Consider the following 57,671-nt stretch of genomic DNA (forward strand, 5'->3'; position numbering starts at 1 on the left):
CAATTGCTTTGTCAACATTCTCGGCGGCTTGATTGCCTACTGCCATCAACCGAAGAAACCGTCCATTGCGCTCGACCACAATCTGCTGCTCCCGGCTTAACCCGAACTCAGGTTAAACATAAGACCCCTGATCCGCCCCCACCCCTCTTTTGTGGGAGAGGAAGCCAGAAGTCCAGTTCCCCTTCTCCCTTGGGGAGAAGGGGCGAGGGGATGAGGATCTTCATTGAGTAGCAACGCGATTAATTGATTGCTACGATCGCGAAATCGAAAATCGCGCTTAAGTCTTCTGTAAAAACGATTCAAAAGGTTGCAGCCTGAATCAGACAGGCTTCAAGATCGAGTTTTGCCAATCTGGAGTAAGCTTGCTCGATCGCAAACTTCCCCCGCAGCAGCCCAGAACTCGCACCGGGACAAATAAAGTGCAATGTCTCTGAATTGAACATTTCTAAAAGCTTCCGAACATGACGAATCTGGCGGTTCCAGTGAAATGTTTTCGCCGTTCTGAGCGGAACGGGATCGCCTTGCGCGTTCGGAAGCAAATGGCGACCGGAGAATAAGATCCCACCCAAGGCAGCGTAATACACACAAGCTGATCCTGGAGAATGTCCCGGAGTCCAGATCACTTGAATCTCCGACATATCCCCGTGAGCAAGCGAAGCGAGCGACAAGCTCTCTCGAAACGAACTCACCGCCATATTGGGCAGCAAGTACGCCTCTTGCTCCTGCACAACCACCTCACAGCCAAACACTTCTTGGATCTCACGCACCTTTCCCATCCCGCCGCGATGCGTGATGACTAATTTGCTAACTCCGCCCTGAGCATCGAGAAACGATCGCGTGTTTTCATCCCAAGCCGGACAATCGATCAATAAATTTCCATCTTTTCTTACAATGAGGTACGCGGTACCACCGAGCGTATCCCGATTCGGCGGAAACGCGAAAACTGGCGTGACGCTAGATTCTGGAAAAGTTTCCGCTGAAAACACTAGACGCGGCTGTTTCGGAGTGCGGGACTGTGGCGTTAAAGGAATCGGAGATTCTGGTGGCACAAGCTTCTCGATCGGTCAAACTAAAGAATATGGCAAGTCTGCCATCGTTGATTGTGCCAGATCGCGTGATTTCCATCTATGCCCCCTGTCTCATCCCTTGGTCATGATTTGGCTTTTGCTTCTCGGATTGCTCACTTACCTGTTTATTACCCAATGGGTTGCCAGCCTGACGCGCACACCGGTTTGGGCACTGTGGTTGGTGGCGATGCTGCCTGTGTTTGTCATGGTGGTGTGGACGATCGCGTTTCGGGGGCAAGCGATGCCGATGCCATATATGATCGTGCTGTTTGCGGGCTGTTTGGTGCTGTATTTGTATCTGATTCAGCGGGGGCGAATTGCGCGATCCGGGCAGGATCAGCGCTGGGCAGCGCTGGATACTGCGCCCTCTGCGCCTCCCAAGCCTGCATCTGAGCTACAACCGCCGAATCTAGCAAGCTTGCGTCCGCTCAATCCCGCCGAAGAAACCAGTTTACAAACGTGCTTTCCTTGGTCGGTGTTTTATCTACGGCACTTGGAATATCATCCGCAGGGCGTGGTTTGTCGGGGGCAGTTACGTACCTCACCGGAAGTCGCTTATCAAACGGTGCGGCAGAATGTTGAGGCACAGTTCGGCGATCGCTTTCATGTGATTTTTCAGGAGTATTATTCGGGAGAGCCGTTTTTTGAACTGGTGATTAATCCAGCGGCAAGCGTTGAGTCAAAGAATTCGAGTCCGCTGATTCGTCCTGGATTTGCGATCGCGTTGATGCTTTTGACGGTATTTACAACCACGTGGGCGGGGCTGCAAATTGTGGGACGGGTTCCGACGATCGCGGCGCTTTTAGAAAATGGATTGCCTTATTCGATTCCGGTTTTGACCTTTTTTGCAGCACGAAGTATTGGGCAATTTGTCACCGCTCGTAAATTTCACATTGCAATTACGCTGCCGTATTTTATTCCGATTATTCCACTACCGTTTTTTCCCCTGGGAACGATCGGGGCATTTACGCAGTTAAAGTCTCCAATCCCGCATCGTAAGGCGCTGTTCGATATTGGGCTAGTAGGTGCGTTTTTGGGGTTGAGCGTGAGTATTCCGTTATTCGCTTGGGGATTGGTGCAGTCAGGAGTTGTGCCGCTACCGAGTCAGAGCGGACTCTTTCAGTTCCAGGCGCTTGATCCGAGAGTTTCGATCGTGCTTGCGGTGTTTAGCAAGTTGGCGATTGGGCGTGATTTAACTCCCTATGCAGCACTGCGGCTGCATCCGGTGGCGATCGCGGGTTGGGTTGGGATATTGTTTACTGCGTTTAATTTAATGCCGATCGGTCAGTTAGATGGCGGACGGATGATTCATGCTGTGTTTGGGCGACGGGTCGGAGCCAGGATCGGACGCATTTCTCGATTTTTGCTATTAGGGTTTGCGATTATATATCCACATTTGTTGCTGTGGACAGTGTTATTGTTTTTGCTGCCTGCGTTGAATGAACCGACGCTCAATGATGTCATTGAAGTCGATGGTTTTCGCAATGCGGTGGGGTTGATGGCGTTGGTGATTTTGATTCTCTTGGTGTTACCTGCGCCGAAATTTTTAACGACTGTGTTGGGGATGTAGTTGAATGGTAAAAGTACGATCGTTACCTGAGAAATGTCTGTCGCTGTTAGTCTACCGGGATTTGCTAGATGATCCGGTGTTATTAGCATTTCGCACCGCTTTGAGCGCGCTCGATCGTCCAGAGATTGCAGCAGCGAGCTACAGTGAATGGTTTTCAGAATTGGCAAAACGAAACCAAGGATGGCGCGACTATTTGCTGAATCGGATTTTAGCTTCAGAAAATCCGCTTACATACCAACTTCGTCGCGGCGAAATTTTCAAAGAACTGATGGAAGCAGCAAAGCACGATTTAAGAATTCTGCAACGGTTTTATGAATGCGGTAGTCAGCGATTTTATCAATTAATGAAACACAAGACTGCACCTTGGGTTGATTACATTCCTGATACAGCAAGTAGCTTAAGACAAACGCAAATTAGACAAATTCAGAAACAGCTTGAATCGCTGGAAGATTGGTCGATCGCACTTCCAGAATTAATCGAGTTTTATCGCCGCTTTGGGACAGGAGTTTTTGCTGAGTACCGTGCATTTCGTTGGCAAGATGGGCAATTGAATGCGATCGCGAATCCCGATCCCATCCAAGTTGATGCCTTAGTTGGTTACGAAACTCAGCGCGATACTTTGCTTCGAAACACTGAATTTCTGCTGGCTGGATTACCTGCACTGCATATTTTGCTGTATGGCAGTCGCGGTTCAGGAAAATCGTCGCTGGTGAAATCGCTGCTCGGCAAATATGAGAATCTACGCCTGATCGAAGTGCCAAAATCAGAATTGAAAGCGTTACCGACGATCGTAGAACGCTTGCGAGATCTTCCTCAAAAATTTGTCATTTTCGTGGATGATTTATCTTTTGAAGAAGATGACGATGCTTATAAAGCGCTGAAAGTGGTATTAGAAGGGAATCTCACCGCTCGACCTCAAAACGTGGTAGTTTATGCCACTTCAAATCGACGGCATTTAATTCGAGAATTCTTTGACGATCGTCCTCGTCCAAAAGATGCCGACGAAGTGCATCACTGGGATACGGTGCAGGAGAAGCTATCGTTTAGCGATCGCTTCGGTTTAACCCTGACGTTTGAGCCTGCGGATCAAACCACTTATCTGAAAATTGTTCATCATTTAGCAAGCCAAGCTCAGATTGAATTGAGCACTGAAGATCTAGAGTTTAGATCGTTGCAGTGGGCAACTCGGCATAATGGACGATCGGGCAGAACTGCCCGTCAATTTATCGACTTTCTTAAAGCTGAACTTACCGTTTCCTAATGGAATTTACTTATTCTCGATCGATTCGCTTTTCCGACACCGATGCAGCAGGAGTGGTATATTTTGCAAACGTTTTGAACTTCTGCCACGAAGCGTATGAAGCCTCTTTGACCGCAAGTGGAATTAATCTGCGATCGTTTTTTTCGGGTCAAACCATTGCGGTTCCAATTGTTCACGCTGAAGTCGATTTTTTTAAGCCGATATTCTGTGGAGATGAAATTACGATCGCGCTCACTTCAAACTTATTAAAACCGAGTGAATTTGAAATTTCTTACCGTTTGTTTCAGGGGCAAACGATAGCAAAAGCGCTCACCCGCCATGTTTGTATAAACTCTCAAACGCGATCGCGGCAAGACCTCACACCCGATTTGCTGCACTGGATCAATGGCGATCGTTCAGTTCAATAGAAAACCGTTTAAAGTCGAATCGCTCTAGCTCAAAGCTCAGAACAGTTCTCGCTAAAATGTTGGTATGGAACAAGAAGTTATCACCCTCCTTTCGAGTCGCGAAATCGAAAAAATGCGCCGAGCCGGAAAGCTTGCAGCGCAGCTATTGAATCACTTAGAGTCCTTCGTCAAACCCGGTGTCTCTACATTAGAACTCAACGACGAAGCCGAACGCTGGACACAAGCCCACGGAGCCAAAAGTGCTCCCCTTGGCTACAACGGCTTCCCCAAGTCCATTTGCACTAGCGTTAATGAGGTTGTGTGTCACGGCATTCCCAACGCTAAACAAGTGCTGAAAAATGGAGACATTATCAATATTGATGTGACGCTGATCGTCGATGGCTATCATGGCGACACCTCAAAAATGTATTTCGTCGGAGAACCATCACCGTTAGCAAAGCGTTTGGTCGAAGTGACTGACAAATGCCGACAACTAGGCATGGATGCGGTAAAACCCGGTGCCAGAATCGGCGATATTGGTGCAGCGATTCAAGAATATGCCGAATCTCAAGGCTTTTCAGTCGTGCAAGACTTTGTGGGACATGGAATTAGCCACATTTTCCACACGGCTCCCCAAATTCCCCACTATGGCAAACGCGGTACCGGGAAAAAGTTGCGTCCTGGAATGGTATTTACGATCGAACCGATGATCAACGAAGGCACCTGGGAAGTCGAAGTCATGCCCGACCAATGGACAGCCTTAACAAAAGATCGCAAACTCTCCGCCCAATGTGAACATACGATCGCCGTAACCTCCACAGGCTACGAAATCTTGACGCAAGCTGACTAAGGAGAGATTGCGTTACAATGATGTGCTGGCTTAAGTCAATCCCTGTCTCTCAAAAATATGTCATTGCCGATCGTTGCCATTATTGGTCGCCCGAATGTGGGCAAGTCTACGCTTGTGAACCGTCTTGCTCAGGTGCAGGATGCCATCGTGTTCGATGAACCCGGTGTGACCCGCGATCGCACCTACAAACGAGCGTTTTGGCGCGATCGAGAATTCCAAGTTGTCGATACGGGCGGACTGGTGTTTGATGATGACACCGAGTTTTTACCCCTGATTCGAGAACAAGCAATGGCGGCTCTGTCAGAATCGTCCTCGGCGATTTTTGTTGTGGATGGACAGGCGGGATTAACTCAAGCCGACGAGGAAATTGCTCAATGGCTGCGTCAGCAGCCTGTTCCGGTTGTGCTGGCGGTTAATAAGTGTGAATCGGTAGATCAAGGCATTATCCAAGCCGCAGAATTCTGGGAATTAGGGCTGGGTGAGCCGTATCCGGTTTCCAGCATTCACGGAAGCGGTACAGGGGACTTACTCGATCAGGTTGTCGAACACTTACCCACCACCCTTGAAATCGAAGAAAATCCTGAAACTAAAGTCGCGATCGCAGGTCGCCCGAATGTGGGTAAGTCGAGCTTACTTAATGCGTTTGTCGGCGAAAATCGCTCGATCGTCAGTCCAATCTCAGGAACGACGAGAGACGCGATCGACATGGTAGTTGAGCGCAACGATAAAACGTATCGCTTGATTGATACTGCCGGGATTCGTAAGAAAAAGAACGTAGAGTACGGTCCCGAATTTTTTGGAATCAATCGAGCGTTTAAAGCGATCGATCGTTCTGATGTGGTACTCCTTGTTATCGATGCCCTAGACGGCGTAACCGAGCAAGACCAAAAGTTAGCCGGACGAATTGACGATGAAGGGCGCGGCTGTGTGGTGATTATTAACAAATGGGATGCAGTTGAAAAAGACGCGCACACCATTTATGAATATGAGCGTCAAATCCGCGATCGCTTGCACTTTGTCGAGTGGGCAGAAAGCATTTTTATCAGTGCCAAAACGGGTCAGCGCGTCGAAAAGATTTTTGAACTCGTCGATCGTGCCGCCGAACAACACAAGCGCCGAGTTTCAACGGCTGTAATCAATGAAGTGCTAGAAGATGCGCTGTCTTGGCACACGCCACCGACCACAAGACAAGGACGACAGGGCAAGATCTACTACGGAACTCAGGTAAGCAGTGCACCTCCGACGATCGCGCTATTCGTAAATGATCCCCATCTGTTTAACGACAACTACCGCCGTTATATCGATCGTAAATTCCGTGAATCTTTAGGCTTCCAGGGTACGCCGCTCCGATTACTTTGGCGGGGCAAGAAAGTACGAGAAGTCGAGCGGAACACAGCGAATCGAGCAACGAAGGTTTAGCGTATGGATTTACTGCGATCGCTGCCGTTAGGGTTGTATCTCGAACAGCCGATCACCTGGATGCACCGACTCGATCCACGGGTAAAGCTGGCGTGGTTGATGAGTTTTCTAGCAACTCCCTTACTGGCGAGTGCAGAATGGCGGTTGCTGCTCGTGGGTGTGTTGATTGTACTAACTCTAGCGTCTCGGATTCCGCTCCGAGTCTGGCGGCAGCAGATGGGCTGGCTGTTATTGCTGGCGGTCTATGTGTTTTCGCTGGTTGCGATCGCGCCTGATGGTTTGAGTGTTGAGCCGCGTCCTCGACTGCCTGAAAATGAACTGGCATTTGTGCAGCAACCGAACACGGTTCCAAAACCCGCACCGCCGCAGTCTTGGTTCAATCCATTTCAAGCAGCGCCCAAAGAGCAAACCCAACTTGCCAATCAGTTAAAGCGCCCAGAGTTAAAGCAACCGACAGACTATCAGTATGTGGTCTTTCAGCGTGGGCCGATTCGGGTGACTCGGCGATCGTTGGATCTGGCGATCCGAGTTGGTACTTTATTGTTTACGCTGATCTACAGTACGAATTTATTTTTGCTTACAACTGCTCCAGAAGAAGTCACCGCAGGATTGGAAGATTTGATGCGCCCGTTGCGTCGGTTTAATGTTCCGGTGACTGAAGTTGCATTGACATTAACGTTGTCGTTGCGATTCATTCCGCTGGTGTTGGAGGAATTTCAGAATTTGATTCGATCGATTCGCACTCGTGCTATCAATTGGAAGAAGTTAGGATTTCGCCGCACGATTCAGGTGTGTTTATCGGTTGCAGAGCGATTGTTGCAAAATCTATTGCTGAGAGCAGAGCAGATTGCGAGTGCGATGAAGGTTCGTGGATTTACCAGTCCGAATCAGCATCGAGTGGAATGGCACCAGTTAATTTTGAAGCGGTTTGATTGGCTCGCGTTGGTTGTTTTGGGTGGATTTTGGGCAGCAAGGCTGGCGTTTGGATAACACAAAAAATTGGGGCAATTGCTGTAAATTGCCCCAACTGCATTTTCAAGCTGTTTAATATTCCGGTACAGAGGGATCGACTTCGCGACTCCAGGCAGTAATTCCGCCTTTCACGTTGATCCCATCAATCCCAGCCGATTTGAGAATACCGATCGCTTTTGCCGATCGACCTCCCATTTTGCAGTGAGCAATCAACTTGTGTCCGTTGAGCAGTTCTTTCACTTTCTCAACGCCATTTCCGTTCTCGATATCTGGTAATGGAATCAAGACAGAACCGGGGATCTGAGCAATGTCGTACTCATTGGGATTGCGGACATCGAGCAAGACGTATTCTTGACCGATCGCGCCACTGTCGATCAGTTGCTTCAATTCCTGCACCGTAATTTCTTGCATACTTGCTTTTGCCTGTTCTTCAGCCGCTTTTGCTTGCGGAATTCCGCAGAATTCCTCGTAATCCACTAACTTCTCAATCACAGGGCGCACCGGATTCGGACGCAGTTTAAGCTCCCGGAACTTCATCTCTAGCGCGTTGTACAACAACAGTCGCCCACTGAGCGTATTGCCTTGTCCGAGAATGATTTTCACCGCTTCAGTCGCCTGAATCGTTCCGATAATGCCGCATAACACGCCTAAAACGCCGCCCTCGGCACAAGAAGGCACCAATCCGGGTGGCGGGGGTTCTGGATAAAGATCGCGGTAATTTGGCCCGCCCTCGTAGTTAAAGACCGTCGCTTGTCCTTCAAACCGGAAAATCGAGCCGTACACATTCGGCTTATTCAACAGCACGCAAACATCATTCACGAGATATCGCGTTGGGAAATTATCGGTTCCGTCGATCACCAAGTCATAGGGTTCCGCAATTTGCAGCGCATTCTCAGAACTCAATCGTGTCTCATACAAATCCACTTGACAGGTTGGATTAATCTCAAGAATTCGCTGTTTTGCCGATTCGATCTTGGGCTTACCCACCCACGATGTCCCGTGAATAATTTGGCGATGCAGGTTAGAACTATCAACCACATCAAAATCGACAATTCCAATCCGTCCGATCCCGGCTGCTGCTAAATACAACAATAGTGGTGATCCCAGTCCGCCTGTTCCCACACAGAGAACGCTTGCCGCTTTGAGTTTTTTCTGTCCATCCAGCCCGACTTCCGGCAAAATAATATGCCTGGAATATCGGGCGTAATCATCATTGGTTAACTGGATTTCATCCAGATTTGGGTTTAGCATGGTGCGTCGCTGAACAAGTTGACAAAATCAATTCGATAGCTTTACTACACAGGTACGTGTTCGCTCGAATTAGGGAAGTTCCTTCAGGTGATCAAGAGTTCTTCCGGTTGGAAAACCTGTTGATCGTCGAGGCTCCAGCAGCGAAGGTCAACCGATTTGCCTTCAGACACTGACACGATCGCATAACTATAAGCCGACCATGCCGCTGCACGATCGCATTCTGAAGGCACTGCTGGCTGATCCGGATGTGAGTGATAGATCCCAATAATATCGAGACCTTGCGATCGAGCTTCTTTCATCGCTGCCAGCATTTCTTCTGGTGCAATTTCATATTGACGCTTTCTGGTCAGACCGCTCTCGTCGTCACTCCATCGATTCTCCGTTGCTTTCACTTCCATGACGGTTTTCCCAGTGGGGTCACTCTTGCCCAACAGCAAGCCGCAGCACTCGTCTGGATAGGTGCGCTCGGCATGAGCACGAATGCTCACAAGATGCTGAGAGTTGAGTCTGAGAATCACGACAGGATGAAGAATCGCAAGCCAAATATTTATTCTAAGGGATTCAGCACCAGACGCAAGAATGAGAATTATGAAGAAGTTGATGCTCAACGATTTATCCGGTGCATTGAACAACTCTTTGAAGAACAAACGCAAAAAATTTGTAGCGCGATCGCTGCGATCATTGAATTCCAGCCTGAGTAATTATTCGATCGCGATCGTTTGTCCCTGTTCTGCCGATCGTTGAGCCGCGATCGCAACTTTCAATGTATATAAGCTCTCTTCGGGTTGAACATATAACGGCGATCCGTTCAGTAAATGATCTAAAACAGCGCTCGTATCCTTGGTAAACAATCCCCGTCTCGCACCGACCTCGATCGCGCTCACCCCTTCCGAATTCACGAATGCACCTTCATCACCATCAAAGATTAATGCACCACGATCGCCCTGAACTTCTAACTTGCGCTCCGGTGTCCAAAGTGTTTCACCCTTGCCGTACACCACATCTGCAATCACCCCGTTCTTAAATTGCAGTTGTGCCTTACAGAGACAACCTGTGTAACGATCGGCGTTCAAATTCCAATAGCGATTCTGACAGCTCACCGATTCAACTTGCCCAAACCCATGAATCAATCGGTGCAGTCGCGATAAGGCACCCACCAATGGAAAACCAAACAGCGATCGCGTGTATGTCCATTTCGGAGGCGCAGGATGTTGCGGCGTTGCGGTCGCATACCGAGCATAAAACGGCGTACCAACTTGAGAAAGCGATCGCAAAAAGGCTTGATGCACTCCGCCCAAAATCTCGATATGTTCGACATGCAGTAAGCGATTTCGAGCATGAGCGAGTTCAATTACTCGCGTTGCAGATTCAAGATCGATCGCCAACGGATATTCGACCACGACATGACGACCGGATTCGAGCGCAGATTCTGCGATCTCACTATGCTCTGAGTTCACGCCGCAGATGATGACTAAATCAACCGCTTGAATCAATTCTTGCCAAGCATTAAACGCTTGGGTTTGGTGCGTATGCCCAAATTCCGCCGTTTTATCAGGTTGATGTCCTGCTACACCGACTAATTTTGCTCGATCGTCTTGATTCACCGCTTCTGCTCTCAGCTTCGCGGCATATCCGGTTCCGACCAGTCCAACTCGAATCACGAAACTATTCCTTGAATGTTCTCCTCTCAGTGTACTGGTAGAGATCCCTCCCTTAGCTAGAGTCCCACGAACAAAAGAACGTTGTAGGTTGAGAAACATCTGTATACAAGCAAAAAAATCTCTGATACTAAGATAGAAATTCTAGCGATCGTTTGACCCACTGTTCCCGAACTCACGGTTCTTGTTCAATTCTTATGGCCGACGCTTTGATTCAAGAGACTTCTCCAGAATCCTTACGACCTGAAAACGACGCAGAGCGGATAGAAGCACTGCTGCGATACAACATTCTGGATACACCTGCCGAGGAGGCTTTCGATCGCATCACCAAACTCGCAGCTCGATTGTTCAATGTCCCGATCGCGATTGTTTCTTTAGTAGATGAAAATCGCGCTTGGTTTAAGTCGTGTCAGGGGTTTAATCTTCCAGAAGTTCCGCGCAACGACGCGATCTGCAACGTTGCCGTTCTTTATAACGGAATTTTAGTGATTCCCGATACGCGCAAGGACGATCGCTTCGCTTGTAATCCGTTTGCGATGGCAGAACCGGGTTTACGCTTTTATGCAGGCGCACCCCTGATCACCCAAGATGGCTACAACTTAGGAACACTCTGTTTATTAGATAGCCAGCCGCACGATGACTTGGGTGCTGAGCAGCGAGAAACGCTCGTTGATTTAGCCGCGATGGTGATGGATGAGCTAGAGCTAAGACTTGCCGCCCGAAAAATTGCTCAAACCGATGCAGCATTATTGGAAGTAACGCAGGGCGTTTCAGCCGTCACCGGACAAGCGTTTTTTGATGCGTTAGTTCTACACTTAGCTAAGGCTTTATCGGTCGATTATGTCTACATCGGGCGCTTAGCTGAACCCGCGCAACAGACCGTGCAAACGATCGCAGTTTGCGCTCATGGTCAAAATGTCGATAACTTCGACTATCTAATCGATGACACGCCTTGCAAGAAGGCGATCGCAAATCGCAAGCTTTGCTCTTACCCGCGTCGGGTGCAAGCGCTGTTTCCCGATGCGCCACTGCTTGCACCCTTGAACATCGAAGGCTATATCGCTGTGCCTTTCTTTGACTCAGGAGAAAACCCTTTGGGACTATTGGGGATTATGCACAGCAAGCCGCTAGAAAATGTACAGCTTGCAGAGTCGCTATTAACCATTTTTGCGCTGCGAATTGCGACAGAACTCAATCGAATACGAGTGTCAGAAGCTGAACGGGCTGCGAGAGAGCAAGCCGAAGCCGCCAACCGGATGAAAGATGAATTTCTCGCGGTTTTATCACATGAGCTGAGAACGCCACTCAGTCCCATTTTGGGCTGGACGAAACTCCTACGATCGAGCAAAGTCAGCCTCGAAAGCCAGGATAAAGCCTTGGCAACGATCGAGCGCAATGCCGTACAACTGACTCAATTGATCGAGGATTTGCTGGACATTTCGCGAATTTTGCAAGGTAAGTTAATGCTGGATGTGCGATTAGTAAACTTAGCCGGAGTGATGACTGCCGCGATCGAAGCGATTCGGCTCGCTGTCAATGCGAAAAGGATTCAAATTCAAATGAGCATCGAAGCTTCTGCAATCGTGTTAGGAGATGCAGCACGGTTACAGCAAGTCGTGTGTAATTTACTCTCGAATTCGGTGAAGTTTACACCGGAAGGGGGTCGGGTTGAAGTGCGCTTAACGCAGTTTGATCAATCGGCGCAAATTCAAGTCATCGACACCGGCAAGGGAATTGATGCTGAGTTTTTACCGTATGTCTTCGATCGATTTCGTCAGGCTGACAGTGCGACCACGCGTAAGTTCGGCGGGTTAGGCTTGGGTTTAGCGATCGTGCGTCAGATTGTCGAGCTCCATGGTGGCACCATCCGCGCCGAAAGTGGGGGTGAAAATCAAGGCGCAGTCTTTACCGTGACGCTTCCGGTAAATAGCGCGATCGCACCGTTGCAGCCAAACCTTAACCCGCCAGAGTCTAGACCTTGCCTCGAAGGAATTCGGATCTTAGTTGTGGATGATGAGCTGGATTCGCGAGATTTTGTCGCGTATGTGCTTGAATCGGCAGGTGCAATCGTTGAACGGGCGGACTGCGCGATCGGAGCGCTGAAAATTCTTGCTCATCATCAGACCGATCTCTTGATCAGCGATGTCGGCATGCCAGAGATGGATGGCTATCAATTGCTCAGAAGCCTCAAGCCAGAACAAAAAGTTCCAGCGATCGCGCTGAGTGCCTTTGCCGGAGAAATGGCTCAACAGCAGGCGATCGCAGCGGGATTTGAGCGACATGTGGCAAAACCTGTCGAACCCGATCATCTCGTCATGGTTGCAGCAGCGTTAATCGCCCGAAATTAACTGCATTTCGTATCAAGCTTGACCATTGTGGGTAGAGTTCTAGCGCAGTATGGAGGATAACAAAAGCGCTGCCGCTCCTTGTATCAATGCGATCTCTCACCGCCGATCTGTTTCCTGTCCTGTATTCTACGATCGATCCAAGGGCGATCGTGGCAAGGATTTTATCGTGCTACGACCTTGGAACGGTGAGAAACTGTCAGTTTTGGTGTCGGGGATTGAGCGATGTTTATCTGATCGAAACCGATCGCGCTGCCTATGTTCTAAGAATTTCACACTGGGACTGGCGTTCTCAAGCCGATATCGATTTTGAGTTAGCACTGCTAAATTTTCTACATCAGCGCGGCTTGCCTGTGTCATATCCTCTAAAGACGGAAGCGGGCAAACTGTCGATCGTCATTTCTGCGCCGGAGGGCGATCGTTATGCGGCTTTGTTTACGTATGCGCCTGGAGGTGTCCCGATTGGTGATCTGAGTATTCGGCAAGCCACAAGATTGGGTGAGACGCTGGCAAAAGTACACCAAGCAGGGCTAGAGTTTGACTGCGCATTCGATCGTAAGCCCTTGACGCTCGATTATTTGCTCGACGATTCTTGGAGTGAGATTTCGCCTTTTTTGCAGCTTGAGGATCGGGCTTATATCGAAGCGGCGATCGAGCAGATTAAGTTTGCACTGAAAAACTTTCCGCGATCGGCACCTTACTGGGGAATTTGCTGGGGCGATCCGCATAGTGGCAACACGCACTTTAATGAGGCGGATCAGCCGACTCTATTTGATTTTGATCAATGCGGCTTTGGTTGGAGAGCGTTTGAGCTTGGCAAGTTTCGTCAAGTTGCGTTGAGTACGGGCATCAGTCGGCGAGTCAGAGAGGCTTTTCTGCAAGGATACCAATCGGTGTCCCCGCTCAAAGCGTTTGAACTTGAAGCGATTTCTGCATTTACACAAACTGCCCATATTTGGATGTGGTCGATTTGCTTAACTTACGCACTTCGCCACAACTACAGCCGTTTAGATGAACAGTTTTTTCGCAAACGAGTTGAGCAATTGAAGCAACTCAAATCTCCGGATTGGCAAATGTTTTAATCCAGCTCTCGCAAGCCGTAAGCGATCGAGCATTTACATCACTTACGGCTACGATCGCACATTCCCCTAGCTCAGATGCTTCTCTACCGTTAGATACCGTTGTACCGTTGAAACCAGTTGCTCTGTCCAGTAGGTTGCAAGTTCTGAATTTTCAGCTTCAACCATCACCCGAATCACAGGTTCAGTCCCCGATGCGCGTACCAGAACTCGCCCTTGGTTGCCCATTGCCGCCTCAGCCTGCGCGATCGCGTTCTGTACCGCCTGATTCTTATTCCAGTTCATGCGTAAGGCTCGATCTTCAACTCGTACATTCCGCAGCAGTTGCGGATAGGTTTTGAAACTGCGATCAACCAATTGCGAGAGCGAAACGCCTGATTGTACAATCAAATTCGCTAAATGCAGTGCGGTTAATAATCCATCGCCACTGACACTATGCTGCGGACAAAGAATATGTCCAGATTGCTCGCCGCCCAGAGCCGCACCGCATTTCACCATTTCGGCATGAACATACTGATCGCCTACAGCCGCCCGAATTAAGCGTCCGCCCAACTTTTCCCAGGCACGTTCAAACCCAAGATTTGACATTACGGTTGCAACGATCGTCGCCCCTGGAAGTTGACCCGCTGATAAAAGCTGCTGTCCCCACAAGTAGAGAATGTAATCTCCATCAACCGTGCGGCCTTGAGCATCGACTGCTAACACTCGATCGGCATCGCCATCAAAGGCAAATCCGACATCCGCAGACTGTTCGGTCACCGCCGCTTTCAGCAGATTCAAATGAGTAGAACCGCAGTTTACATTAATGCGATCGCCATCTGGAATTTCATGCAGGGCAATCACTTCCGCCCCTAAAGCGCGAAACACTTCGGTTGCCGATCGGGTTGCTGCACCCCACGCTAAATCTAAGACAACGCGCAATCCTGCTAGCGGTTGCTCAGATTCTGTGACTAAAGGCGTTTGAATCGCGTCAATGTAATGATTAATCAACTCTGGACGATGAAAATGCTGTCCCCACTGCTGGGAAATCGTCGCAATTTTGCCTTCACCCCGCAATCCAGCTTCGATTTGCTGCTGAAGTTCTAGCGCCAGCTTCGAGCCATCCGAATTGAAGAATTTAATGCCGTTATCTTCGGGCGGATTGTGGCTGGCAGAGATCATCACACCGCCGATCGCTTCACTGTGATGCGTCAAATGTGCCACCACCGGAGTCGGACACAAACCCAAGTCCCACACCTCAATTCCAGCAGCAGTCAATCCAGCAGAAAGCGCCATTGCTAGCATATTGCTCGAATTGCGCGAATCCTGACCGATGATCACAGGCGCACGATTGCCCGATCCCAACACTTGCCCTGCCCAGTAGCCAACCTGCATGGCGAGCGGCGCAGTTAATAACTCTCCTGCTTTTCCTCGAATACCATCGGTTCCAAACAGTGCAGACTCTGGGAGCGGCAGCGCATCCCAATGATGAATCTGGGGACGAGACGAAAGACGGCTAAGCAACTCAGCCTTGGTTGGCATTGACACCATAAGTTGTTCACATCCTCACACAATTGACGTTATTTGATCGCACCCCTGTCGCTCTAACTTCAGCGCTAGTTCTTCTTTAGCCGCCTGGTTAGATTCCCACCGCATCCAGCAATTGCTGAAATGCGTCCCAGCTTAGCCCCTGTTCCACATAGCGCGGCGCGTTTGGGTTATAGGGACTTTCTAGCCGATCGATCGATTGAATCACCGCAGAATCCGGTAAAACCGGGACATCCGGATCAAACGAAGTCGGATTCATTAGCGAACTAGAAAATCCCTTAAATATCGCAACTTGATCCGGCTGACCCTCAATTTCGATCGACAACAACAAGACCTCATTCGGACACTTAATCGTGTATTGCTCTAAACGATGCCCAATGGAATGTTTCATGAACCTCAAAAAAGAACAGGTAAACTTAATTCTCGATCGCCGTCCGCTTGCGCTTGCCTAACCGGAAGAAAACAAAATAGCCGAGATACAGCACGTAAATCACCAGTCCGAGGATGCCAAAAAATCCGAGCACAAACGGTCTGACTCCCCCATGAAAATATTCGCGGAACAGGAAAGGTGGATCAAGCCAAACTCGACAAGCACCATCATTTAGAATCTGTTGACTGGCAAGCGTGGCACAGCGCAAGACGGGAATCTGTCCGATCGCTCCCAAAACGCAGTACAGCGATACTGCCCAACGCCAAGACACAACCGAAAGCTTCAAGGCACTCGGCGGCGAATCGCGGATTTCTTCGTTCAAGTCCACCCAGTACCACAGACCCAGCGGAATTAAGATCCGCGCCAGCCAGCCGGAGACAAAGCCGATCGGCAAAACTCCGATTAACAAATACACGGTGATCGCCAGTAAACTGGAGACGCGCCAGTAGATCAACATCAATTTTTGAATCGCTTCTGAACGCTGGACGACTGCCCAAATCAGCAACACCAGCGGCAAGATGACAGTAAACAAGACTGCCAATCGGTAATCTGTCCAGACGATTGAAGATAACCAGGCGGGGACATCTTGCATAGCTCAAAAAGTAAAACAGGTGTTTAGCTTCATCAGTATATAAAGGAATCCGGAGTTTCAACGTTTTTGACTGTACTTTGCCACGGTTTGTGCCAGTGCGGTGAGATCGATCGGTTTTGTCACATAGTCGGTTGCACCTGCTGCGAGACATTTTTCGCGATCGCCTTTCATCGCCATTGCGGTTTGCACGACGATGGGGATGGATTGATAGGGAGTCATCGATCGTAATTGTTGGGTGAGCGTTAAACCATCGACATCAGGAAGGTGAATATCCATCAAAATCAGAGTGGGAACTGATTGTTGCAGCGCTGGCCACATTTCTTCACTGCTTTTTGCCCAAGTGACGGTGTATCCGAGTTTACCGAGGTAGGTAAGAATTAATCGAGCATTAATCGCGTGGTCTTCGACGAGAAGAATAGAGCCGGAGCAGGAAGCAGCCGGGGGAGGCGTACAGGGGCCGTTTGCACGGGGGGCAACGGTATCAGGGACAGTACGGGGAAGCGCGATCGTAAAGCATGAGCCGCGATTAGGTTCCGATTCGACTCGTATCCAGCCGCCGTGCAGTTCAGCCAGCCGACGAGTGAGCGCCAGCCCCAATCCTGTACCTTCACCTGGCGGTGCATTTCGCAGTTGAATATAGGGACGAAAGAGGATCTGCTGCTGCTCAGAAGAAATCCCGGTTCCGGTGTCCCAGACTGTGAATTCGATCAAGTCTGCGACAGCTTTGACTTCTAGCCCCACAGAGCCGCGATCGGTAAATTTCAGCGCGTTTGAGAGCAGGTTAAACAACATCTGCTTGAGGCGTAGTGGATCAGCGACGATTGCAGTGACTCCGGGCGCAATCGCCAGCTTAAGGAGTAACCCTTTATCGCTGGCTTTTTCTTGCACCAGTTTCAGCGCTAGTTTGCAGACTTCACTGACCTCGATCGGTTCTGGCTGCAAGGTGAATTGATTTGCCTCGATTTTAGACAAATCGAGGATGTCGTTGATCAGAGCCAGCAAGTGCTGACCACTGCTGAGAATGATTTTGAGGTATTCCTGATGCCGCAGATTAGAGGGGGTATAACCTTGCTCTCGCAGCAAGTGCGTAAAGCCAAGGATTGAGCTTAGAGGCGTGCGGATCTCGTGGCTTGTATTCGCCAGAAATTCACTCTTGAGTTTGCTAATTTGCGTGAGTTCCTGATTGTCGGTTGCCAGCATTTGGCATTTCTGAAGCAGTCCCTGCGTAGTTTTAGCGTGGTGAATGAGCTGCATGGTTTGCGCGATCGCTCGACTGATACATTGATGCCGGAGCTGCATCAGAGCCGTATCGATCGGCAGGGGTGACGTAGGAGAAACAGTGATCAACCATCCGTAAGTGATTGTACGATCGCACAGTTCCCAGGTGCTTTGTCCCTTGAGGGGAGACAAGGACTGTAGATCTAAGAGCGTTAATTCTTGACCTAATTCGATCTCAAAACGAGTCATACAACCGGGGCGATCAGGCGACATCATTGAGGCGGCGAGATGCTGAATTTTAAGTGCGTCAGTTTCAGTCGGAAGGGCGATCGCGACGAGTTCACCGTTTAGGATTTGGGCTAGTTCGTCAGCTAGGGTTTGCCAGAGCTTTGCTTCGGTGGGCGCATTGTTAAGGCACTCGAACAGGCGAGCATTCAAATCATTGAGAAAGCGTTCGACCCAATACGCAGCCGCGAGAGGATTCGCGATGCAGGAATCCGGCTGCGTAAAGAATTGACGCAAAGCAGCGCTGGTCGATTCCTCCCGACTGGTCTGGTGCAGTTGCAAAGTCATGCAGCTTTCTCGAATCATTTAGACATTACGGAGGTTGAAGTAGAGTCTCTGTGGAATTACTGATCATCCTACCGAGATCTACCTAGCCCTCAGCTTGATAAGACTGCGAGCTTAATCAAAGCCTTAAGAAGTTGCAGGCCAGTATGAAGCTTAGAATTCCCGCCGTGAAAAAATCAGCGACGCGATCGCCAATGTCAAGGTGATGTAAAGCAGGGCATACAACACGCTTGCGAATAAAGTGGGGGCAGCGGGAATTAAGTTGTAGACTGCTTGATTTTTCAAATCCAACCGCGCTAGATCCGGAAGCACAAGATACAATCCTTGGGTCGCAGTTTCGATCGCAGGATTTTTGGTCAATCTGCCGAATTGCACCAGGTCTTGGCTCAGTTGTCCGATCAGGTAAATGCCAAACGTCAGCATCATCGCCAGCAGAGCGCTAGCAAACACACTAAACAGCAGCGCGATCGCGCTGACTAGAGACAATTGCAGCCATAGAAAAATAGAGGACAAGAGAAGATTTGCCAAAGGAAACGGAGTCTTGAATAGGGATAGAATCGCGATCGCGCTCACGGTCATGGCTGTAATCAACACTGCCAAAACTGCCGATAGCCCCAAATGTTTGCCAATGATGAATTCAGCACGGCTCACAGGCTTTGCAATTAGGACAAAAACGGTGCGCTTTTCGATTTCTTTGTTGACTAATCCTGTGCCGATAAAAATTGCCACAATTAGCCCGAAAACGGGCATAGCTGCCAGCGCCAAATCGAGCAGAATTTTCGCTTCGGTTGCCGCAGCCACTTCGGGTAAAAGGCGACCCGCTAACAACAAGCCCGCACCATAAAGTCCAATCAGATAGAGAACCCGATCGCGAATCACTTCTCGAAACACATTTGCGGCGATCGCCTGAATTCGCATGACCGTACCACCCACGGTCTGCACCGCCTGACTCATAGCCAATTCTCCTGCACAAGAAACTCACCTTTCGAATTCCCCATTTTGCCCGAAGAATTACGATCTGGTCGGCTGAATTTGCTTAGGCGGCGTGATCGAACCACATTGCACAGTTCCTACTTCTTGCACACGAGCCGGAGCTGTAGCTGGCGGAGCCGAGTCATCGAATCTAAATTCTGGTGTGGGTCTTTCTCGCCGTACCGGAGTAATGCGACAAGTGCGCGTTAGTTCAGATCCTGCCTGACGAGAGTTGGGTCTGCGCCAGAGGGCTTGAAGCTTTAAGTCATACACTGCCGAAGTGACTTCAGCATTGAGCGTCCATAAATCCGGCTGTGACGATCGCGGCAGTTGCTCCTTGACCTGCTGCCTCAAGCGCGGCACTTGCTGATCGAGGTTGGTAAGCCAGCGTTCGACCTGTCCCCAGGGTTTGCCTTCGAGTTCGGTGCGGACAGATTGGGCGGCAATGTTAAGCACATCGGCTCCACGAGAGAGCGCCGTATCCCGATCGAAGCGCTGCGGTTGCCAAACAAACCCACTACGCGAGAAATCTTCGCCTTGCAGCGAGGGATTATTTGCAATCCAATTTTGAATTTGAAAGGAGAACTGAAACCAGCAGCTAATAATGAGATTGGCTAATATCACCAAAATGATATCTTGACGATGTGCCTTGCTGGGATTGGCGTAAACGGGGCTTTTGGTTTTGGAATCAGACTTGATGAATTTGGGAGCTGACCAGATAAGCGATGAAATCGGGGGCCAACTGATCCATGAAGTTTGGGTTGGAATCCTTCCACCTTCGATCGTGCCGAACAAATACACACATATGATCGCCCCAACAATCCAAGGACCGATAAAGAAATTATAAAAAGTCAATTTCTTTTTCACAGGCGGTTCGTAGACAAACCACCACACGCTGAGAATTAGGAATATCCAACCAAAAGATGAAATAATCCGTTGAGCAATTTGCGGCGGCGGCGATGTGGTGAGTGCCGCAACAATTACGCTAAAAATGCTTAAGAATAAGAGCGTTTGCCAGGATGCCCATTGCGGCAGCGTGACGCGATCGCGGATTTGCTTAAAGACTTGATTCATCCACAGCATGGCTTCTATCCCTAAAACGCAACGGGCTGTTCAGAAACTGTCCGAATCAGAATAATCAACGCAATCAGCGCAAAACTTGCCGAGTTCGCCAACAGCACAGCTAATGCCCGACTCGGTACTTCTTGAAAGGCTTGGCGCTGTGCGGACTTACCTTGAAATTTTGTACGATCGCGCACTTCCGTCACGCTTGTCAGTTTGTTCTCTAAAATCAAGTCCAGCCAGTTTAAGCTCTGAAGTTTGACCACAAACGTTCCTAAAAATGTCACAAATGCAATCACGACTAACAAGGAGTAATTACTAATTTCATCTAGAAAAATGTAGTTCATTAGCTGTTGTTGCCAGGGTTGAGGCAGCCAGCGATCGCTCGAAAAAAACACAAGCCAGCCGACGACCGTGGAGAAAAGATTTGCGGTTGAGGCATATTGAATGCTGGATTTTTTGCCAATGCCTAAATAAAATTGCAGCACGATCGCTTCGACTGCGATCGCCAACACAATAAAGAAAAGCTGATATAAAATCGCCCTCAGAGGCAAGACATTCAACATGAGTCAATCTGCTTAAATTCACTTCCAGATTGTAAGTGCAGTGGTTCGGGTTTGCAGCAAAAACATACAGAGAAACAAAAGAATCTGTGACACACCGACAAAACACACTAGAATAAGCCCGTATTTTACGTTCTAGTGTGCTTATGTCTGAAGTTAAAATCGGCATCATTGGCGGCAGCGGTCTCTACAAAATGGAAGCGCTCAAAGAGGTAGAAGAACGATCGATCAACACTCCATTCGGCTCACCGTCTGATGCTTTGATCATTGGCACTTTGGATCAAACTCGTGTCGCTTTTCTGGCGCGTCACGGGCGCAACCATCATTTGATGCCGTCAGAATTGCCGTTTCGCGCCAATATTTACGCGATGAAAAGTTTAGGAGTCGAGTATTTAGTGTCTGCTTCTGCGGTGGGGTCGCTGAAAGCTGAGGCAAAGCCGCTCGATATGGTGATTCCAGATCAGTTTATCGATCGTACCTATTGCCGTGTCGGAACTTTTTTCGGCGATGGCGTAGTAGCTCATGTGGCATTCGGTGATCCGGTTTGTCTAGCATTAGCAAAAGTGTTGGGCGATGCGGTTGAAAGTTTAGATCTCGCGAATGTTAATTTGCATCGCGGCGGAACTTACGTCTGTATGGAAGGCCCTGCATTCTCTACTAAAGCCGAATCGAATTTACATCGCAGTTGGGGCGCGTCGGTAATCGGCATGACCAATCTTCCCGAAGCAAAGTTAGCGCGTGAAGCGGAAATTGCCTACGCGACTTTGGCATTGGTAACGGATTACGACTGCTGGCATCCGGATCACGATAGCGTCACAGTCGAAATGGTGATCGACAATCTCCAGCGTAATGCCGTGAACGCCCAGAAAGTGATCCGCGAGACGGTGCGAAGATTGAACGAAAATCCGCCTGTTTCCGAAGCGCATTCGGCGTTAAAGTATGCCATTTTGACTCCGAAAGATAAGATTCCTGCGGCGGCAAGAGAGAAGCTCGGATTGCTGCTGAACAAATATCTTTAGAGCAACCCTTCTAGCTGGCGACGAATGCGATCGAGATCCCGATTCGACATCTCAGATTCTTCCTGTTGGGCTTTCTCCTCCGGATTCCAATCGGTTTCATCGATGTTCCGTTCCGGGGGCGCGAGCAGCAAGCGCTCAAACTCGTTTTGCGGCATGAAGTCCTCTGGAATCAGGAATGCCTCATATCCTGCATCCTGGCAGAATTCCTCAATTTCTTCCTGCTCAATCTTTTCCACGGTTGGAACCGCAAAATCCTGAGCTTCCAGCATCAAGGCGTAGCGCGTGGCATCGTCTTCTTGGGCAAACATCAACACGAGGTTCTGATCGCCCACACTAATCGTATGGATTCCTGGATTATCAGTGTCGGCGTTGAAAAGTAAGACGAAAACTTGCATAAATCTAGAGAAATCAATGGGCTAGATTTAAGGGTACTTTAATTGAGTTCGCTTGCAGAGATTGATTTACAAGAACACACTTTTTAAAGCAGGACTCGGTCTAGCCACTCGGAGTTAACTATACAGTGGGTTTGTGAACAGTGGGTTTGTGATGTTCGTGCCAGTGACGCGCAATATCAATGCGGCGACAGAGCCACACTCGATCGTGCCCTTGCACATAATCTAAAAATCGCGCCAGTGCTGCTGCTCTTCCGGGTCTGCCGACCAATCGACAGTGCAACCCGACACTCATCATTTTCGGTGCGGTTTCTCCTTCTTCGTACAGCACATCAAACGCATCTTGCAGATACGCGAAAAACTGATCGCCCGAATTAAACCCTTGATTCGTGGCAAATCGCATATCGTTATTGTCCAGCGTATAGGGAATGACTAGATGTGGCTTGCCGTTCCCTTGCATCCAGTAGGGCAAATCGTCTGCATAGCTGTCTGAATCGTAGAGAAATCCGCCTTCCTCGATCACTAGCTTTTGCGTGTGTGGGCTATTGCGTCCGGTATACCAACCGAGCGGACGACTTCCAGTGACGCGAGTGTGCAGATCGATCGCTCTTTTCAAATGCTCCCGCTCGGCTTCTTCGGAAAAGTCTTTGTACTCGATCCAGCGATATCCATGACTGGCAATTTCCCAATCGGCTGCTTTCATCGCCGCTACCGCTTCAGGATTTCGCTCTAGTGCCATCGCAACGCCGTAAACCGTGACGGGAATTCCACGCGACGTAAACATCCGATGCAACCGCCAAAATCCCGCCCGACTGCCGTATTCGTAACACGACTCCATATTCATATGGCGCAATCCCACAAACGGCGCGGCTCCCACAATTTCAGATAAAAACGCTTCTGAAGCGGGGTCGCCATGCAGGATACAGTTTTCGCCGCCCTCTTCGTAGTTGATCACAAACTGAAGCGCGATGCGGGCTTGGTCTTTCCAGTGGGGGTGCGGTGGGTGTTGACCATAGCCCACCATGTCTCTCGGATACGAATTTGTCGTCGCAGTCATCAGCGGTTAACCGATAAAAGTTGTCGATCGAGAAATATGACAAAATCTCGAACCGTATACAGCATACCAATATCCCAGCGATCGCTAATCTCAATCTCAAATCGATCGCAAAAATCGTCGTGCAAGTTACACTCCCAATCGAACCAGCACACCAAAGGAAGCTGCAAATCTTCGACGAGGCGATCGTCAGGAACGACTTTACTAAACGGCAACCCAGAATAAAATTCCATCTGCTGATAGACAAATGCAGAGATATCTTGGGAGATTTTTAGGGGTTGCCAGAATGTCTGATGCCAGTCTTCCAACCTAAGGGCGGGACGAGATCGCCAGTTCTGCTGAATGCGGCGACGAACACTGAGATCCGGACTGAGATCCGGGTAGGTTCTGACTGTTAGGACTACGTTCGTGAGTTCGCGCCACATTTGATTGCTGCCCGATTGCGATCGATGCTCTCAGTATTCCCACTCAGGAATCGTCTGTCACAAACATTTGTTGGCTTTTTAGGAATTTGCAGGGATTCAGCCATGTTAGAACCAAAAGTGACATTAGGCAGGGAAAATTGCGGTACGCTATCTACCCTTCAGCAGAACTTGAGACCTTCCATAACTTTCACTGAGCGAGGTCTTCATATTCAGTAATAATAGATTTAGAATTGTTAAATTTTGTTCTCGCTGCTGTTTAACCTTACCCTGATCGCTCTTGCCGCATAGGAGTTCTCTGTGAAATTCAAACCGCTGATGAAACCCGCTGGTGCGCGGGCAGTATTCATTGGATCTGCGATCGCACTTGCTGTCTCCGGGTTCGGCATTTTCTCATATTCCATCTTTCGCCCCAATCCCCAGTCTTCTGCTCAAACTCCGACGGCTCAGACCGACGCTGTAGACGCTATCAGCGCCCTGGGACGCTTGGAGCCAGAAGGCGGTGTGATCAAGATTTCTGCTCCGTCTGCTTCAATGGCAGGCGGATTGGGTGGATCGCGGGTCGAACGAGTGCTTGTGAAAGAAGGCGCGATCGTCAAAGCCAATCAACCTCTAGCAGTTTTAGATACCTACCAGACGCTTTTAGCTTCAGCGATGCAGGCAGAAGCACAGGTCAAAGAAGCGGAGTCACGTTTAGCACAAGTCAGAGCCGGCGCAAAGCAAGGTGATATCAACGCGCAACGAGCGACAGTTTTACGCGCCCAAGCTGAATTACCGAAGGCAGAAGCAGAATTTCTCAAAGTGGATGCCGAATATCAAAAAGCGAAGCGCGACTACGATCGCTTTGCTGCTCTCTACACTCAAGGGGCAGTGAACGAATTAGAAGTAAGTAACCGCAGGCTCGCCCTAAATACAACCGAAAAACAACGTCAGCAAGCGGCGCAAGTTGTTGAGCAAGCAAAGTTAGGGCTTGAAGGCGCAAGACAGACATTAAGCAGCGTAGCAGAAGTGCGACCCACGGATCTTCAGCAAGCAGAAGCGAATGTGCAGGTGGCAATGGCAAGTTTTCAGCGCTCAAGAGCCGAGCTAGATAAAGCGATCGTGCGTTCCCCCTCGGATGGGCAAGTGCTGAAGATTCACACCGATCCAGGAGAAGTCGCTGGCAACGATGGCGTAATGGATTTAGGACGCACCCAGCAGATGTATGTGGTGGCGGAAGTGGATGAGAATTACATCAATCGGGTGAAAGTGGGACAACGCGCCAAAATTACCGGATACGCGCTTCCGCGAGAACTCACGGGAACGGTCGATCGCGTGGGGCTACAAGTTCGGAAGAATGCTGTTCTCAACACTGATCCGGTTGATAAAACTGATACGCGGGTAGTTGAAGTCAGAATTCGCCTAGACAATAGCAAACCCGTTGCGGGCTTAACCAATTTGCAGGTTAAAGTTGCGATTCAGCCCTAGAATTGCCGAGTCTGACGCGAGATTAGGATTGATACACCGCGCAAAGCAGATAAATTTCTGAACTGTTGATGAGTAATGTATGTTTTCGATTCCCCTAGCCTGGTTACAACTGAAGCGCGAAAAAGTCCGGCTGTTGGTAGCGCTTGCGGGTATTGGATTTGCAGTCATTTTGATGTTTCTGCAATTGGGCTTTCAGGATGCGCTGTTTGAGAGTGCAATCACGCTGCACCAGAATATCGAAGGGGATATCTTTCTCATCAGTCCGCAATCGACTTCCTTGATTTCGATGAAGAGCTTTCCAGAACGGCGATTGTATCAATCGTTGGGGTTTGCGGGAGTGAAGTCGGTTAGCCCGATTTACATTGGATTTGGGATTTGGAAGAATCCATTCTGGCAAGGACCGCCTGCGTCGCAAACTCGTAGTATTTTGGTGATTGGCACGAACCCAGGAGACAATATCTTCGCGATTCCAGGTGTGGCAGAGAATCGATCGAAGATTCAGTTAACGGATGTGGTGCTGTTCGACAGCGCGTCGCGTCCTGAGTTTGGTGCCGTTGCCGAGAAATTTAAGGCACTGAGTCCTTCTGATCCTGCGATTCGGACTGAGGTGGAATCGCGTCGAGTCGAAGTTGGCGGATTGTTCCGCTTGGGGGCTTCGTTCGGGGCAGATGGAAACTTAATTACGAGCGATCTGAATTTCCGACGCATTTTTCCCAGTCGCGATCCAGCCCTAATTGATGTGGGGGTGATCAAGCTTGAGCCGGGAGCAAACTTAGAAGCAACGTTAGAGCGGTTCAAGAGCCTCCCTGGTGAGCGCAGGATTGATCCAAATAAGAAAATTGAGGAGACAAAAGAAGATTTTGTCGTGGGGGATGTGCGCGTGATGTCAAAAGCAGCGTTTGTTGCATTTGAGCAGAACTACTGGAAAGACAGCACGGCGATCGGGTTTATTTTTACCTTGGGTGCAGCGATCGGCTTTGTGGTTGGAACGGTGATTGTTTACCAGATTCTTTATACCGATGTTGCGGATCACTTAGCAGAGTATGCAACGTTGAAAGCAATGGGATACAAGAATCGCTACCTATTATCCGTTGTGTTTCAGGAAGCATTGATTTTGTCTGTTATGGGATATATTCCTGGCTATATTCTTTGTGTTGGGCTTTACAATCTCACTCGTAATGCAACCGCGCTTCCTTTAGCGATGACGACTTCGCGGGGCATTCTGGTTTTGTGCTTGACGATCCTCATGTGTGTAATTTCTGGCACGATCGCCGTTCGTAAAGTTCAACAAGCTGATCCGGCTGATATTTTTTAACATTTTTTAACTATGGCTAAAGATTCCATCATCGATATTCAGAAAGTCAATCACTATTACGGGACAGGACGATTGCGAAAGCAGATCTTGTTTGAGGTTACAACGGCGATCGAACCGGGTGAAGTGGTGATTATGACAGGCCCTTCGGGGTCTGGGAAAACGACGCTGTTGACGTTAATCGGAGCATTGCGATCGACGCAAGAAGGCAGTATGAAAGTGCTAGGGCAAGAGTTATTAAATGCGCCAGAGCGGGAGTTAGTCGAACTGCGTCGCAACATTGGCTATATTTTCCAGGCGCATAATCTGCTGAATTCGCTAACGGCTCGTCAAAATGTCCAAATGTCGATCGAGCTTCACACGGACATTCCGCAATCGAGCGCGCGTGAAATGGCGGAATCGATGTTATCGGCAGTGGGACTCGGTGAATGGGTGAATCAATATCCGCACGAATTATCCGGGGGGCAAAAACAGCGCGTTGCGATCGCTCGTGCCTTGGTGTGCAATCCGAAAATCGTGCTGGCAGATGAACCGACTGCCGCCCTTGATAAGAAGTCTGGTCGCGATGTCGTAGAGATTATGCAGAATTTGGCGAAAAAGCAAGGCGCGGCAATTTTGCTGGTCACACATGACAATCGGATTCTGGATATCGCCGATCGTATTATCAATATGGAAGATGGGCGATTGAATTCACTAGAGCTATCATCGCCCTGATTACTGAAACCGTTTTTTCTCACTTTGATAGCGAATCACTTCAGCAATCAGAGCGACACTAGCTGATGCAATCATTAAGACAACGCTCAAAGCATTCATATCGGGTCTAACACTGGTACGCACCCGGCTAAAGATTTCCATCGGTATCGTATTCACACCGCCTCCCGCCGTAAAACTCGCAATCAAAAAGTCATCCATACTCAATACAAACGCTAAAAGACAGCCTGAAATGATTGCAGGCGCCAATTGTGGCAGTAATACGAAAACTAATGATTGAAGCGGAGATGCGCCTAAATCTAAAGCAGCTTCTTCTAAATTCGGATCGAGATTCGTTAACCTTGTAGAAACAACTAGCGCAACATACGCTAAACAAAACACCACATGAGCCGCAACGATCGTCCACAAACTCAACGGCACTGCAATCACAGCAAGAAACACTAAAGTTGCAACAGCGATCGCAATATCAGGAATGATTAAAGGCAAATATACCGCGCCTTGAAATAGCTTTTTTCCATAAAACTGGTAGCGGGAAAGCCCGATCGCCATTAGGGTTCCGATCACGGCTGCAATTGCGGTTGCCAAACTTGCAACTAATAAGCTATCTCCTAGTGCCGACAAGATACGATTATCTTGGAAAAATTTGACATACCAGGAGAACGTAAACCCTTTCCACTGAGCGCTATTCGGCGCTGCGTTAAAGCTATAAAATGCTAAAACTGCGATCGGCAAATACATAAAGCCAAACATCAGCACCGTGAATAGGGCTGAAACTGGAAACTTAGATTGACTTTGCATTTCTATCCCCGTATTTAATTAGAAGTGCGATCGCAAGACTCACAACCAAAATCAAAATCATACTCAGCGCTGAACCAAAGCCCCAATTCTGCGTTGCGCCAAGGAACTGATCGTAGATCGATCGCGCTGCGGTTCGACTGGCAGTTCCGCCTAATAATTCAGGATTGACGAAATCGCCCGCTCCGGTAATAAACACTAATAGACTTCCGGCGGCAATTCCTGGTAAACATTGCGGAACCGTCACCCTCCAAAAAGCTTGGAACGGTGTTGCGCCTAAATCTGCTGCAGCTTCGAGCAGTTGACGATCGAGCTTTTCGAGCGACGCATACAGAATTAACACCATATAAGGTAATAAGCTGTAGATCATTCCAATCAAGACTGCGATCGGCTGATACAACAAATCCAGCGCAGGTAAACCAATACTGGTGAGAATGCTATTCAAAACGCCTGTTCTGCGGAGAATGCTCACCCAGGCATACGATCGCAATAGCGAAGATGTCCAGAGCGGCAGCGTAAATCCGAGCAGCAGTAGGTTGCGCCAGCGTTTCGGAGAAGAAAGCGCAATCCAATATGCCACCGGAAATCCCAGAACCAAGCATCCTAACGTCGTACCCGAAGCAAGCAGGAACGATCTTCTAATAATCGAAAAGGTTTCTGACTGGAAAATGCGCCAGTAGTTATCAAGACCCGACGGAATTACGACATCGCCAGGCTTGATATTCGGCACCAAGCTCAACTGGAAAATGATCAGCGTAGGCACGATCAGCAACAGCAGCAACCAGAGACTAGCCGGAGCCAGCATGAGCAAAGGTTGCAGCCACCGAGGTGCAATGCTCGGAGTTTCAGAAACAGAGGGCGCTTTCATGGAACAGTGACGATGAGAATAGCTCTTGTATGAAGAATACCCAGGATTTCTCACCGTGACACGAATTTTGCTTGATGCCTCTGCTAGTGGCTAGAGCGAGACAGACGATCGCGAATTCTTTGCAGCGTATCGGAGGTGCGGACGGGCGATCTCGGCTGGGGTGTTTCGCTATCGGGCCAGAACGGCAGATCCGCACAAGGACATTCAGAGGGAGGCATTCCGAGCGATCTCATTGGCACAGGCATCGCACAACGGGCGCAGGAATTGATTTCCCAATCCGACGAGAGCAGTTCTCGGATCGTTTGGGTAGTGCCTTCGATGTAGCAATCGCCCGATTCTGGAGCGCGCACTAGATTCCAGCAGGCTTCAAACTCGTCGCTGTAGCGATCGCCCGCAATCACAGAGGATACCTTGAGGGCTTGCCGTCCGTTGTGAGTCATGAGTCGCTTTCCTAGCTGAAACCAGTAGGCGAGATACTGTCTAACTTGTTGTTCAGTTGCCATAGGTTGCGCGAAATCAGAATGGGTCACGAGCAATATGCCTCAACTTTAGGACGAGATGTGAAGCGTGTTCCTCAATCTCATGGGAGGTAGCGGGGTAGATTTTAGGGAAAAACTGAAGTAGTCTCAGCCTAGCGCGTGGGGCTTCTAATGAATATGAATAAAATCTTTAGACTTTTAGCGCATCTACCGCAGCTTTTACCAAGCCATAAAAGGGCGCTTGCGAAACATCGACTTCTTGCATTGCTTGATCTAGTTTTCCAAGGGTTCCAATTCTTTGCCCTTTTTGAATAATTAAGATTTCACCTTTAGTGTTCTGAATTCTTAACTCTTTGATTCCACTTTGTTCGAGTAGTGTGCAGGTGTAGGGTCGATCGCTGAAGATAAATTCGATTTGCTGCGCTTGTGATAGTCTTGCCCCAACGATTTCGAGTTGGACGGAAACTTCGTTGTTCCACTCGTTGGACTTGAGCCGATAGGCGATATCTAAGGTGCTTGGTAGGGGGAAATATTCGCCCCAGCGCCATGCGATCGCGTTAATTTTCTCGCTGCCCGAGCGCAGTACAAATTTGATGTGTCCTTTCCCAATCCGGCGTTGCTCATCAATGCAAACGTTCGGTGTCCAGAAAACCGGATCGGGGTTGTCCATGCCGCAAGGATGCAGGGCATCGAGTTGAGCGTGAAGCGCTAGATCAAGTTGAGCGAGTTCGGCTTGGGCATCGATCGTGACTAACGGTTTAAGGTGCTCAGGTTTAAGCGATCGGTGGGCGAAGGTTCTAAGTCTTGCTCGAATGTCGTCTAAACGATCGGCTTCAAAAGAAAACCCGCCTGCTGCTTTGTGTCCTCCATGTTTGAGCATCAAGTCTTTGCAGCACTCTAACGCTTCAAACACATTGAATTCTGGAATGCTGCGAGCCGACCCGCGAATATGGGTTTTTGCTGCGTCTTCATACGTTCCGATAAAGACTGGAACACCGTAGCGTTCGACTAATCGAGAGGCAACAATTCCGATTACGCCATGATGCCAATCGGGTTGCACTAACAATAAAACACGATCGTCTTTTGCATTTAGCGAACTGTTTTCATAGGCTTCGATCGCTTCTTTCTCGATCTGTTCACACAATTGTTGCCGGTGTTTATTCACCTGTTCACACTGCATTGCGCGCTCTAATGCAACGCCATCATCATCAGTAATCAATAGCTCAATCACAATCTCTGGATCAGAGATCCGCCCGATCGCATTGATTCTAGGGCCTAATCGAAACCCGATCGCTTCAGGCTTGAGGTTTTTGTCATTGCTCAAGCCTGCAATCTGAATTAACGCTTGAATGCCCGCTATTTTGGACTTTGGTAATAACTGCAAACCGCGCTTTACCCAGCGGCGATTAACCCCGGTCAGTGGAGCCAAGTCTGCGATCGTGCCTAGTGTAAATAGCTCTAACAGGGAGTGCTGTAAGTCTCTGGTCTGTCCAAAACTTTGAGCTAAACAGACGGCGAGAACATACGCAACTCCCACTCCTGCCATACCGCGATACGGTGAGGTTTCTGCGATTAACTTCGGATTTAGAATTGCGTTTGCGTTTGGCAGGATCGGCGGTAAATCATGGTGATCGGTGATAATTACTGTTAAACCGAGTTCTCTGGCTCGATCGATTGGATCATGTGCCGCAATGCCATTATCGACCGTGAGAATGAGTCCAACTCCTTCCTCGTGAAACTCTTCGATAATGCGGCGATTGATGCCGTATCCTTCGCTCATGCGGCTCGGAATCGCATAGTCAACTCTTGCGCCCAAATACCGCAATGCTCGGAGTAACAATGCAGTGCTCGTCATGCCGTCTGCATCATAATCGCCGCAAATCGCAATCCGGGTTTTATCATTGATTGCATTAATCAAGAGTTCTAAGCTGATCGCTAAATCTGGAAAGTCTTCTAGCGGAGAAGGCAGCGATTGTCGTTCTGGGTCGAGAAATTCTTGGACGGATTCGAGCGAAGTGAAGCCGCGATTGATCAAAACCTGCGCGAGAAGCGGCGATCTCTGAGTTTCTACAGCAAGCTGTGTCGCGTGATCGCGCTGAGCGGGATGAATAAACCAACGTTGATCCGGGAGGCGCGATCGATCAGACATAGCCAGAGCGCAAACTTAAAGAGACGGAAACGATTGTACTCTTGAACGCTGCGATCTCGGATCAAACTGTACTGTATTTTTAACGGTTTCGGCGAAGCGCTGAGCAAGTAGTGAATTGGTGTAATGGTTCAGCACCGCTTGCCGCCCGGTTGTTGCGTAGTGCGATCGCAGTTCGGGATTTAGAATCAATTCGCTTAATTTCTGTGACAGCGCGATCGCGTTTCCTTCAGGAAAAACTAATCCGCCTTTTGTGGCACTGATTAGATGAGGAATTTCGCCTGAATCCGAGCCGATTACCGGAGTTCCACACGCCATCGCTTCAATGATTACTCGCCCGAACTGTTCTTTCCAACTCGATCGCGTTTCAGAAGGCAGCACCAGCAGATCGAATGCCGAAAGATAGTTCGGAGTTTCGGTAAACGGAACAAAACCTAATTTCTGAATGCGATCGCTAAGATTTAGCTGTTGTGCGATCGCGTCAAACTCCGATTCATACTCTCCACTGCCAATCATGACCAATCGCCACGGGCGCGATCGGATCTCGTTCAAAGCAAGGAGTAGCGTTTTCAGTCCTTTTTGTTCAACAATGCGCCCAACATAGCCGATTAATACATCTTGGGCACCCAGTTCAGTTTTAAGCGTGTTCGATCGGGGATAGTAAATTGCTGGATCAATTCCAGACGGCATCAATACACTTTGCCCCGTGTATCCCTTTTCTCGCATCACCGCTTCTGCGCTGTAAGACCCAGGAAACATCACATCAGTATGCTTTAGAATCCAGCGCTCCATCTGCCGAAACGGAATCGGATAACGCTTAAGAATGTTCTGCCAGGTAAAAAAACTAATCGGTTTGCGAATCGTGAAATAGTTTGCGAGATAAACCTGCAACGTCACTAACGCATAAGGCTCTTGATGTAGGTAGATAAAATCGGGATTGAGCTTGCGGAGTAGATTTACAAAGAACGATCGATAACTATGCAGTGGAATACTGCCTGAGCGCCAAACTGGAATGCTGATGATCTGTCCGCGAAAATCTTTCCAGCGCTCGATCTTGCGCCGAATGCCGTATTCATCTTTCCAATTTTCAGGCATGACGATCGTGAGTTCCCAGCCGGTTTGCTGCTCAATCTCAGCGTAAAACTGTTGAACCACAGAGACTGTACAAGAATGATTCACGATCAAAAGCTTCATAGATTGCACCGCAAGACATTAAAGAACTAATCGGCAGGCTGATAAGCGGGAGCTTGCTTGATTTTGTGCCATTTGTAATAGGTACTCCACTTCAAGGCACGACGATCGCGCCAGAGTGCCGGAAGATTTTGCTGAATTTCGCGAACAATCCAACTTGCCCCAAATTCACTCTTGATCTTGTGCTGACGACAATAAGCCCAATGTTTGTAAACGTAGAGCAAGATTCTCAGGGGAATGCTGAACACCATCATCGCCGAAGGTTCGTTATAAATCGCAGCAAAACACTTGTTCCGGCAGTTGTTTCTCAGCGCGACTAAGTTATTTCGTCCGATCGGGGACTTATAGTGAATCACACAAGCATCCGGTAGATAAACCACATAAAAGCCGCGATCGAGCATTCGCTTACAAAATTCGGGTTCTTCATAATACGCGGCGAACATTTCCCGATAGCCTCCTAATTCGAGAAACAAGTCTCGTCGCAGCAGGCTACCGTAGCCTACAAAAGTCGGAGCATAACAACGATACTCGATTGCCAAAGGTTGACCCGGCAAGAGTTTTCCGGTCTCGTCGCTTTGAGACAGCGCGACTGCTCCCACTTCAGGACTAATCTTCAACACCGTTAAGGCGTTGTCAACACTCTCCGCGCTCAACAGTTGAGCATCATCATCGAGATACAGCAAATAAGGCGCTTTCGCTCGTTCTGCAAGTTCGTTGCGGGTGGCAGGGATACCCTTATTGTTCTCATGCCGAAAGACTTGTAATCGATCGACCAAAATCGGATCGATCGCTGGAAGCACCCGATCGCCGATCGGCGCTTCTGAGGCATCATCAATCAGCAGAATCTCAAACTCAACGTGCTGAAGCAAGGTAAGAGAATTCAGGCAGCGAATCACATCATCAGGACGATTACGACTGGCAACACAGACTGAGAGCGCTGGAGAGGTAGAATTCATCATCAGGCGAATCGCGTCAACTCCTTAAAATTTGAAGTGATAGTGGGCATCTGTCATCTGCCCGAGGATAGGACAGCTTTCTTCTAAACAAAATAAAATTTAACTGCATCAATTGAAAGATACGATCGCACGGGTCGAATCGTATACTAAGAGAGCAATTTACAATCGTTTACTCTTGGGCATCGATCTTCGCAGCTACGTTTATATCGATCGCTTGCAGTCGCAGCACGCAGCTTATCTGGGAACCGAGGCGCTAGGATTTCTGCCACTTCCCGGTGACGCTTCATTATGGATTGAAATCACGCCTGGAATCGAAATCAATCGCATCATGGATGTGGCGCTGAAAGCGGCAGTGGTGCGTCCGGGAGTGCAGATGGTCGAGCGGTTATATGGAGTCCTCGAAATTCACGCGAGCAATCAAGGCGAAGTGAATGCGGCGGGGCGAGCGATTCTGGCGGCGCTGAATGTGCAGAAACAGGATTGTCTGCGACCGCGTGTGATCTCTAGCCAGATTATCCGCAATATTGATGCTCACCATACACAACTGATTAACCGAACGCGGCGCGGCAATATGATTTTGGCAGGACAAACGCTGTATGTGTTTGAAGTAGAACCAGCGGCATATGCCGCTTTAGCTGCAAACGAAGCCGAAAAAGCGGCGTTCATTAACATTCTGCAAATCTCAGCCGTGGGCAGTTTTGGACGCTTGTATCTAGGCGGTGAAGAGCGCGACATCATCGCCGCATCGAAGGCAGTGATCGAGACGATGGAAAATCTGCCGGGACGAGAACACTACAGCGATCGTAAGGAGTAAAGCGATCGTGGCGGTGATGGCACATTTGATGACGCTGCATAAGGGCGCGGTGATTTGGTCGGAGTGGCGATCGCGCTATCCCACGATCGAGCCGGATTTAAGCGATGCGGATTTAGATGAGATTGAGTTGCGCGGCGCAAACTTACGAGGAGCGAATTTTAGTCGCTCTAGATTATGCTGGGCGGTGCTGAATGAAGCAGAGTTGAACGCGGCAAAATTTAATAAAGCAGTGCTTCAGAAAACTGAATTTATGCACGCGACATTACAGCACGCCCAATTTGTGGATGCGAACTTAGTTGGAGCAGATTTTCGTCACGCTAATCTAACCGATGCCAATTTCATCGGAGCAGATCTCAAGGGTGCGAATTTTAATGATGCAGATCTGATTCGGGCGAATTTGATTGGCACAGAGTTACGGGGCGCGAAATTTAAGCGATCGGATCTTACAGGTGCAGACTTGCGGCGATCGGATTTAAGCAATGCGATTTTGATTCAGGCAAACTTAGCCGAAGCCAATTTGAGCGATGCAAATTTAGTTGAGGCGGAATTAAGCGGAGCGCATTTTTATCGATCGACCTTCCACAAAGCCAATTTGAAGTTCGCTCACTTTAGCGGGAGTTACTTATTTGGGGCAGATTTTACGGGTGCTGACTTGTCCGGAGCTGACTTGTCCTGGGCAAATTTGGGCAAGGCAAATTTTACTGGGGCAACTTTAGCCGGCACGAATCTCAGAGGTGCAAATTTGGCGGGTGCGGTTTTGCCCGCTAGATTAAGTCGGTGATGCGATCGCCCTGCCATCGTCTTTTTCAGGTAAACGGGTACTCTGGAGGTAAAATTCCTTCGTTCTCTCCGCATGAAAAACTGGTGGCAGCAAATCCAAGCGAAAATTCAGGTCATTCCAGAAGCAAAACCAGAAGAATCGATTCTTCTGCGAGTCCTCACTCAGTCGCTTGTCAGCGTGGGAATTTTGGCGACAGATTTGGCTGCGGAAACTCAGTTGAGCGTGTGGGCAATTCCCTTAAGCGCGATCGGAGCCTATTGGAGTTGGCATCGACGACGCAAGAAAAATACAGGGTTTAAATTCCTGTTGGCGATCGCAATGACGATCGTGCTGTTTAGTTTTTTTGGCAGGATGCTCGGTGGTGCTCAGAGCGGTGATAATCGGCTGCTGCTGGCAGAGTTTCTGATTCAGATCCAAGTGCTGCACAGCTTTGATTTGCCACGCCGCAAGGATTTGGGCTATTCAACGATGATTGGGCTAGTGCTGCTGTCGGTGGCAAGTACGCTGAGTCAGACGATGCTGTTTGGCGCAATGCTGCTGGTATTTTTGGCGATCGCGCTCCCGGTACTGATGCTCGATTATTGTTCGCGCTTGGGCGTAGATGTGGTCAAGTTAGAGCGCACCAGCTTTAAGAAAATCAATTTTCGAGTGCTGCCTGCGATTTTTGCGATCGTGCTGGCATTGGGGTTGGTGATTTTTGCGCTGATGCCGCGACTTCCTGGATATCAGTTACGTATATTTCCGGTCAGTTCTCCGGTGAGCGTTCAGGAGCGATTTAATAACCGAGTGATTACCAATCCGGGCATGGGTCAGAGCCGAGATCCGCGTGTCGGAATGCGATCGGGGAGCGGAAAAGGCGCAGGGCAAAGCCAAGATCCAGATGACCTGTCTTATGCTGGATTTGGCGACAAGATTAGCCAAAACGTGCGGAATCCATTAAAGCCGCGAGCCATCATGCGGGTGAGATCGCAGATCGAAGGCTTTTGGCGGGTGATGGCTTTCGATCGCTACACAGGGCAGGGTTGGGAGGTGTCGCGCAACGACAAGACGCAGACGATTAAACGCTCACCTTGGTCATATCGGTTCTTTCTGCCGACTCCGGTGACGATCGGCAAAACACGCGAAGTGGTGCAGACCTACACGATTATTGCCCCAATGCCGAATCTAATTCCGGCGCTTTCAAGGGCGAGAGAAATCTATTTCCCGACCGATGAAATTGCGATCGACCCCGAAGCAGGATTACGTGCGCCGATCGAGCTGGGCGATGGCATTACTTATACCGTGGTGTCGGATGTGCCGTATCGCGATCGCACGTTGCTGCGGCTGTATTCGGCCAGAGCGCAGTATCCAAAAGAGAGTCCACACTTACAGATTCCGGCGGGAATTGCTCAGAATGTCGCTAAAGAAACGAAGCGAATCCTGGCAACTTCTGAACAGCCGATCGAGTCCGATTATGAAAAGGCGCTTTATCTGGGGCAGTATTTGAAGCAGCGTTATCAGGTTCGGCAAGACCTGGATTTGCTGAAGCCGGGTGAAGATCTCGTCGAAGCATTTTTGCAAAATCAAGGCGGCGATCGCGATCATTTTTCTACGACGCTGACGATGATGCTGCGATCAATTGGCATTCCGGCGCGATTAGTAGCGGGATATGCGCCCGGAGAATTTAATCCCTTCACCGGACTGTACATTGTGAAGAATACCGATGCTTACGCGATCACAGAAATCTTCGTGCCGCGCGTGGGATGGTTCACGATCAACCCAATTCCGGGACATGAACTGATTCCGCCGTCGATCGAGGAATATCAGCCCTTTAGTCTGTTGCAGCGATTTTGGAACTGGGTCGCGGGATGGCTACCTCTGCCTGTAACGGCTTGGATCAGCGAAGTAATTCAGACGATCAGGAGCGCGATCGGCTGGTTTTTGGCGCTGTTTACTCAAGGATTAGGTGGATTCTTTACCGCGTGTTTGCTAATGATTAGCACTGCCTTGCTGGTTTGGCTGTGTGGTCAAGGCTGGAAAAAATGGCAAACTTACCAGCGGTTGCAGAAGCTTGCACCGATGGAGCGGCTTTATCAGCAAATGCTGTCTCGCCTCGAAGCGCAAGGCACTCGTAAATCTTCAGCAGATACGCCGCTAGAATATGCCCGACGAGCAAAAACCATGCGGACTCAAGAGCAAGCAGGTGCGATCGAAGACATTTCCCAAGCGTATGTGAAGTGGCGCTACGGACGAGAAAAACCTGAAATTGAAGCGCTGCGGCATCAGTTGAAGAGACTAAAACCTCAGCGAAAGTAAATGAGTAAGCCTGTGCCAAAGGCAACACCATTGGCAGTATTCGTTTCGGATAGCAACCGTCTCGACTTCAGCAGCACAAAGGAATCCGCTCGAATGGGTGCAAGTGACACTATCGACACCCGATTCGAGCTACGGTATAATCTTCCGAAATTATTCAGCCCTGAGAGGGAGAATCTAAGCGTGCCGAAAAAAACACGCTCGAAAGTAGAAAATTCCCAGAGATTTTCAGGATCACGGCTAAAATGTAGCGCAGTGTACAAAAAGCATTCGGTGACTCAGTTTTAGTGGTCTAAAGTCATCAATTGTTTACAAAGCTCGATCGCTGACCGGCTCGTAAACTCATCCAGCACTCGACACGACAAGGAAAGAAATGGTTGTGACCAAGGATAGACCGCTTGCAGCAATGTTCCGTCAGATTGGAGGAAGTGCATATCCTCCCGTGATTGAGACGTTTGAACGGGGCAAAACAATCTTCTTTCCCGGAGATCCGGCAGAACGAGTGTATTTTCTGGTCAAGGGTGCCGTCAAACTGTCGCGGGTATACGAAGCAGGCGAAGAAATTACGGTGGCGCTGCTGAGAGAAAACAGCGTATTCGGGGTGCTGTCACTGATTACCGGACAAAGAGCCGATCGCTTTTATCACGCCGTTGCCTTTACTCCGGTTGAGTTGCTTTCGATCCCGATCGAGCAAGTCGAGAAAGCACTGAAGGAAAACCCCGAACTTTCGATGCTGATGCTCAAAGGCTTGTCCTCGCGAATTTTGCAAACCGAGATGATGATCGAAACCCTAGCGCACCGGGATATGGGATCGCGATTGGTGAGCTTTTTGCTGATTCTCTGCCGCGATTTTGGAGTCCCATCGCAAGAGGGAATCATGATTGACCTCAAACTCTCGCATCAAGCGATCGCTGAAGCGATCGGTTCGACTCGCGTGACGGTGACGCGCTTACTGGGAGATTTGCGTCAGGACAAAATGATTTCGATTCACAAGAAAAAAATCACCGTTCACAATCCGGTAACGCTAAGTCAGCAGTTTACCTAATTGGACTAGAATTCTTTCCTTGAAGACCCGCCCGAAGTATAAATCGAACAGGCATAATGATAGGCGGATCTAGAATTGCCTTGCCAGTGTAAAAGTGCTGGTCTAAGGATCTCTTGGGAGTCTTATGTCCGATGTCGGGCTGATTTTAATTCTGGTGGTGTTGGTGTTGGGTGGAGTGATCGCAACAGTGGGTGATCGCTTGGGAACTCGTGTGGGAAAAGCGCGGCTTAGCTTGTTTAATCTTCGTCCGAAGCAAACCGCGGTCGTAGTCACCATTTTGACCGGAACGCTGATTTCTGCCTCAACTTTAGGAGTGCTGCTGCTGGCAAGTAAAACCTTTCGCGAAATGCTGCTGAACTTTGGGCGAATCCAAACCGAACTGCGCGATCGCGGACGCGATTTGGAAAAAGCTGCCACCGATCTGAAGGCGACCGATGCTCAGAAAGCCCAAGTTGAGAAACAGCTCACAGAAGCCCGATCGGAACGCGCCCAAGTTGAGGAACAGCTAAAGCGAATCAATGCCGATCTGAAAACTTCAATCGATCGCCAACGAGAAACCAATGCTCAACTCCGCACCACCGAAGCGCAGCGTGATCTCACGCGTCGTCAACTGATCGCGGTGTCTGGTCAAGCATTAAAACTCCGCAGCGATATCAATCAACTGCAATCGGAACAAAAGACCCTGATTATGCAGCGCGATCAGGTCAAGCAGCAGATCGCCGAGCGCGATGCAGAGATTGCCGAACGCACCAAACTGATTGAACAACGCGATCGTGAGATTAATGAGCGCGATCAGGTGATTGGGCAGCGTGAGACGGATCTGAAGCGATTAGAGGCGCAACGAGCCAGCCTAACTGCGACACTGCAGCAAATTGAACGGGATGTCGAACTAATTCGCAGCGGCGATCTGGCGATTTATCGGACACAAGTGTTGTCTTCTGGCGTGGTGCGCGTAGGGAATTCAGAAGGTGCGAAAGCAGCGATCGATCAACTCCTGCAATATGCAAATCGTTCTGCGGTTGAGGCACTGCGGCTCGGACGAGATGATCTGCAAATTGTGCAGATTCGGACGACGGAAGTTGAAAGTTTGATTCAACAAATCAGGAATGGTCAAGATTATCTGGTTCGGGTACAAGCCCTCGCAAACTATGTCAAAGGCGAAAACAAACCCGTGTTTGTTTATATGAGTGCAGTCCCCAATCGGGTTGTGTTTTCTGCGGGAGAGACGATCGCTGCCCAAACGATCGATCCCTCCAAGCTTGCACCGCAGGACTTCCAACGGTCGATTCAAGAACTGCTTGCTGTTTCTAATACTCGCGCTCGTGTCGCTGGCGTTTTGAACGACAACATTCAAATCGAAAAACTGCTTACATTAGGATCATTCATTGACCAGCTGCGGCGCTATCCCACTCCGGTTGAACTGCGAGCGATCGCATCGGATACCACATACACGGCTGGGCCGCTCAAAATAGAATTAGTGGCAGTTCAAAACGGACAAGTGGTGCTGAGAGCATCGAGCTAACATATCCAGCGAATAGGGGAGTAGAGACGCAGCATGGCGGAACAGCCAGTAATTCTGGGGTTTGATCCAGGGCGGCAAAAGTGTGGATTAGCGGTCATGGGGGTCGATCGCCGCCTCTACTATCATGAAGTGATCAGCGCCGAAAGCACGATCGCGACGATTCAAGGCTTGCGGGAGCGGTATCCGATTTCGCTATTGGTGATGGGGGATCAGACTTCCTCGAAAGATTGGAAGCTCAAAATCGAGAGTGAATTGAGTGAGCCGCTACGAATTGTCACGGTGGATGAGCGCAATAGTTCCTTAGAAGCTCGCGATCGCTATTGGCAGCTTTATCCGCCAGAAGGGTTGAATCGGTTGATCCCGCAAGGAATGCGAACGCCGCCGAGGGCGATCGATGATATTGTGGCGATTTTGCTGATCGAACGGTACTTAGAACGCTTGGTGAGCTAAGGGATCGATTCATCGCCTAGACGGGCTTGAGTGAATTGTTCTAGCACTGCCTGACGCAACAATCGCTGTGGCATGAACCCCTGAGTCAAAATGAAGTCGTGAAACTTTTGGGAGTCAAATTTCTCGCCGAGTTGTCGTTCGACATTTCTGCGAAGCTGCATCAGGCGTTGATAGCCATAGAAGTAAGAGGGAGCGTGTCCGGGAAGCCGGACGGTATAGCGATCGATTTCCTGCTGAGCGAAGAACTTTGAGTAGCCTGCCTCTTCGGTGAGAATGCGCAGTGCTTCGGTCGTCGAGATTTTACCTAAATGCAGTTCGGGTTCCAAGAAGGCACGCGCCGCCCGCAATAGCTGAAATTGTAGGGAGATAAACTGCCCTTCGATCGGCATGAACGGTAGGGTAATCGCTTCGGCGTAGAGTGCCCAGCCTTCGTGGTTGGCAGGGTTGTAGCCGAACTTCGATCGAGCCTCAGAAATGCCTTGATCTTGAATCGTGGTGAACTGAAGGTCGTGTCCGGGTCTGCCTTCGTGAGCAGTGAGCGTCCAGGAAACGGCGGGATAGGTGAAATCGTTGTAGGTACGGGGTTGGGGGTCTGGTTTTAGGAGGGGAATGATGAAGGTTCCAGCCGTTTTGCTTGAAGCTTTGGGGGCATGGTATTGCGGAACGGGAAAAATTGCGTTTTCACGATCGGTGGTGAGCCGAATGGTTAAGGGGCGTTTCGGGAGCGTGACTAATTTTTCACGCTGAATGATGGCTTCGATTTCCTTTTGGCGTTTCTGATAGTGCGGCAGAATTTGATCGCTCGGTAATTGCTCTTGCTTGAGAGCGCGGATTACGTCGCGATAGTCTTTTGCCTGAAAGCCTTTTTGTCTGGCGATTTGTGGCGCAAGCACGTTCATTTCTTGTTGAATGGCGGCAAAGGCAGAATGGGCATTTTGCAGGAGTTCGTCGATCGGGATTTCGACTCCTCGTTCTGCGAGTTCTGCTGCATAAAGTTCGCTCGGTAAGCGGAAGCTGGTTCTGGCTTTGGGTAGGATTTCTTGCCGAACAAAGTTTGTATATTCGGTTAATTGTGCTTTTAGCTTGGTGTAACTTGATTGATCAATTTTCTGTTGTTCGATGCGTTGCTTGATTTGCTCGAGTTGAATGGTTGTATTTGCTAGATCTTTTTCAAGCTGCGATTTTTCGGGAAAGAAAACGTTTTGTTGCGTCATGCTCTCTCGCATTCTTTGAATCGCCATCGTCGCTATCGCAGTTGTATTTTCTCCGCTAATTCGCTTTAGCTGCTTGGTTAAATCGCGCTTGTTGAGATCATCAATGCTGCGGTTAATTTCTCTAGCTAAATTCACATAAGGCAAACGGTATCGTCGATCGAGTTGAATTGATCGCAATTCCTCGTTTGCTGATTGAATCAGAATTTCTAGATCAAGTTTGACCGATGGCTCAGTTTCCTGCTTTCGCTTTGTCTGAAGTGTTGCAACTGCGTTATTTAAGTTTCGCTCGTAGCATTGCACATAGTTTGTATCTAGTTTCAGCAGCGATTGGCTGAGTGTGGGTTGATCTGTGCAGTTTGATTCTGATTCAGCTTTGATTAGAAGGTTTGTATTTTCATTGCTTCTTGTGATCCAGTTAGGTTTTGCCGATGCGATCAGTTCTGAAATGGAGTGGATCGCGATCGCGACCATGAACGATGCGATCGCCAGCAAAACGGGAACTTTGCGCGAGAGCCGGAGAGCACGAACCATAAATCAGTGAAAAGGGACTGATCGATCTTAGCGGTCACAAAAATTTCTTTACTGACGACACTGGAGCGACTTAAACACATCGTCTGCTTTCTTTCGCGCTACATCTAGATTTGCGTCATTTGCCAGCAGATTCACCACATATCGACTGTCACCCAAAATGATGTTTGCTCGGTAAATCACAGTCGCTTTTTCGGGGGAATCAGGGTACTTTAGCAATCCCTCCCGAACCGCAATTCCCGTCGTTTGTCCACACAGCGTCCGGTTTTCAGCCCGCACCGTCTTGATTTTCAGTTCTTCTTCGTCCGCGCCCAGCGCAATGCTGTCTAAGATGCGATCGATTCGCCGCCGTCCTGATTCTTGATCTACCGGAACCCGCGCCATCAAAAGCTGAATATCGGGTTCATTGCCTTCGCTGGCAACAAGGGCAACTTTTGCGCCCGCGATATTCACACCCAGCAGACCCTGAGAGCCTCCAGGTAGGAAATAAGTCATGATATTGCTGGCGATCGCTTCTGCGCGTTGGGGGGTTGCGGCATTGCTGAGAAATTTTAATCCGAGTCCGGTTAAGCCGACTCCCAGCGTAGCGATCGCGCCCAGCACCACGGCAAGCGTTTCCCAAATTGAAACTTTGTATTGCGGAATTCTAGAAGGGAGGTCTCTCATTGTTCTTACTCCAAATCAACGCCTAAAAAGCGATCGAGAAACCGAGTCCGCCAGGACAATCTCAGAATTAGCGCCCACTCTATCGCAACCAAACCCAAAAACAGGCAATCCTGTAAACTCAGCGGAGACAGTTCAAAAAACACCCGCAGCGGCGGAATTGCAAGAATCAGCAAATAGACAACAAGTAGGGCAACGGCAACGATCGTATATCGCCAGTCGCCGCTTAATGGTTCTCCGCCTGTCCAAGCGTTTGTGGGTGGCTTGAGAAACGGAATCAACAACAGTTCGCAAAACACTAAAATGGTGACTAATGCAGTCCGAGGAATATTAAATTCGATCTCAGCAAGTCCAACATTAGGAGGTAGATCCAAGACAGCACTCACTAAATAAAATAGATACACGGTGAGCGACACTAACGTAATCGTGATCGTAGCAGGAACGACGAAATGTAGCATCGATCGCACTAAACTGCGTTTTTGCAGTTCTCCGGGTTGTGCCCAGATTGGAATAAACGTTGTGGGAATTCCTACACCAATCAAAGTGACGATCGCGCTATGTTTATTTAACAGTGGAAAACTATCGGAAACAATGGCGATCGCAAAAATTAGCAACGCCACGCAACTCAGTCTTACCATAAATAATTTAATGACATCGCGAATGCCATTTTGAATGCGTTGTCCTTCTAAGAACGTATGCGGCAATGCTTCAAATGAATCTTTCAGTAACACAATATCGGCAATGCTGCGAGTTGCCTTACTGCCGCTCTCCATCGCAATTCCAAGATTCGCCTGCTTGAGCGACAACACATCATTCACGCCGTCTCCGGTCATCGCAACATAGTGACCCGATTTGCGTAAACTCCGAACCAGTTGCGCTTTTTGCTGCGGTGTAATTCGTCCGAACACATTGTAATTTCGCGCCGCCTGCATCAATTGCGCTTCGTCCATCTGCGCCAGTTCTGTACCCGAAATCAATCGAATATCATCGCTAAAATCTGCTTGTTTTGCTAAGGCTGCAACCGTTTGAGGATTATCACCGGAAATAATCTTTAGCGTAATGCCTGCTTTGACGAATCCTTGCAGCGTTTCACGGGCAGAAGGTCGGAGTTGGTCAGAAAAGCAAAGAATTCCAAGCGGAGTCAATTCGGGCAGCGTAGAGTCGGAGATCGACTCCAAGGTGATTGACCCTGATGTATAAGCAAACAACACAACGCGATAGCCGTGATTCACTTGGCGATCGATGTAGTCCAAACTTTCATCATCTAAAGTTGTGGCTTTCATCAAAATTTCCGGTGCGCCCAGAATGTAAGTCCCTGGGTGATCGGCAAATTCGATCGCGCTCCACTTTCGCGCTGAAGAGAAAGGAATTTCGTCGCGAATCGGTTTAGCATATCCACCACAGGCAATCAGAACGGCTTCACTGGTGCGGTTTCTGGCTTGGGTGCTAGCGGCAAAGTCACCTAAACGCGATCGTAATTCCAGTTCTGAACGAGCGATCGGATGTAGCGAATGCAGTTCGATTTGATTCGTCGTCAGCGTTCCAGTTTTATCCAAACACAGCACATCAACATTGCTCAACGACTCGACAGCATTCGTTTGCTGAATCAAAACATTCTGCCCCAACATCCGAATCGAACCCATCGCATATGACAGCGTGATTGCTAGAATTAATCCCGCAGGAATCAGACCCGCGATCACTGCGGCACGCTGTACCACTTCGTTTAAGGTCTGCGATCGACTCACAAAACTGATTCCAATCAGCAACCATAAAAACGATGCCAGCAGCAATAAAATCCGAATAATTAAGTTAATCTCCGCTTGCAACGGCGTATAGACTTGGCGAAACTCTCGCGCTCCCATCGTTATCTGATAAGCGACTGTATCAGTTCCGACCTTTTGCGCTTCATAACAAGCACTACCACTCGCACAGAAGCTGCCTGAATACACGGGCTTACCCGCGACCTTGACAATCAGATCCGATTCTCCGGTGAGCAGCGATTCATCGACCTCAACTCGTCCTGCTCCGACAATTTCCCCATCGACCAACACCTGATCCCCCGGACGTAGCACCAGCGTATCTCCCAGCACGATCTCACTGGGGTCAATATTAATTTCTTCACCGTTGCGAATCACCGTCGCGTGAGGGCGAGACAACAGCGCAATTTCATCCAGTTTCTGCTTTGCCCAAATCTCCTGCACAATCCCGATCACCACGCCGCTGAAAATCACCACAGCAACGAAGATGGCATCACTCGGACGACGCAGCAAAATGAAAACACCGCTAATTGCAAAGAAAACGGCATTGACAAACGTGAGTAAATTCTCTTGAAAAATTCGTGCATACGATCGACTCGTCGGCAGCTTAACATTATTTGTCTCACCTGCTAAGACGCGCTCACGCACTTGTCGATCGCTTAATCCGGGAAGCGTTGCCATGAATCTGAAGGGGCTAAATCAGAAGGATGTCAATATCATAGACACTGCTTTCCTTCTCGCAAAATCATCTTTCACGCTTCTTCCTGCTCGTTGAGGGATTTCCAGCCCGCTTGCCACTGCGATCGGTCTTTGAACAATTTCGCATTCATCCAAAACCGCACCGACGGATCGCAAGCTGCCACCACTTCCGCAAATACCCATTCGCCCTCATTTTTGCGATTAACAACCTGAAAGTGCCGCCAGCCCCAGGTTTCTTCCTGCGCTGTCCACTTTGATCCAACCAGATGAGGAAATTTTTGTTTTTTAGCCATACCTCCATTTTAGATTTTTGCCTTCAATTCAGGAATACTCAGTCTGGACATCAAAAAGATCGTCGCAACCGCAACGAGACAGTAGTATGAAGTATTTTCCTGCTCACCCTTCCCGGTTAAGGTTCCTGTATATGATGCGGACAAATTTATCGATTGCTGCGCTGATGTCGATCGGCATCATTCTCCCGGCTCAAGCTGAAAATCTCGATCATGTGCGCCAACTGCTGGCAACGAAACAATGCCCGAACTGCGAGTTAACCAGTTCAGGGCTTGTGCTGGCTCAATTGCCGGGTGCAAATCTCGCAGGCGCAAATCTCGCAGGCGCAAATCTCAGTCAAGCCAACCTTGCCGGAGCCAACCTCACAGGCGCGAATCTGGCAGGTGCAACTCTAAGCGGCGCAAATCTCACAGGCGCGAAATTGACTAGCGCCAACTTACAAGGCACCGATTTAACTCGATCGTATCTTGTCGGCGCAGACCTAACCGGAACGCAGATCGAAATGGCGCTGATTCAAGGCGCGATCGGGCTACCGACTACAGCGGGAACTCCGGAGATGTTTTACCAGATAGCAATGGAAGCAGGCAAACGCAAACAATATGAACGAGCGATCGAGAACTTCAATCAAGTGCTAGTTCGTAAACCCGACTCGGCTCCAGCCTTGATCGGTCGGGCAATGGCGCGACTCGAACTTGGAGACGAAAAAGGCGCAGTTCAAGACTCGGAACAAGCAGCAGCGTTATTTGAGCAGCAAGGGGATGCCAGCAGCGCCAAATCTGCAACTACGCTTGCCCAAACCTTAAAAAACCCGCCAAAAGCGCGATCGGGCGGCGGCTTCGGGCAAACCCTGATCAACGTGGTCGGCGGACTGTTGCAAATGTTTCTAATGCGCTAACAGAGTCTGAGGGATGCAATGTGCATCCCTGCAAATTCTCTACGGTTGCGTCATCGGCATTCCTGTGGGAGCCAAGCTGGTCAGCTTTCCTTGCAGGCTTGCGGGAAGAATTACTTGATTGATTGCATGAATGGTGCCATTGCTTGCAGCGATGTCTGCACCAACGACTTGTGCGTTCCCGATCATCAGCATTCCGTTGCTACCTTGAGCCGCGATCGGATTGCCACCCAGTGATTGCACTTGTTTTGCTGCTAGATCGCTAGAAGAGACTTTGCCTTTGACAATATGATTTTGCAGCACTTGACTCAGCAGGGCACGGTTTTCCGGTTGAACTAATGCTTTGAAGGTTGCCGGAGGAATTGCAGCAAGGGCTTCATCGGTCGGAGCAAAGACGGTGACATCACCACTGAGGTTAGAGGAGAATGCCCCGTTCGAGTCAGCTACGCGCAGCAGCGCATTGAACAGTTCAAACGAAGGGCTGGTGCGAACGATTTGATCGATAGACTGATCAGACGAACCGGTAGATGCGGAGTTCGTGTTGCCGGTCGGGGTTGTGCCGGTCGGGCTGCTATTGGTCGGAGTATTGTTAACTTCAGGACGGTTTGCCGGAGCAACGGTGCCAGGAACGCTTTGATTGTTGGGCAAACCGGGAGCGGTGGTCTTGCCCGAATCTACAGAACTGTCAGGATTGGTAATGCTTCCAGGGGTATTTTGACCGGATTGCCCCCCAACTGGAGTAGTAGAACTGCCGTTTTGATCGCCGGAGAACTGACCCGGTTGTTGACCCCCAACCGGAGGAATACCAGCATCCCGATTTGTCGGAGCGGGTGTTTGGGGAGTATTTGCCGGAGTAGTTTCAGCATTGGGCGTGAATTTACTTTGTGCCATTGAGGGCAGGGCAACGCTAGCGCCTAATCCAACTACAGATAATCCAGTAACTAAACGCTTCAGTGATGTTTTCATTGTTACTTATCGTAAACATTGCTCCCCAAGCGTATAAATTACAAACGTGAACTTCCTCCCTCGCCTGAAATAATCCGAAAGGATGGTTTATCTGTTTGATTGAATCCGTTTAGAGGTGCGGTCTTGTTGCCGAATATCAAGCCTTTCCGCAAGACTAGGTGGCGGGTTTGACTCTAGTGGAGTCTTGTCTGGCAGAAGGGTGAGGGCGGGGGAACGAGTCGAAGTTTTGGTGGCAGTCGCGGCATAATGTGCAGGGCTTGCGGATTTCACTGAGATCGACTGACCGCCTGATTGACGACCCCGCGCAGATTGCTGCGATCGGCTTGCTCTGCGCTCGGAGGTAGGACTGAGTGCAGCTTGTTGCTTAATGATGCGGCGAGATGTCTGCTGTGCCGAACGCAAGCGTCGAGAAATCAAGACAGAGCTGGTTGCACAAGTAGCAACGACGATCGCAAGTAAGCCAATGGCGCTGCTGGAGTCAGCAGAATTAGCGGGTGAATCTGCAATGGGTTGCGGCGATTCTACGACTTCTAGGGGGGCTGGATTGGTGTAGGTTAACCCTGAGATCGCTAGCCAGCCAAAGAACAGGAAGGAACTCCAAACCGCAAACAAGCAGATGAAGGGATGCCGTTGTGCAAAGTGCAGTAGAAGTCGCCCGACTGACGGTGGCTTTGTAGGTTTTCGGCTACGCTTTGCAGATCGAGGAGCGGTGACGTTTTGCACAGGAGTAATTGGGTTGCCCATATCTATAGTGATGTGTTCAACAGTGATGTATTCAACATCGAATGGATGGGTACTGATTGTACAGGAGAAATTCTTTGATTGGTCAATATTGCAGCATAAGTCCATCTTTGCAACCTATCCAAAGATAGACTCGTAGAATTATTGATACTCTGAGCATCAAACATCTAGGCACCAACGATTAACCGCCATACCAATGATCCAAGCAGCACCATTGCACTATGTTGCAGGAGAAGCGATCGGATCGGCTGTCGAGCAATTTTCTGCGTGAGAAAAACACTTAACCAGAACGATCCCGCGATCGTGACAGCTTGTAAGAATTCAATCACAGCGGGATGAGCGACTGCGATCGGTAAGGTTGCCATCAGTTCTGTGCTACCGCTGAAGGTTGCAGCCGTCACCGGAAGAATGCGTCCTGCTTCGTTTAGTCCCAAGTGTAAGTAGTACGCTAAACTCGCCCCTAAAACCAGCGGGAGATAACCATATGCGAGTTCAAGAAAAGGGCGCGATCGTCGATTGAACAGCCTCATTATTTGATCGAACAACAGTGCAACGGCTCCAGGCAACATCAAAGCAAGAACCGAGACGATCGCGTGGTAGCTAAATTGATCAAGATGTAGATTGATACTCAGTAGCTGTTGGATTGCAGGAAGCCGATGCAAAAACACGGCTCCAAACAGCAGAAACAATAAGCAAACTTCAGGATAAGTCGGTTGATGGGTAGTCCATAGTTCAATTCCCGGTGGACGCAGGTTGAGTTCGACCGATCGGTGAGGACAAGCTTTCAGGCAGGTCATACACAACACACAATCGCGATTGTCCCGGAGCTGCGCTGGATGTGAATAGATGGGACAGCCTCCAGTTTCCATGCCTTCGCCTTTTTGCGGCCCGCCTTTGTAACACTGATAGGTCGTACAAGTTGCAGAACAAATTCCTTGCTGTGCCCGGAGTTCAATCATGGCAAGTTTAGCAAATAAGCCATTCATGCCCCCGATCGGACAGAGATATCGACACCAAAATCGCCGCTCAAACAACACAGAAAAGATAACGGCTCCAGCCGTTATCAGCAACAATAAATAGCCCGATAGATAAGCCGTGTTTTCTAAGTTCCACAGTTCTTCCCACAGTAGAATCAGCGTGAACATACCAAACAAAAACCAACCGCCCCACTTCTCAGCCGCTTGTCTGGGCCAAGGTTGTAGCTTACGCGGATAGAGCCAGAGAGAAATCTTTTGCGCCAGTTCGCCGTAAATCATAAATGGACAAACCGCACACCAAAGCCGTCCCACAAAGGGGAATGCAACCAGAATTAGCATCCACCACCATGCCCAGAATAGATTCAAGGCGAAGTTACGATCACGGCTTTGCGGTGCCACCATTAACACGGTGACGATAACTGCAAAAGCTCCCAAGGTAAAGCCGTAATTGATCCGATCTGGCCACCAGGGACTTCTGAGAAATTGCCGCAATCGTGGATAAGCATTAAGCAGATTGACCCGAAATCGACGATTTTTATTGCCTGCTGCCCAGAACACCTCTTCGGTGAGTTCTGGGCTTTCTGCTTGAGTAATTGCCCGCCCCAATAGACTTTCAAGTTCGACATGATTTCCAGGAAAGTCATAACCTTGAAGTCGGCGTAACGCTTCGGGTGTAATCTTGGGCTTAGAGATGCCTCGCGATCGAGCAATTAAACTCAGGTAATACTCTGCTTGAACGGCAATATCCGCTTTTCTGACTCGCAGGGGTGGCACCTTGATCACATGAGTAATTAGCTTACATTTTTCCAATCGCGGTAGAATCTTCTCAGAAGTCATGAGCAGCCTCGCTTCAACTGATCGGGCTTCTGGTTCCGGTTCTCCTTCGCGTGCGATCGGCGTAAACTTCCCCGTCTTCAAAAGCTGCACCAACTTTTCTTCAAACTCCGGCGCAATATCTTCGAGATTGTTCAGCATAATGGTGCCGCGCCCAATCCAATCGAGCAATCCAGGCTTACCCGTTCGCCCAAAGATTTCTGCGCCGCTCGGTTGTAGCGTGTTGCAGTTGATTTTGATTAATGGCTCTTTACGATCGCTCGATCCAAAGTGAATTAACGCCGCAGTATTGTCTTTTTCCAGTCCCGGCTCTCCAAAGATTAAGACAGAACCACGATCGCTGGCGGCTTTTTTAATGTCTTGCCGCAGTCTCACTGCATAGCGGCTGGTTCCCACAATGCCGCGTTTAACTTTTGGAACAAGATAAGGACGCAAGGCGATCTGTTGTTCCCGCTCATAAGCAAGTTGCGAAGACACTTCCTCTAGCTGCGTGGCAAGCTGCTGCGAAACGCCTTGAGCAATTTCGGGAAACTGTTGAGCGATCGCTTTGAATGCCTCCCGTGGAATTGTCCAGATCACACAGTCATTCAGGGTAATTGTGGTTTCTTCTGCCTTGCGATCGAGCAACAGTTCTTTGAGATAGACGATCGACCCTGGAATTAAGCTCGTGACCTTTGCCAAGCCCGTTTTACTGGTGCGATACCGCTCAAGATGCCCGTCGTACAAAATGTAGAGTGCTTCAGGCTGCGTGTCTTCGAGTCCAAGGCGGCGGTTTTCTTGAACGTGTTGTTCTTGAACCTGTTGCGCGATCGCCTGCAACGCTTCCGATGACAGACTAGAGAATTCCGTCCGCTGCCGCAGCCATTCCACTCGCTCTAAAACGTCCATGATTTGCCTCTTTAGAATTTGCTCACAGACACTCATCCTTTAGTCCCTTCCCCCGCAGGAGAAGCAGGATGGTTTCGTACAGGCTAACGAGGATGGACTGAAAAGTAAGTGCAAAGTAACAGTCCACGACTCTCATAGACCCATTAAAACAAATTCCCGACCCCCACCCGTGCAAAGGAGGCAAACAGGGCACAGACGTTAAATTGCCCGTAACCTCGCGGGTGCAAAGCTACGGGCAATCTCAGCCTAGAAAGCAAATTTAATCAAACGCAAACCTAGATCGCACCCCGTCCAGCGACGCGATTCCAGATAAACGAGAAAATGATCGCGCCGAGCACAGCCACAATAATGCCACCTAGGCTCAAGCCAGCCGAGGTAATTGCTAGCGTCCCTGTCGTCAACAGGGTATACAAACTGCCTCCCACCAATGCACCCACAATTCCTAAAAGCAAAGTCCCTAAAATTCCACCACCACGAGCACCGGGATCAATCGCTTTTGCGATCGCACCTGCGATTAGACCTAAAACAATCCATGCTAAAAGATTCATATTAATAACTTCCTGTTCGGATTCAATGAATTAAGGTTAGCAATCCTACGCTTGAAACTGTTCCATCAACAGAATGATTCACGCCTCTACCGGGATGATGACATCGGACTGCTGCTGCATGGCTTAAATCGGGCACTCTAAGCCAGTGTGCTTTATTTCAAGCGATCGCGCCATGTCTCACCCCCTACACTCCGAGTCGATCGAGAATATCTTGCAGAGATTACCGCCAGAAGCAAGATTGTGGGCGGAAAATTTACCCTGGAATCAGCGGCGCTACGTGCTGTCGTTGTGTCATCTGCTCTGTGCCGCATCGCCTGCGACCCAGGCTCAATTTCTCGATGAGTACACTGCGAATGGACTCATTTCTAAACTGATCGAAAATCACGAAATCAGACAAAAAGTTAAGCTCAATTTAGATCGATTCCGCATCACGACCCAACTGACTGAAACCGTTTTAAGAAACTATATCCGCCAGTTCTACATTCACTCCGCCCAGGATTCGAGAAGAAAACTCGATCTAATCCTGGAATCTGCGGTGCGAGTAGTGGTTAGCACCGAAGAGAGAAATCATATTTTCAACTACATTCTCGGCTTTGAAATCATCAAGCTGCTATTCCGGATGAGTTGGCTGCAACATGAACGACTCTACCGACTCCAGCGCAACCAGGAAGAATTCATCACGCTTTATCTCAAGCCGATCCAGCAAACCCATCGCTTAAATCAAATCATTGTGCCAAGAGACGAAAAGCTCTTCTTCGCACGGCGAGATTACTATGTCCAGGTTCCAACGATCGCCGACAAAAAGCTGATCGAACTGGCGATCGCCACCTTCACAACTGAAGTCATCAGCAGCTTTGGCTTCTCTGTGATTCGTCACCCGGACGCGATCGTGTTTGATTATGACTATGTGTTTGGTGTTGATCCAGAAGCCGCTTTTCCTTAGATTTGGCGATCGTATTTGCGCCAAACTGAGTTAAAATCAGGCAAGCGCCTGGAGAGGTGGCAGAGTGGTCGATCGCGTTCGACTTGAAATCGAATGAACCGAAAGGTTCCGTGGGTTCGAATCCCACCCTCTCCGTTTCTACAATCGAGCTTCAATCAAGGGTTGTCCCGTCAAACTAAACGGACGAACTTCCGTGATTCTGACTTTGACCAGTTGACCACGTAACTCGTCGATCGACCCTGCAAAGAATGTCAGTCGATTACCGCGTGTCCGTCCCATCACTTGAGTCGGGTCTTTCGGATTTTGCGCCTCGACTAGGACTTCTTCGATTCGTCCGGCGTAGCGCTGCGATCGTTCTGCTGCCGTTTGCGACACTAAGCGGTTTAGGCGCTGGAGTCGATCGGCTTTGACTTCTTCAGAAAGCTGATCTTCCCACACTGCCGCAGGCGTTCCCGGACGTGGAGAATAAGCCGCCGTATTGATCAAATCAAAGCCAACTTCCTCAACCAGCTTCAGCGTGTTCTGAAATTGTGCTTCGGTTTCGCCAGGGAACCCGACGATCGCATCGGCACTAATCGAGGCATCCGGCATATATTGACGAATCATATCGATAATGCGGCGGTAACGCTCGTGACTATAGCCGCGTGCCATCGCTTTCAAGACTTCGTTATCACCCGACTGAAACGGAATGTGGAAGTGCTCACACACTTTTGGTAATTCAGCGCAAGCCCGAATCAACCGTTCGGTGAAATAGCGCGGGTGGCTGGTCGCAAATCGAATGCGATCAATGCCTGGGACATCATGTACAAAGTACAGCAGATCAGTCAACGTATGTAGATGCCGCCCTTCAGGAGTAGAACCCGGCAGATCTCGCCCATACGCGTCAATATTTTGTCCTAACAGTGTTATCTCTTTATAACCCTGTGCAGCCAGCGATTCAATCTCTGCTCGAATTGCTTCTGGGGTGCGCGACTGTTCGACTCCCCGCACGCTTGGAACCACACAATAGGTACAGCGTTCGTTACAACCGTAGATTACATTCACCCAGGCTGTAACCTGGCTATCCCGTCTAGGTTTTGTAATATCTTCGACAATGTGGATCGGGTCAGTTGCCACCACTTGATTGCCGCTGAAGACCTGTTCCAGTAGATCTTCTAGCTGATTTGCATATTGAGGCCCCATTACCAGATCCAGTTCTGGCACTCGGCGTAACAATGCTTCGCCTTCTTGCTGTGCCACACATCCGGCAACGACGATCGTTAAATTCGGGTTTTCTTGTTTGCGCTGTGCTTGTCGTCCCAGATACGAGTAAACCTTCTGCTCGGCGTTATCGCGAATCGTGCAGGTATTGTAGAGAATCAAGTCGGCTTCGTTCGGTTCTTCTGACCACTCAAAGCCCATTGTTTCTAGAATTCCAGCCATGCGCTCGGAGTCTGCTTTGTTCATTTGGCAGCCGAACGTGGTGATGTGATAGCGGCGAGAAGCAGTCATGGGCGACAAAATAAACTCAGACCCCCATTCTAGATTGATTCGAGAAACTATGGCAAAAGAGGCGCGAGAAATCGCGCCTCCAAGAATTATTCAATTAAGCGAAAATTATCGAACGGTCGTCGCTTCGACATCAACAGCTTCTGCGGTCGGCTTGCCATCGACGGCGGCGTTGGTCGTTCCTTTCTGGGCTTTCAGGCGATCCATCAGCATCGAAGAGACTTCAGCAACCAGAAGCCCTAAAATCACCGTGTCGTCAATCTGTCCGATTAGCGGAACAAAGTCGGGCAAAAGGTCGATCGGGCTAAACAAATAGAGCAAAGTGCCAGCAATCACTAACCAGCGGTATTTAGAATTGCGAACAAGAGTGCGATACCAGTCGTAGAATTTCATAAGTTGTGCCCTTCTCTTATGTTTTTATAATGTCAGATCGTATTAGGGCTGTCGTTGGGGGAAACCTGTCTGAAGAAGGGGGAGAAACCGGCATTCGGTTAGAGTTTGTTGTTTAGCGCGATCTCTAACTTCAGAGATCGCGCCAGGATACGTACAAAGCCTATCTAGAACAAGGGTACTGTCACTATTTCTCACTCACCTTTGGATTCGCTAGAAACTGCGAGGCTGGTTCGCTTGTTCTCCAAGTTCATTCACGATCGCGATTAGATCTTGAACTGTGGTTTCCTTTTTGCAAAACGCATCGACTTTCGCCGTTTGCAGCATCACCTCAGTCTGCGGATCTTCGAGCGAAGAATACGCCAAAATCTTGACATTTGGATGAGCGCTCTTAATCTGAGTTGAGGCACTCAGCCCATCCATCACAGGCATCTGCAAATCCAAAACAATTACGTCTGGGCAATGACGATTCGCCATTTCAACGGCTTCTTGGCCGTTGCTAGCGAGACCCACTAGCTCGATTCCTTCCTGACGTTGGAGTGCCAACTTCAGGCTAAAGCGGGTCAGTTCATGATCATCGACAATTAAAACACGCAACACTTTGCACTCACTAGACAGCATGGGACGGAATAATTGATGTGACTAAAAGTGTAATGATTCGTACATCTCACAGTCCTCTACCGTAAGGACTAACCGAATAAATTTAGTAGAACTCCGATTCTGAACGCTTACTGAGTCAAAATAGATTTTATACTTTTTTGCTCTGATGCGGGACGAAATGGAGCTTCATAGGCTCTTTCATCTTAGTTAATATAAAGTTAATGTAAAAAAATCAGCGACTCATCTAAGAAGACGAATCGCTGATAGCAACCGACAAGCTTTAATCACATCCAATCTTTCAGCAGGGCTTGGCGACGGGGATGACGTAGCTTTCTCATCGCTTTTGCCTGAATCTGTCGCACTCGCTCACGCGAGAGATCATAAAGCTGACCAATTTCACTCAAGGTATAGTGTTGACCATCGGTGAGACCAAACCGCAGTTTGATGATTTCGCGCTCTCGATCGCTGAGGTGATCCAGCACCGAGTTGAGGCGATCGACCAAGAGTTTGTGGTCTAAGTTATCGTTCGGCGCAACATTATCCGCATCTTCGATTAGCTGCATGAGTTCCGTATCTTCATCGCGTCCCACCCAGGCATGAAGCGATAAGGTGCGCTGGCTTACGTCTAGAACCTGCTCTAACTTATCTTCTTCCATATCTAGCGCACCAGCTAACTCTTTCTTTGTCGGTTTACGACCGAGTTCTTGAGATAGCAGTTGACGCACTTTGCGAACTTGATTCAGCTTTTCGACCATGTGAACGGGTAAGCGAACCGTTCTAGATTGAGACGCAATGGCGCGGGTAATTCCTTGGCGAATCCACCAGTACGCATAAGTTGAGAACTTGTAGCCGCGTTCGTAGTCAAATTTTTCTGCCGCTCTCATTAAACCCATTGCCCCTTCTTGAATCAAATCTAAGAAAGGAACTCCCCGATTGAGATACTTTTTGGCAATTGACACGACTAAGCGCAAATTCGCTCGAACTAATTTTCGCTTTGCTCGTTCTCCAACACTTCCACCTTTGGTAATTTCTCGCGCCAATTCAATTTCTTCAGCTTGAGTCAGCAGCGGATATCTTGCCATTTCCCTCAGAAACATTCCAACCGAATCATCGGACAATCCTAGATATTCGCTGGCTTTTCCTCTTAGCGATTTTGCTAAACCTTCGGGTGAAAGATCTTCGTTTTCGAGCGATGCGAGTTCAGAGAAATCGATATCGCTTTCGGTTACAACTGCGTCGATCGGGAGAGAGTCAGTGGGTAATTTGGTTGCCATTTTTAGATCACGCTGGGGTCTTCAATTGGTCTCAATGTAGCTATGCTCAACTGCAACCTACTTTAATCGAAATGATTGAGTTTTTTGCAGTAAATCTGGATATTTTCTATTGTTTTTTATGAGCTTTATCTCATCTTTGTTTATGAATTGAAATACGTCCGTTTTTTTGCTGAATTTCAGTGGCAGTACGGAAGAAAGGATAGGGTGCTAGGGCAGTATAGTAGTCGGTTTTTGCTTAAGTAAGCTACTAGGAATTCCACGGAGATGCACAGATAGATTAGCTCGTTTTAGAAATTAGATCCGAGGAATTGCCGTGGTCTTTTGAACCAGTTTAAAGTTCTGCTCGTTTCTCCGAAATATTACGGAAACAAGTTAGAAAACCTGATTAATTTAGCTTGAATTCAGAAGAATATTTTTTATAGAGTAGCCTGGAATACAAAAGTTGATCAAAGCCAATAAATCTGAGCCCAATCCTGCCTTGATCAAAGGAAGTAGGGAGGCGATTCAGTGCACGTCTACGAAGTTGTTGAACGAAGATCACAAAAAAGGCGAATGCCGAACATTCGCCTCCAGATCCAGATTGTTTAGCGCGGAGTCACTCTCTAGCTTGTTGCTGCGCCATGTCCATGAAAATGCGCTGCGAACTTTGTTCGGGCTGATCCGCTTGGGGTTGTCGCTGTATGTATTTGCCATCCGGCTGCAAATCCCAAGCGTGGCGATTATCCGCCAGCATAATTCCCAGGATCTCTTGCAGATCTTGAGAAAGGGCAGGCTCATCGACTAGAACGACTGCTTCAACTCGACGATCGAGGTTTCGCGGCATCCAATCCGCACTGCCGATATAAACTTCAGAGTCGCCATTGTTGCTGAAGTAGAAAATCCGAGCGTGTTCGAGAAAGCGCCCCACAATGCTGACCACGCGAATATTCTCGCTGATGTCTTTTAATCCTGGACGCAGACAGCAAATTCCGCGCACGATCAAATCAATCTGAACTCCAGCTTGAGATGCTTCATAGAGTGCAGTAATTAGCCGTGGATCAACTAAGGCATTCATTTTGGCAACAATCCGCCCTTGTCCACCGTTGCGCTGATGTTCAATCTCACGATCGATAAAGCTCAACATGCGATCGCGCAAATTCACTGGCGCAACCAATAGCTTGCGATAAGACTGTTGGCGCGAATATCCGGTGAGATAGTTAAACAAATCCGTTAAATCGGCTCCTAGCTCTTCACGACAGCTAAAGATGCCTAAATCTGTGTAGAGCCGGGCAGTTTTCGGATTGTAATTACCTGTGCCAATATGCACATATCGCCGGATACGCCCCTCTTCGCGCCGTACCACTAACACCAATTTAGTATGCGTTTTTAGTCCGACTAACCCATAAACAACGTGAACGCCTGCGCTTTCTAGTTTCTTTGCCCAGCTAATGTTATTGGCTTCATCAAAGCGGGCTTTAAGTTCGACTAGAG

54 protein-coding genes and 1 tRNA gene (1 of these 55 running past the window's edge) are annotated in these 57,671 nt (G+C 49.1%); 22 read left to right on the forward strand and 33 right to left on the reverse strand.

Annotated elements, in window-relative coordinates; genetic code table 11:
- Window positions 1-299: 299 nt before the first annotated feature.
- A complete protein-coding gene (locus NC980_RS19705) occupies window positions 300-1,049 on the reverse strand; it encodes an MBL fold metallo-hydrolase (RefSeq protein ID WP_190375832.1) in 750 nt (249 codons plus the stop codon).
- Here NC980_RS19705 and NC980_RS19710 point away from each other — a divergent pair.
- The 6 genes from NC980_RS19710 (at window position 1,006) to NC980_RS19735 (ending at window position 7,543) form a co-directional block, all read left to right on the forward strand.
- Complete coding sequence (locus tag NC980_RS19710; RefSeq protein ID WP_348254011.1) at window positions 1,006-2,637, forward strand: site-2 protease family protein; 1,632 nt, start codon at window positions 1,006-1,008, stop codon at window positions 2,635-2,637. The two genes, NC980_RS19705 and NC980_RS19710, sit on opposite strands and share 44 nt — an antisense overlap.
- Window positions 2,638-2,641: 4 nt before the next feature.
- Window positions 2,642-3,898 carry an ATP-binding protein gene (locus NC980_RS19715; protein WP_190375834.1) on the forward strand — a complete coding sequence of 419 codons (1,257 nt, stop codon included), beginning with the start codon at window positions 2,642-2,644 and terminating at the stop codon, window positions 3,896-3,898.
- Window positions 3,898-4,305, forward strand: a complete 408-nt coding sequence (locus tag NC980_RS19720; protein WP_190375835.1) for an acyl-CoA thioesterase — start codon at window positions 3,898-3,900, stop codon at window positions 4,303-4,305. The genes NC980_RS19715 and NC980_RS19720 overlap by 1 nt, the downstream gene beginning before the upstream one ends.
- A gap of 64 nt (window positions 4,306-4,369) precedes the next feature.
- Window positions 4,370-5,134: a type I methionyl aminopeptidase gene (map, locus tag NC980_RS19725; protein WP_190375836.1), complete on the forward strand. Its 765-nt coding sequence runs from the start codon at window positions 4,370-4,372 to the stop codon at window positions 5,132-5,134.
- Window positions 5,135-5,191: 57 nt separating this feature from the next.
- Window positions 5,192-6,553 carry a ribosome biogenesis GTPase Der gene (gene der / locus NC980_RS19730; RefSeq protein ID WP_190375837.1) on the forward strand — a complete coding sequence of 454 codons (1,362 nt, stop codon included), beginning with the start codon at window positions 5,192-5,194 and terminating at the stop codon, window positions 6,551-6,553.
- 3 nt (window positions 6,554-6,556) lie between these two features.
- Window positions 6,557-7,543, forward strand: coding sequence for an energy-coupling factor transporter transmembrane component T (locus NC980_RS19735; protein ID WP_190375838.1), 987 nt, complete (start codon window positions 6,557-6,559; stop codon window positions 7,541-7,543).
- 54 nt (window positions 7,544-7,597) lie between these two features.
- Here the strand turns inward: NC980_RS19735 and moeB are convergent, their stop codons facing one another.
- Window positions 7,598-8,776, reverse strand: coding sequence for a molybdopterin-synthase adenylyltransferase MoeB (moeB, locus tag NC980_RS19740; RefSeq protein WP_190375839.1), 1,179 nt, complete (start codon window positions 8,774-8,776; stop codon window positions 7,598-7,600).
- Between the two features lie 83 nt (window positions 8,777-8,859).
- The gene (locus NC980_RS19745) at window positions 8,860-9,294 is read right to left on the reverse strand and encodes a Mov34/MPN/PAD-1 family protein (RefSeq protein ID WP_190375840.1); all 435 of its coding nucleotides are present in this window, start codon (window positions 9,292-9,294) and stop codon (window positions 8,860-8,862) included.
- A gap of 6 nt (window positions 9,295-9,300) precedes the next feature.
- Between NC980_RS19745 and NC980_RS19750 the strand changes: the two genes are divergently transcribed.
- Window positions 9,301-9,477 (forward strand): hypothetical protein, encoded by a 177-nt coding sequence (locus NC980_RS19750; RefSeq protein ID WP_190375841.1) that lies wholly within the window; start codon window positions 9,301-9,303, stop codon window positions 9,475-9,477.
- On the opposite strand, the gene NC980_RS19755 is transcribed toward NC980_RS19750, so the two are convergent.
- Window positions 9,478-10,437: a Gfo/Idh/MocA family oxidoreductase gene (locus NC980_RS19755; protein WP_347272575.1), complete on the reverse strand. Its 960-nt coding sequence runs from the start codon at window positions 10,435-10,437 to the stop codon at window positions 9,478-9,480.
- 194 nt (window positions 10,438-10,631) lie between these two features.
- On the opposite strand from NC980_RS19755, the gene NC980_RS19760 reads away from it, so the two are divergent.
- Together NC980_RS19760 and NC980_RS19765 are read left to right on the forward strand one after the other, a co-directional pair.
- Window positions 10,632-12,782 carry an ATP-binding protein gene (locus NC980_RS19760; RefSeq protein ID WP_190375843.1) on the forward strand — a complete coding sequence of 717 codons (2,151 nt, stop codon included), beginning with the start codon at window positions 10,632-10,634 and terminating at the stop codon, window positions 12,780-12,782.
- Between the two features lie 86 nt (window positions 12,783-12,868).
- Window positions 12,869-13,861: a phosphotransferase gene (locus NC980_RS19765; RefSeq protein WP_190375844.1), complete on the forward strand. Its 993-nt coding sequence runs from the start codon at window positions 12,869-12,871 to the stop codon at window positions 13,859-13,861.
- 66 nt (window positions 13,862-13,927) lie between these two features.
- Here NC980_RS19765 and glmM read toward each other — a convergent pair whose 3' ends face one another.
- The 7 genes from glmM to fraC all read right to left on the reverse strand — a co-directional run bounded on the left by glmM (window position 13,928) and on the right by fraC (window position 20,795).
- Complete coding sequence (gene glmM, locus NC980_RS19770) at window positions 13,928-15,379, reverse strand: phosphoglucosamine mutase (protein ID WP_347272577.1); 1,452 nt, start codon at window positions 15,377-15,379, stop codon at window positions 13,928-13,930.
- A gap of 97 nt (window positions 15,380-15,476) precedes the next feature.
- The gene (locus NC980_RS19775) at window positions 15,477-15,776 is read right to left on the reverse strand and encodes a hypothetical protein (protein ID WP_190375846.1); all 300 of its coding nucleotides are present in this window, start codon (window positions 15,774-15,776) and stop codon (window positions 15,477-15,479) included.
- Window positions 15,777-15,801: 25 nt separating this feature from the next.
- Window positions 15,802-16,407, reverse strand: coding sequence for a DUF3177 family protein (locus tag NC980_RS19780; RefSeq protein ID WP_190375847.1), 606 nt, complete (start codon window positions 16,405-16,407; stop codon window positions 15,802-15,804).
- Window positions 16,408-16,464: 57 nt separating this feature from the next.
- Window positions 16,465-18,198, reverse strand: a complete 1,734-nt coding sequence (locus tag NC980_RS19785; RefSeq protein WP_190375848.1) for an ATP-binding protein — start codon at window positions 18,196-18,198, stop codon at window positions 16,465-16,467.
- 150 nt (window positions 18,199-18,348) lie between these two features.
- Window positions 18,349-19,149, reverse strand: a complete 801-nt coding sequence (locus NC980_RS19790; RefSeq protein ID WP_190375849.1) for an ABC transporter permease subunit — start codon at window positions 19,147-19,149, stop codon at window positions 18,349-18,351.
- Window positions 19,150-19,206: 57 nt separating this feature from the next.
- Complete coding sequence (locus tag NC980_RS19795; RefSeq protein WP_190375850.1) at window positions 19,207-20,250, reverse strand: DUF5357 family protein; 1,044 nt, start codon at window positions 20,248-20,250, stop codon at window positions 19,207-19,209.
- Window positions 20,251-20,261: 11 nt separating this feature from the next.
- Window positions 20,262-20,795 (reverse strand): filament integrity protein FraC, encoded by a 534-nt coding sequence (fraC, locus tag NC980_RS19800; protein WP_190375851.1) that lies wholly within the window; start codon window positions 20,793-20,795, stop codon window positions 20,262-20,264.
- A gap of 143 nt (window positions 20,796-20,938) precedes the next feature.
- Between fraC and NC980_RS19805 the strand changes: the two genes are divergently transcribed.
- Window positions 20,939-21,811, forward strand: coding sequence for an S-methyl-5'-thioadenosine phosphorylase (locus NC980_RS19805; RefSeq protein WP_190375852.1), 873 nt, complete (start codon window positions 20,939-20,941; stop codon window positions 21,809-21,811).
- On the opposite strand, the gene NC980_RS19810 is transcribed toward NC980_RS19805, so the two are convergent.
- The 3 genes from NC980_RS19810 to NC980_RS19820 all read right to left on the reverse strand — a co-directional run bounded on the left by NC980_RS19810 (window position 21,808) and on the right by NC980_RS19820 (window position 23,682).
- Window positions 21,808-22,206, reverse strand: a complete 399-nt coding sequence (locus NC980_RS19810) for a DUF3110 domain-containing protein (RefSeq protein ID WP_190375853.1) — start codon at window positions 22,204-22,206, stop codon at window positions 21,808-21,810. The two genes, NC980_RS19805 and NC980_RS19810, sit on opposite strands and share 4 nt — an antisense overlap.
- A 118-nt stretch (window positions 22,207-22,324) precedes the next feature.
- Window positions 22,325-23,260: an allantoinase PuuE gene (puuE, locus tag NC980_RS19815; RefSeq protein ID WP_199298428.1), complete on the reverse strand. Its 936-nt coding sequence runs from the start codon at window positions 23,258-23,260 to the stop codon at window positions 22,325-22,327.
- On the reverse strand, window positions 23,260-23,682 hold the full coding sequence (locus NC980_RS19820; RefSeq protein ID WP_190375854.1) for a hypothetical protein: 423 nt from the start codon (window positions 23,680-23,682) through the stop codon (window positions 23,260-23,262). Before NC980_RS19820 ends, puuE begins: the two co-directional genes overlap by 1 nt.
- A 297-nt stretch (window positions 23,683-23,979) precedes the next feature.
- Between NC980_RS19820 and NC980_RS19825 the strand changes: the two genes are divergently transcribed.
- The 3 genes from NC980_RS19825 (at window position 23,980) to NC980_RS19835 (ending at window position 27,172) form a co-directional block, all read left to right on the forward strand.
- A complete protein-coding gene (locus NC980_RS19825) occupies window positions 23,980-25,146 on the forward strand; it encodes an ABC exporter membrane fusion protein (protein ID WP_347272576.1) in 1,167 nt (388 codons plus the stop codon).
- Window positions 25,147-25,225: 79 nt separating this feature from the next.
- Entirely contained in the window at window positions 25,226-26,461 is a 1,236-nt protein-coding gene (devC, locus tag NC980_RS19830) for an ABC transporter permease DevC (protein WP_190375855.1), read from the forward strand.
- A gap of 12 nt (window positions 26,462-26,473) precedes the next feature.
- Window positions 26,474-27,172: a DevA family ABC transporter ATP-binding protein gene (locus NC980_RS19835; RefSeq protein ID WP_190375856.1), complete on the forward strand. Its 699-nt coding sequence runs from the start codon at window positions 26,474-26,476 to the stop codon at window positions 27,170-27,172.
- Here NC980_RS19835 and NC980_RS19840 read toward each other — a convergent pair whose 3' ends face one another.
- The 6 genes from NC980_RS19840 to NC980_RS19865 form a co-directional block, all read right to left on the reverse strand.
- Window positions 27,173-27,967 (reverse strand): ABC transporter permease, encoded by a 795-nt coding sequence (locus NC980_RS19840; protein WP_190375857.1) that lies wholly within the window; start codon window positions 27,965-27,967, stop codon window positions 27,173-27,175.
- Window positions 27,951-28,832 carry an ABC transporter permease gene (locus NC980_RS19845; protein WP_190375858.1) on the reverse strand — a complete coding sequence of 294 codons (882 nt, stop codon included), beginning with the start codon at window positions 28,830-28,832 and terminating at the stop codon, window positions 27,951-27,953. Before NC980_RS19845 ends, NC980_RS19840 begins: the two co-directional genes overlap by 17 nt.
- Before the next feature lie 83 nt (window positions 28,833-28,915).
- Entirely contained in the window at window positions 28,916-29,335 is a 420-nt protein-coding gene (locus NC980_RS19850; RefSeq protein WP_190375859.1) for a hypothetical protein, read from the reverse strand.
- Window positions 29,336-29,501: 166 nt separating this feature from the next.
- Complete coding sequence (recJ, locus tag NC980_RS19855) at window positions 29,502-31,460, reverse strand: single-stranded-DNA-specific exonuclease RecJ (RefSeq protein WP_190375860.1); 1,959 nt, start codon at window positions 31,458-31,460, stop codon at window positions 29,502-29,504.
- Window positions 31,461-31,475: 15 nt separating this feature from the next.
- Window positions 31,476-32,651 (reverse strand): glycosyltransferase, encoded by a 1,176-nt coding sequence (locus tag NC980_RS19860; protein WP_190375861.1) that lies wholly within the window; start codon window positions 32,649-32,651, stop codon window positions 31,476-31,478.
- A 26-nt stretch (window positions 32,652-32,677) separates the two neighbouring features.
- Window positions 32,678-33,607 carry a glycosyltransferase gene (locus NC980_RS19865; RefSeq protein ID WP_190375862.1) on the reverse strand — a complete coding sequence of 310 codons (930 nt, stop codon included), beginning with the start codon at window positions 33,605-33,607 and terminating at the stop codon, window positions 32,678-32,680.
- 172 nt (window positions 33,608-33,779) lie between these two features.
- Between NC980_RS19865 and NC980_RS19870 the strand changes: the two genes are divergently transcribed.
- The 6 genes from NC980_RS19870 (at window position 33,780) to NC980_RS19895 (ending at window position 40,508) form a co-directional block, all read left to right on the forward strand.
- Window positions 33,780-34,418, forward strand: a complete 639-nt coding sequence (locus NC980_RS19870) for a hypothetical protein (protein ID WP_190375863.1) — start codon at window positions 33,780-33,782, stop codon at window positions 34,416-34,418.
- Window positions 34,419-34,434: 16 nt separating this feature from the next.
- On the forward strand, window positions 34,435-35,199 hold the full coding sequence (locus tag NC980_RS19875) for a pentapeptide repeat-containing protein (RefSeq protein WP_242026617.1): 765 nt from the start codon (window positions 34,435-34,437) through the stop codon (window positions 35,197-35,199).
- A gap of 72 nt (window positions 35,200-35,271) precedes the next feature.
- Window positions 35,272-37,494, forward strand: coding sequence for a DUF3488 and DUF4129 domain-containing transglutaminase family protein (locus NC980_RS19880; RefSeq protein ID WP_190375865.1), 2,223 nt, complete (start codon window positions 35,272-35,274; stop codon window positions 37,492-37,494).
- 370 nt (window positions 37,495-37,864) lie between these two features.
- A complete protein-coding gene (gene ntcA / locus NC980_RS19885) occupies window positions 37,865-38,536 on the forward strand; it encodes a global nitrogen regulator NtcA (RefSeq protein WP_190375866.1) in 672 nt (223 codons plus the stop codon).
- Window positions 38,537-38,660: 124 nt separating this feature from the next.
- Window positions 38,661-40,058 (forward strand): DUF3084 domain-containing protein, encoded by a 1,398-nt coding sequence (locus tag NC980_RS19890; protein ID WP_190375867.1) that lies wholly within the window; start codon window positions 38,661-38,663, stop codon window positions 40,056-40,058.
- A gap of 33 nt (window positions 40,059-40,091) precedes the next feature.
- Complete coding sequence (locus NC980_RS19895) at window positions 40,092-40,508, forward strand: Holliday junction resolvase RuvX (RefSeq protein ID WP_190375868.1); 417 nt, start codon at window positions 40,092-40,094, stop codon at window positions 40,506-40,508.
- Here the strand turns inward: NC980_RS19895 and NC980_RS19900 are convergent.
- From NC980_RS19900 to NC980_RS19915, 4 genes are all read right to left on the reverse strand, one after another.
- Window positions 40,505-42,253, reverse strand: coding sequence for a DUF885 domain-containing protein (locus NC980_RS19900; RefSeq protein ID WP_190375869.1), 1,749 nt, complete (start codon window positions 42,251-42,253; stop codon window positions 40,505-40,507). The two genes, NC980_RS19895 and NC980_RS19900, sit on opposite strands and share 4 nt — an antisense overlap.
- Before the next feature lie 48 nt (window positions 42,254-42,301).
- The gene (locus NC980_RS19905; RefSeq protein ID WP_190375870.1) at window positions 42,302-42,916 is read right to left on the reverse strand and encodes a hypothetical protein; all 615 of its coding nucleotides are present in this window, start codon (window positions 42,914-42,916) and stop codon (window positions 42,302-42,304) included.
- Between the two features lie 5 nt (window positions 42,917-42,921).
- A complete protein-coding gene (locus NC980_RS19910) occupies window positions 42,922-45,351 on the reverse strand; it encodes an HAD-IC family P-type ATPase (protein ID WP_190375871.1) in 2,430 nt (809 codons plus the stop codon).
- Window positions 45,352-45,422: 71 nt separating this feature from the next.
- Window positions 45,423-45,662: a TIGR02450 family Trp-rich protein gene (locus tag NC980_RS19915; RefSeq protein ID WP_190375872.1), complete on the reverse strand. Its 240-nt coding sequence runs from the start codon at window positions 45,660-45,662 to the stop codon at window positions 45,423-45,425.
- Between the two features lie 86 nt (window positions 45,663-45,748).
- Here NC980_RS19915 and NC980_RS19920 point away from each other — a divergent pair, with 86 nt between their 5' ends.
- Complete coding sequence (locus tag NC980_RS19920; RefSeq protein ID WP_242026599.1) at window positions 45,749-46,555, forward strand: pentapeptide repeat-containing protein; 807 nt, start codon at window positions 45,749-45,751, stop codon at window positions 46,553-46,555.
- A gap of 39 nt (window positions 46,556-46,594) precedes the next feature.
- Here NC980_RS19920 and NC980_RS19925 read toward each other — a convergent pair whose 3' ends face one another.
- From NC980_RS19925 to NC980_RS19940, 4 genes are all read right to left on the reverse strand, one after another.
- The gene (locus NC980_RS19925) at window positions 46,595-47,518 is read right to left on the reverse strand and encodes a fasciclin domain-containing protein (RefSeq protein ID WP_190375874.1); all 924 of its coding nucleotides are present in this window, start codon (window positions 47,516-47,518) and stop codon (window positions 46,595-46,597) included.
- Between the two features lie 87 nt (window positions 47,519-47,605).
- Window positions 47,606-48,262 (reverse strand): hypothetical protein, encoded by a 657-nt coding sequence (locus tag NC980_RS19930; protein ID WP_190375875.1) that lies wholly within the window; start codon window positions 48,260-48,262, stop codon window positions 47,606-47,608.
- 164 nt (window positions 48,263-48,426) lie between these two features.
- On the reverse strand, window positions 48,427-50,958 hold the full coding sequence (locus tag NC980_RS19935; protein ID WP_190375876.1) for a sigma 54-interacting transcriptional regulator: 2,532 nt from the start codon (window positions 50,956-50,958) through the stop codon (window positions 48,427-48,429).
- Between the two features lie 275 nt (window positions 50,959-51,233).
- On the reverse strand, window positions 51,234-51,506 hold the full coding sequence (locus tag NC980_RS19940; protein WP_190375877.1) for a GlsB/YeaQ/YmgE family stress response membrane protein: 273 nt from the start codon (window positions 51,504-51,506) through the stop codon (window positions 51,234-51,236).
- Window positions 51,507-51,678: 172 nt separating this feature from the next.
- On the opposite strand from NC980_RS19940, the gene NC980_RS19945 reads away from it, so the two are divergent.
- Both NC980_RS19945 and NC980_RS19950 read left to right on the forward strand, forming a co-directional pair.
- Window positions 51,679-52,449: a cobyrinic acid a,c-diamide synthase gene (locus NC980_RS19945; protein WP_190375878.1), complete on the forward strand. Its 771-nt coding sequence runs from the start codon at window positions 51,679-51,681 to the stop codon at window positions 52,447-52,449.
- Between the two features lie 50 nt (window positions 52,450-52,499).
- Window positions 52,500-52,584 (forward strand) — tRNA-Ser (locus tag NC980_RS19950).
- A 3-nt stretch (window positions 52,585-52,587) separates the two neighbouring features.
- Here the strand turns inward: NC980_RS19950 and miaB are convergent.
- From miaB to ppk1, 5 genes are all read right to left on the reverse strand, one after another.
- Window positions 52,588-53,940 (reverse strand): tRNA (N6-isopentenyl adenosine(37)-C2)-methylthiotransferase MiaB, encoded by a 1,353-nt coding sequence (gene miaB / locus NC980_RS19955; RefSeq protein ID WP_190375879.1) that lies wholly within the window; start codon window positions 53,938-53,940, stop codon window positions 52,588-52,590.
- A gap of 105 nt (window positions 53,941-54,045) precedes the next feature.
- Window positions 54,046-54,330 carry a YkvA family protein gene (locus NC980_RS19960; RefSeq protein ID WP_190375880.1) on the reverse strand — a complete coding sequence of 95 codons (285 nt, stop codon included), beginning with the start codon at window positions 54,328-54,330 and terminating at the stop codon, window positions 54,046-54,048.
- 210 nt (window positions 54,331-54,540) lie between these two features.
- Window positions 54,541-54,948 carry a response regulator transcription factor gene (locus tag NC980_RS19965; protein ID WP_190375881.1) on the reverse strand — a complete coding sequence of 136 codons (408 nt, stop codon included), beginning with the start codon at window positions 54,946-54,948 and terminating at the stop codon, window positions 54,541-54,543.
- 263 nt (window positions 54,949-55,211) lie between these two features.
- A complete protein-coding gene (locus NC980_RS19970; protein ID WP_190375882.1) occupies window positions 55,212-56,201 on the reverse strand; it encodes a sigma-70 family RNA polymerase sigma factor in 990 nt (329 codons plus the stop codon).
- Between the two features lie 595 nt (window positions 56,202-56,796).
- Window positions 56,797-57,671, reverse strand: the 3' portion of a protein-coding gene (gene ppk1 / locus NC980_RS19975) for a polyphosphate kinase 1 (RefSeq protein WP_190375883.1). The gene runs 1,291 nt beyond the window's last position; only the last 875 of its 2,166 coding nucleotides appear in the window; its start codon lies off the right edge, out of view; it ends in the stop codon at window positions 56,797-56,799.

Source organism: Leptolyngbya sp. AS-A5 (assembly GCF_039962495.1).
GTDB lineage: Bacteria > Cyanobacteriota > Cyanobacteriia > Leptolyngbyales > Leptolyngbyaceae > Leptolyngbya.

What these genes read in the sequence shown, in the direction of transcription:
- glmM (WP_347272577.1), bottom strand. Translation starts at nt 15,379, where the DNA reads ATGCCAACCAAGGCTGAGTTGCTTAGCCGTCTTTCGTCTCGTCCCCAG.
- NC980_RS19750 (WP_190375841.1), top strand. Translation starts at nt 9,301, where the DNA reads ATGAAGAATCGCAAGCCAAATATTTATTCTAAGGGATTCAGCACCAGA.
- NC980_RS19875 (WP_242026617.1), top strand. Translation starts at nt 34,435, where the DNA reads ATGGCACATTTGATGACGCTGCATAAGGGCGCGGTGATTTGGTCGGAG.
- moeB (WP_190375839.1), bottom strand. Translation starts at nt 8,776, where the DNA reads ATGCTAAACCCAAATCTGGATGAAATCCAGTTAACCAATGATGATTAC.
- NC980_RS19805 (WP_190375852.1), top strand. Translation starts at nt 20,939, where the DNA reads ATGTCTGAAGTTAAAATCGGCATCATTGGCGGCAGCGGTCTCTACAAA.
- NC980_RS19935 (WP_190375876.1), bottom strand. Translation starts at nt 50,958, where the DNA reads ATGGACGTTTTAGAGCGAGTGGAATGGCTGCGGCAGCGGACGGAATTC.
- miaB (WP_190375879.1), bottom strand. Translation starts at nt 53,940, where the DNA reads ATGACTGCTTCTCGCCGCTATCACATCACCACGTTCGGCTGCCAAATG.
- NC980_RS19810 (WP_190375853.1), bottom strand. Translation starts at nt 22,206, where the DNA reads ATGCAAGTTTTCGTCTTACTTTTCAACGCCGACACTGATAATCCAGGA.
- NC980_RS19925 (WP_190375874.1), bottom strand. Translation starts at nt 47,518, where the DNA reads ATGAAAACATCACTGAAGCGTTTAGTTACTGGATTATCTGTAGTTGGA.
- NC980_RS19840 (WP_190375857.1), bottom strand. Translation starts at nt 27,967, where the DNA reads ATGCAAAGTCAATCTAAGTTTCCAGTTTCAGCCCTATTCACGGTGCTG.
- NC980_RS19900 (WP_190375869.1), bottom strand. Translation starts at nt 42,253, where the DNA reads ATGGTTCGTGCTCTCCGGCTCTCGCGCAAAGTTCCCGTTTTGCTGGCG.
- NC980_RS19760 (WP_190375843.1), top strand. Translation starts at nt 10,632, where the DNA reads ATGGCCGACGCTTTGATTCAAGAGACTTCTCCAGAATCCTTACGACCT.
- devC (WP_190375855.1), top strand. Translation starts at nt 25,226, where the DNA reads ATGTTTTCGATTCCCCTAGCCTGGTTACAACTGAAGCGCGAAAAAGTC.
- NC980_RS19720 (WP_190375835.1), top strand. Translation starts at nt 3,898, where the DNA reads ATGGAATTTACTTATTCTCGATCGATTCGCTTTTCCGACACCGATGCA.
- puuE (WP_199298428.1), bottom strand. Translation starts at nt 23,260, where the DNA reads ATGACTGCGACGACAAATTCGTATCCGAGAGACATGGTGGGCTATGGT.
- NC980_RS19930 (WP_190375875.1), bottom strand. Translation starts at nt 48,262, where the DNA reads ATGGGCAACCCAATTACTCCTGTGCAAAACGTCACCGCTCCTCGATCT.
- NC980_RS19735 (WP_190375838.1), top strand. Translation starts at nt 6,557, where the DNA reads ATGGATTTACTGCGATCGCTGCCGTTAGGGTTGTATCTCGAACAGCCG.
- map (WP_190375836.1), top strand. Translation starts at nt 4,370, where the DNA reads ATGGAACAAGAAGTTATCACCCTCCTTTCGAGTCGCGAAATCGAAAAA.
- NC980_RS19880 (WP_190375865.1), top strand. Translation starts at nt 35,272, where the DNA reads ATGAAAAACTGGTGGCAGCAAATCCAAGCGAAAATTCAGGTCATTCCA.
- NC980_RS19895 (WP_190375868.1), top strand. Translation starts at nt 40,092, where the DNA reads ATGGCGGAACAGCCAGTAATTCTGGGGTTTGATCCAGGGCGGCAAAAG.
- recJ (WP_190375860.1), bottom strand. Translation starts at nt 31,460, where the DNA reads ATGTCTGATCGATCGCGCCTCCCGGATCAACGTTGGTTTATTCATCCC.
- NC980_RS19845 (WP_190375858.1), bottom strand. Translation starts at nt 28,832, where the DNA reads ATGAAAGCGCCCTCTGTTTCTGAAACTCCGAGCATTGCACCTCGGTGG.
- NC980_RS19960 (WP_190375880.1), bottom strand. Translation starts at nt 54,330, where the DNA reads ATGAAATTCTACGACTGGTATCGCACTCTTGTTCGCAATTCTAAATAC.
- NC980_RS19850 (WP_190375859.1), bottom strand. Translation starts at nt 29,335, where the DNA reads ATGGCAACTGAACAACAAGTTAGACAGTATCTCGCCTACTGGTTTCAG.
- NC980_RS19860 (WP_190375861.1), bottom strand. Translation starts at nt 32,651, where the DNA reads ATGAAGCTTTTGATCGTGAATCATTCTTGTACAGTCTCTGTGGTTCAA.
- NC980_RS19715 (WP_190375834.1), top strand. Translation starts at nt 2,642, where the DNA reads ATGGTAAAAGTACGATCGTTACCTGAGAAATGTCTGTCGCTGTTAGTC.
- NC980_RS19785 (WP_190375848.1), bottom strand. Translation starts at nt 18,198, where the DNA reads ATGACTTTGCAACTGCACCAGACCAGTCGGGAGGAATCGACCAGCGCT.
- NC980_RS19835 (WP_190375856.1), top strand. Translation starts at nt 26,474, where the DNA reads ATGGCTAAAGATTCCATCATCGATATTCAGAAAGTCAATCACTATTAC.
- NC980_RS19820 (WP_190375854.1), bottom strand. Translation starts at nt 23,682, where the DNA reads ATGTGGCGCGAACTCACGAACGTAGTCCTAACAGTCAGAACCTACCCG.
- NC980_RS19905 (WP_190375870.1), bottom strand. Translation starts at nt 42,916, where the DNA reads ATGAGAGACCTCCCTTCTAGAATTCCGCAATACAAAGTTTCAATTTGG.
- NC980_RS19915 (WP_190375872.1), bottom strand. Translation starts at nt 45,662, where the DNA reads ATGGCTAAAAAACAAAAATTTCCTCATCTGGTTGGATCAAAGTGGACA.
- NC980_RS19970 (WP_190375882.1), bottom strand. Translation starts at nt 56,201, where the DNA reads ATGGCAACCAAATTACCCACTGACTCTCTCCCGATCGACGCAGTTGTA.
- NC980_RS19965 (WP_190375881.1), bottom strand. Translation starts at nt 54,948, where the DNA reads ATGCTGTCTAGTGAGTGCAAAGTGTTGCGTGTTTTAATTGTCGATGAT.
- NC980_RS19910 (WP_190375871.1), bottom strand. Translation starts at nt 45,351, where the DNA reads ATGGCAACGCTTCCCGGATTAAGCGATCGACAAGTGCGTGAGCGCGTC.
- der (WP_190375837.1), top strand. Translation starts at nt 5,192, where the DNA reads ATGTCATTGCCGATCGTTGCCATTATTGGTCGCCCGAATGTGGGCAAG.
- NC980_RS19790 (WP_190375849.1), bottom strand. Translation starts at nt 19,149, where the DNA reads ATGAGTCAGGCGGTGCAGACCGTGGGTGGTACGGTCATGCGAATTCAG.
- NC980_RS19795 (WP_190375850.1), bottom strand. Translation starts at nt 20,250, where the DNA reads ATGCTGTGGATGAATCAAGTCTTTAAGCAAATCCGCGATCGCGTCACG.
- NC980_RS19945 (WP_190375878.1), top strand. Translation starts at nt 51,679, where the DNA reads ATGTCTCACCCCCTACACTCCGAGTCGATCGAGAATATCTTGCAGAGA.
- NC980_RS19765 (WP_190375844.1), top strand. Translation starts at nt 12,869, where the DNA reads ATGCGATCTCTCACCGCCGATCTGTTTCCTGTCCTGTATTCTACGATC.
- NC980_RS19890 (WP_190375867.1), top strand. Translation starts at nt 38,661, where the DNA reads ATGTCCGATGTCGGGCTGATTTTAATTCTGGTGGTGTTGGTGTTGGGT.
- NC980_RS19920 (WP_242026599.1), top strand. Translation starts at nt 45,749, where the DNA reads ATGAAGTATTTTCCTGCTCACCCTTCCCGGTTAAGGTTCCTGTATATG.
- NC980_RS19940 (WP_190375877.1), bottom strand. Translation starts at nt 51,506, where the DNA reads ATGAATCTTTTAGCATGGATTGTTTTAGGTCTAATCGCAGGTGCGATC.
- fraC (WP_190375851.1), bottom strand. Translation starts at nt 20,795, where the DNA reads ATGTTGAATGTCTTGCCTCTGAGGGCGATTTTATATCAGCTTTTCTTT.
- NC980_RS19775 (WP_190375846.1), bottom strand. Translation starts at nt 15,776, where the DNA reads ATGAAACATTCCATTGGGCATCGTTTAGAGCAATACACGATTAAGTGT.
- NC980_RS19865 (WP_190375862.1), bottom strand. Translation starts at nt 33,607, where the DNA reads ATGATGAATTCTACCTCTCCAGCGCTCTCAGTCTGTGTTGCCAGTCGT.
- ntcA (WP_190375866.1), top strand. Translation starts at nt 37,865, where the DNA reads ATGGTTGTGACCAAGGATAGACCGCTTGCAGCAATGTTCCGTCAGATT.
- NC980_RS19780 (WP_190375847.1), bottom strand. Translation starts at nt 16,407, where the DNA reads ATGCAAGATGTCCCCGCCTGGTTATCTTCAATCGTCTGGACAGATTAC.